Source organism: Shewanella sp. BJSY2023SW005 (genome assembly GCF_047314585.1).
GTDB lineage: Bacteria > Pseudomonadota > Gammaproteobacteria > Enterobacterales > Shewanellaceae > Shewanella > Shewanella algae.
In genome coordinates this window covers 1-57,310 of sequence record NZ_JBKORJ010000041.1, presented here as the reverse complement: position 1 = coordinate 57,310, position 57,310 = coordinate 1, and the positions used below count along the sequence as shown (strand labels likewise).

49 protein-coding genes are annotated in these 57,310 nt (G+C 55.1%); 30 read left to right on the top strand and 19 right to left on the bottom strand.

The genetic code is table 11. The annotated features are described in order from the left end of the window. Positions 1-119: 119 nt before the first annotated feature. From ACMHXI_RS13055 to ACMHXI_RS13045, 3 genes are all read right to left on the bottom strand, one after another. The gene (locus ACMHXI_RS13055; protein WP_025009242.1) at positions 120-836 is read right to left on the bottom strand and encodes a response regulator transcription factor; all 717 of its coding nucleotides are present in this window, start codon (positions 834-836) and stop codon (positions 120-122) included. 92 nt (positions 837-928) lie between these two features. After that, positions 929-1,666: a spondin domain-containing protein gene (locus ACMHXI_RS13050; RefSeq protein WP_413735123.1), complete on the bottom strand. Its 738-nt coding sequence runs from the start codon at positions 1,664-1,666 to the stop codon at positions 929-931. A gap of 11 nt (positions 1,667-1,677) precedes the next feature. Further along, positions 1,678-2,379 (bottom strand): spondin domain-containing protein, encoded by a 702-nt coding sequence (locus tag ACMHXI_RS13045; RefSeq protein ID WP_025009244.1) that lies wholly within the window; start codon positions 2,377-2,379, stop codon positions 1,678-1,680. A 31-nt stretch (positions 2,380-2,410) separates the two neighbouring features. Here ACMHXI_RS13045 and ACMHXI_RS13040 point away from each other — a divergent pair, with 31 nt between their 5' ends. From ACMHXI_RS13040 to ACMHXI_RS13030, 3 genes are all read left to right on the top strand, one after another. After that, a complete protein-coding gene (locus tag ACMHXI_RS13040) occupies positions 2,411-2,638 on the top strand; it encodes a hypothetical protein (RefSeq protein ID WP_133087278.1) in 228 nt (75 codons plus the stop codon). Between the two features lie 97 nt (positions 2,639-2,735). Further along, positions 2,736-5,333 carry a putative bifunctional diguanylate cyclase/phosphodiesterase gene (locus ACMHXI_RS13035; RefSeq protein ID WP_208185180.1) on the top strand — a complete coding sequence of 866 codons (2,598 nt, stop codon included), beginning with the start codon at positions 2,736-2,738 and terminating at the stop codon, positions 5,331-5,333. 26 nt (positions 5,334-5,359) lie between these two features. Beyond that, positions 5,360-6,163 (top strand): SDR family oxidoreductase, encoded by an 804-nt coding sequence (locus ACMHXI_RS13030; RefSeq protein ID WP_129979442.1) that lies wholly within the window; start codon positions 5,360-5,362, stop codon positions 6,161-6,163. Positions 6,164-6,205: 42 nt separating this feature from the next. On the opposite strand, the gene ACMHXI_RS13025 is transcribed toward ACMHXI_RS13030, so the two are convergent. Both ACMHXI_RS13025 and ACMHXI_RS13020 read right to left on the bottom strand, forming a co-directional pair. After that, positions 6,206-6,430 carry a hypothetical protein gene (locus tag ACMHXI_RS13025; RefSeq protein ID WP_025009248.1) on the bottom strand — a complete coding sequence of 75 codons (225 nt, stop codon included), beginning with the start codon at positions 6,428-6,430 and terminating at the stop codon, positions 6,206-6,208. Between the two features lie 74 nt (positions 6,431-6,504). After that, on the bottom strand, positions 6,505-8,148 hold the full coding sequence (locus tag ACMHXI_RS13020) for a methyl-accepting chemotaxis protein (RefSeq protein ID WP_338402416.1): 1,644 nt from the start codon (positions 8,146-8,148) through the stop codon (positions 6,505-6,507). Between the two features lie 339 nt (positions 8,149-8,487). Here ACMHXI_RS13020 and uvrD point away from each other — a divergent pair, with 339 nt between their 5' ends. The 5 genes from uvrD (at position 8,488) to torT (ending at position 14,556) form a co-directional block, all read left to right on the top strand. Then, entirely contained in the window at positions 8,488-10,653 is a 2,166-nt protein-coding gene (uvrD, locus tag ACMHXI_RS13015; protein WP_025886801.1) for a DNA helicase II, read from the top strand. Between the two features lie 102 nt (positions 10,654-10,755). After that, a complete protein-coding gene (ubiA, locus tag ACMHXI_RS13010) occupies positions 10,756-11,616 on the top strand; it encodes a 4-hydroxybenzoate octaprenyltransferase (RefSeq protein ID WP_028779581.1) in 861 nt (286 codons plus the stop codon). A 153-nt stretch (positions 11,617-11,769) separates the two neighbouring features. Beyond that, the gene (locus tag ACMHXI_RS13005) at positions 11,770-12,810 is read left to right on the top strand and encodes an NAD(P)H-dependent flavin oxidoreductase (protein ID WP_044733575.1); all 1,041 of its coding nucleotides are present in this window, start codon (positions 11,770-11,772) and stop codon (positions 12,808-12,810) included. Between the two features lie 139 nt (positions 12,811-12,949). Beyond that, positions 12,950-13,378, top strand: coding sequence for a hypothetical protein (locus tag ACMHXI_RS13000; protein WP_025009251.1), 429 nt, complete (start codon positions 12,950-12,952; stop codon positions 13,376-13,378). A 155-nt stretch (positions 13,379-13,533) separates the two neighbouring features. Beyond that, positions 13,534-14,556 (top strand): TMAO reductase system periplasmic protein TorT, encoded by a 1,023-nt coding sequence (gene torT, locus ACMHXI_RS12995; RefSeq protein ID WP_145839812.1) that lies wholly within the window; start codon positions 13,534-13,536, stop codon positions 14,554-14,556. Here the strand turns inward: torT and ACMHXI_RS12990 are convergent. The 5 genes from ACMHXI_RS12990 to argS all read right to left on the bottom strand — a co-directional run bounded on the left by ACMHXI_RS12990 (position 14,540) and on the right by argS (position 19,638). Further along, positions 14,540-15,112 carry a nucleoside triphosphate pyrophosphohydrolase family protein gene (locus ACMHXI_RS12990; RefSeq protein WP_045283201.1) on the bottom strand — a complete coding sequence of 191 codons (573 nt, stop codon included), beginning with the start codon at positions 15,110-15,112 and terminating at the stop codon, positions 14,540-14,542. The two genes, torT and ACMHXI_RS12990, sit on opposite strands and share 17 nt — an antisense overlap. A 108-nt stretch (positions 15,113-15,220) precedes the next feature. Continuing rightward, positions 15,221-16,546, bottom strand: coding sequence for an HslU--HslV peptidase ATPase subunit (hslU, locus tag ACMHXI_RS12985; protein WP_025009254.1), 1,326 nt, complete (start codon positions 16,544-16,546; stop codon positions 15,221-15,223). 21 nt (positions 16,547-16,567) lie between these two features. Continuing rightward, on the bottom strand, positions 16,568-17,092 hold the full coding sequence (hslV, locus tag ACMHXI_RS12980; protein WP_025009255.1) for an ATP-dependent protease subunit HslV: 525 nt from the start codon (positions 17,090-17,092) through the stop codon (positions 16,568-16,570). A 227-nt stretch (positions 17,093-17,319) separates the two neighbouring features. Further along, positions 17,320-17,889: an SPOR domain-containing protein gene (locus ACMHXI_RS12975; protein WP_345880823.1), complete on the bottom strand. Its 570-nt coding sequence runs from the start codon at positions 17,887-17,889 to the stop codon at positions 17,320-17,322. A 3-nt stretch (positions 17,890-17,892) separates the two neighbouring features. Next, entirely contained in the window at positions 17,893-19,638 is a 1,746-nt protein-coding gene (gene argS, locus ACMHXI_RS12970) for an arginine--tRNA ligase (protein ID WP_413735116.1), read from the bottom strand. 281 nt (positions 19,639-19,919) lie between these two features. On the opposite strand from argS, the gene ACMHXI_RS12965 reads away from it, so the two are divergent. Continuing rightward, positions 19,920-20,597: a DedA family protein gene (locus tag ACMHXI_RS12965; RefSeq protein ID WP_071237105.1), complete on the top strand. Its 678-nt coding sequence runs from the start codon at positions 19,920-19,922 to the stop codon at positions 20,595-20,597. A 54-nt stretch (positions 20,598-20,651) separates the two neighbouring features. Here ACMHXI_RS12965 and priA read toward each other — a convergent pair whose 3' ends face one another. Then, the gene (priA, locus tag ACMHXI_RS12960; protein ID WP_107005447.1) at positions 20,652-22,847 is read right to left on the bottom strand and encodes a primosomal protein N'; all 2,196 of its coding nucleotides are present in this window, start codon (positions 22,845-22,847) and stop codon (positions 20,652-20,654) included. Between the two features lie 241 nt (positions 22,848-23,088). Between priA and ACMHXI_RS12955 the strand changes: the two genes are divergently transcribed. From ACMHXI_RS12955 to ACMHXI_RS12920, 8 genes are all read left to right on the top strand, one after another. Continuing rightward, the gene (locus ACMHXI_RS12955) at positions 23,089-23,970 is read left to right on the top strand and encodes a FimV/HubP family polar landmark protein (protein WP_208185178.1); all 882 of its coding nucleotides are present in this window, start codon (positions 23,089-23,091) and stop codon (positions 23,968-23,970) included. 125 nt (positions 23,971-24,095) lie between these two features. Next, complete coding sequence (rpmE, locus tag ACMHXI_RS12950) at positions 24,096-24,308, top strand: 50S ribosomal protein L31 (protein WP_025009259.1); 213 nt, start codon at positions 24,096-24,098, stop codon at positions 24,306-24,308. Positions 24,309-25,203: 895 nt separating this feature from the next. Continuing rightward, positions 25,204-26,166: a DmsE family decaheme c-type cytochrome gene (locus ACMHXI_RS12945; RefSeq protein ID WP_101060258.1), complete on the top strand. Its 963-nt coding sequence runs from the start codon at positions 25,204-25,206 to the stop codon at positions 26,164-26,166. A 15-nt stretch (positions 26,167-26,181) separates the two neighbouring features. Continuing rightward, on the top strand, positions 26,182-28,176 hold the full coding sequence (locus tag ACMHXI_RS12940) for an MtrB/PioB family decaheme-associated outer membrane protein (protein WP_208185177.1): 1,995 nt from the start codon (positions 26,182-26,184) through the stop codon (positions 28,174-28,176). Between the two features lie 28 nt (positions 28,177-28,204). Next, the gene (locus ACMHXI_RS12935) at positions 28,205-30,721 is read left to right on the top strand and encodes a DMSO/selenate family reductase complex A subunit (RefSeq protein ID WP_208185176.1); all 2,517 of its coding nucleotides are present in this window, start codon (positions 28,205-28,207) and stop codon (positions 30,719-30,721) included. Between the two features lie 14 nt (positions 30,722-30,735). Continuing rightward, on the top strand, positions 30,736-31,416 hold the full coding sequence (locus tag ACMHXI_RS12930) for a DMSO/selenate family reductase complex B subunit (protein WP_208185175.1): 681 nt from the start codon (positions 30,736-30,738) through the stop codon (positions 31,414-31,416). Between the two features lie 49 nt (positions 31,417-31,465). Then, the gene (locus ACMHXI_RS12925) at positions 31,466-32,128 is read left to right on the top strand and encodes a molecular chaperone (RefSeq protein WP_144216861.1); all 663 of its coding nucleotides are present in this window, start codon (positions 31,466-31,468) and stop codon (positions 32,126-32,128) included. A gap of 12 nt (positions 32,129-32,140) precedes the next feature. Further along, positions 32,141-32,581 (top strand): hypothetical protein, encoded by a 441-nt coding sequence (locus tag ACMHXI_RS12920; RefSeq protein ID WP_208185173.1) that lies wholly within the window; start codon positions 32,141-32,143, stop codon positions 32,579-32,581. A gap of 17 nt (positions 32,582-32,598) precedes the next feature. Here ACMHXI_RS12920 and ACMHXI_RS12915 read toward each other — a convergent pair whose 3' ends face one another. The 3 genes from ACMHXI_RS12915 to arfB all read right to left on the bottom strand — a co-directional run bounded on the left by ACMHXI_RS12915 (position 32,599) and on the right by arfB (position 34,040). Next, positions 32,599-32,979 carry an acetyl-CoA carboxylase biotin carboxyl carrier protein gene (locus tag ACMHXI_RS12915; RefSeq protein WP_025886813.1) on the bottom strand — a complete coding sequence of 127 codons (381 nt, stop codon included), beginning with the start codon at positions 32,977-32,979 and terminating at the stop codon, positions 32,599-32,601. A gap of 41 nt (positions 32,980-33,020) precedes the next feature. Then, positions 33,021-33,464 carry a type II 3-dehydroquinate dehydratase gene (gene aroQ, locus ACMHXI_RS12910; protein WP_025009265.1) on the bottom strand — a complete coding sequence of 148 codons (444 nt, stop codon included), beginning with the start codon at positions 33,462-33,464 and terminating at the stop codon, positions 33,021-33,023. A gap of 159 nt (positions 33,465-33,623) precedes the next feature. Next, the gene (arfB, locus tag ACMHXI_RS12905) at positions 33,624-34,040 is read right to left on the bottom strand and encodes an alternative ribosome rescue aminoacyl-tRNA hydrolase ArfB (protein ID WP_025009266.1); all 417 of its coding nucleotides are present in this window, start codon (positions 34,038-34,040) and stop codon (positions 33,624-33,626) included. A gap of 171 nt (positions 34,041-34,211) precedes the next feature. Between arfB and ACMHXI_RS12900 the strand changes: the two genes are divergently transcribed. From ACMHXI_RS12900 to ACMHXI_RS12870, 7 genes are all read left to right on the top strand, one after another. After that, entirely contained in the window at positions 34,212-34,577 is a 366-nt protein-coding gene (locus tag ACMHXI_RS12900; protein WP_025009267.1) for an STAS/SEC14 domain-containing protein, read from the top strand. 79 nt (positions 34,578-34,656) lie between these two features. After that, positions 34,657-34,833, top strand: coding sequence for a DUF3012 domain-containing protein (locus ACMHXI_RS12895; protein ID WP_037436315.1), 177 nt, complete (start codon positions 34,657-34,659; stop codon positions 34,831-34,833). Between the two features lie 99 nt (positions 34,834-34,932). Next, positions 34,933-35,328: a hypothetical protein gene (locus ACMHXI_RS12890; protein ID WP_037474285.1), complete on the top strand. Its 396-nt coding sequence runs from the start codon at positions 34,933-34,935 to the stop codon at positions 35,326-35,328. A gap of 274 nt (positions 35,329-35,602) precedes the next feature. Continuing rightward, complete coding sequence (locus tag ACMHXI_RS12885) at positions 35,603-36,877, top strand: TolC family protein (protein WP_107352335.1); 1,275 nt, start codon at positions 35,603-35,605, stop codon at positions 36,875-36,877. An 80-nt stretch (positions 36,878-36,957) separates the two neighbouring features. Beyond that, positions 36,958-38,016 carry an efflux RND transporter periplasmic adaptor subunit gene (locus ACMHXI_RS12880; protein ID WP_232786107.1) on the top strand — a complete coding sequence of 353 codons (1,059 nt, stop codon included), beginning with the start codon at positions 36,958-36,960 and terminating at the stop codon, positions 38,014-38,016. A gap of 10 nt (positions 38,017-38,026) precedes the next feature. Beyond that, a complete protein-coding gene (locus tag ACMHXI_RS12875) occupies positions 38,027-41,233 on the top strand; it encodes an efflux RND transporter permease subunit (protein ID WP_107005456.1) in 3,207 nt (1,068 codons plus the stop codon). 175 nt (positions 41,234-41,408) lie between these two features. After that, positions 41,409-42,323, top strand: coding sequence for a cation diffusion facilitator family transporter (locus tag ACMHXI_RS12870; protein ID WP_208142443.1), 915 nt, complete (start codon positions 41,409-41,411; stop codon positions 42,321-42,323). A 1-nt stretch (position 42,324) separates the two neighbouring features. On the opposite strand, the gene ACMHXI_RS12865 is transcribed toward ACMHXI_RS12870, so the two are convergent. The 3 genes from ACMHXI_RS12865 to ACMHXI_RS12855 all read right to left on the bottom strand — a co-directional run bounded on the left by ACMHXI_RS12865 (position 42,325) and on the right by ACMHXI_RS12855 (position 43,775). Continuing rightward, positions 42,325-42,906 carry a TetR/AcrR family transcriptional regulator gene (locus ACMHXI_RS12865; protein WP_208142444.1) on the bottom strand — a complete coding sequence of 194 codons (582 nt, stop codon included), beginning with the start codon at positions 42,904-42,906 and terminating at the stop codon, positions 42,325-42,327. 72 nt (positions 42,907-42,978) lie between these two features. Beyond that, a complete protein-coding gene (locus ACMHXI_RS12860) occupies positions 42,979-43,530 on the bottom strand; it encodes a carboxymuconolactone decarboxylase family protein (RefSeq protein ID WP_052657923.1) in 552 nt (183 codons plus the stop codon). Beyond that, positions 43,518-43,775: a hypothetical protein gene (locus tag ACMHXI_RS12855; protein ID WP_146144555.1), complete on the bottom strand. Its 258-nt coding sequence runs from the start codon at positions 43,773-43,775 to the stop codon at positions 43,518-43,520. Before ACMHXI_RS12855 ends, ACMHXI_RS12860 begins: the two co-directional genes overlap by 13 nt. Before the next feature lie 308 nt (positions 43,776-44,083). On the opposite strand from ACMHXI_RS12855, the gene ACMHXI_RS12850 reads away from it, so the two are divergent. From ACMHXI_RS12850 to ACMHXI_RS12830, 5 genes are all read left to right on the top strand, one after another. Continuing rightward, positions 44,084-47,761 carry a DUF4132 domain-containing protein gene (locus tag ACMHXI_RS12850; RefSeq protein WP_208157329.1) on the top strand — a complete coding sequence of 1,226 codons (3,678 nt, stop codon included), beginning with the start codon at positions 44,084-44,086 and terminating at the stop codon, positions 47,759-47,761. A gap of 66 nt (positions 47,762-47,827) precedes the next feature. Beyond that, positions 47,828-48,880 (top strand): AAA family ATPase, encoded by a 1,053-nt coding sequence (locus ACMHXI_RS12845; RefSeq protein ID WP_025886825.1) that lies wholly within the window; start codon positions 47,828-47,830, stop codon positions 48,878-48,880. Then, positions 48,868-51,078, top strand: a complete 2,211-nt coding sequence (locus ACMHXI_RS12840) for a DUF5682 family protein (RefSeq protein ID WP_109247247.1) — start codon at positions 48,868-48,870, stop codon at positions 51,076-51,078. Before ACMHXI_RS12845 ends, ACMHXI_RS12840 begins: the two co-directional genes overlap by 13 nt. Beyond that, positions 51,063-52,172 carry a VWA domain-containing protein gene (locus ACMHXI_RS12835; protein WP_109247248.1) on the top strand — a complete coding sequence of 370 codons (1,110 nt, stop codon included), beginning with the start codon at positions 51,063-51,065 and terminating at the stop codon, positions 52,170-52,172. Before ACMHXI_RS12840 ends, ACMHXI_RS12835 begins: the two co-directional genes overlap by 16 nt. After that, complete coding sequence (locus ACMHXI_RS12830; protein ID WP_413735107.1) at positions 52,169-54,007, top strand: SWIM zinc finger family protein; 1,839 nt, start codon at positions 52,169-52,171, stop codon at positions 54,005-54,007. The genes ACMHXI_RS12835 and ACMHXI_RS12830 overlap by 4 nt, the downstream gene beginning before the upstream one ends. 40 nt (positions 54,008-54,047) lie before the next feature. Here the strand turns inward: ACMHXI_RS12830 and ACMHXI_RS12825 are convergent, their stop codons facing one another. Both ACMHXI_RS12825 and ACMHXI_RS12820 read right to left on the bottom strand, forming a co-directional pair. Further along, positions 54,048-54,722 (bottom strand): TorF family putative porin, encoded by a 675-nt coding sequence (locus ACMHXI_RS12825; protein ID WP_413735105.1) that lies wholly within the window; start codon positions 54,720-54,722, stop codon positions 54,048-54,050. Positions 54,723-54,737: 15 nt separating this feature from the next. Further along, positions 54,738-56,087 (bottom strand): hypothetical protein, encoded by a 1,350-nt coding sequence (locus ACMHXI_RS12820; RefSeq protein ID WP_413735103.1) that lies wholly within the window; start codon positions 56,085-56,087, stop codon positions 54,738-54,740. Positions 56,088-56,187: 100 nt separating this feature from the next. Between ACMHXI_RS12820 and ACMHXI_RS12815 the strand changes: the two genes are divergently transcribed. Continuing rightward, complete coding sequence (locus tag ACMHXI_RS12815; RefSeq protein ID WP_109248997.1) at positions 56,188-57,282, top strand: ISAs1 family transposase; 1,095 nt, start codon at positions 56,188-56,190, stop codon at positions 57,280-57,282. Positions 57,283-57,310: the final 28 nt, after the last annotated feature.

Sequence of the window (57,310 nt, the reverse complement as noted above, 5' to 3'; positions counted from 1 at the left end):
AGTTGCATAAAAAAATCCGATGACATGGGGTCATCGGATTTTGATCCTTTCAGTGAGATCGTCAAGCGATCTGTCTTAACTGATCGGCATTACGCATTGCGGGCTTTTTTATTGCTTTTTCAGTAATGGCTGGCCTGCTCGGGTGGTGAAAACTTGTATCCCACACCCCATACAGTGGTCACTATGGGCTCACTCTTGGGACATGCGGCCAATTTGGTGCGCAGGCGGTTGATATGGCTGTTGACCGTGTGTTCGTAGCCCGCATAGTTTGACCCCCAAACGCCTTGCAATAGTTGCATCCGGCTGAATACCTGTCTCGGCCGCTTGGCCATAAACAGCAAGAGATCAAACTCTCTGGCGGTTAACTGCAGTGGCCGGCCAAAGGCCTTGACCTCGCGGGTAGCACTATTGATGCTGAGGCCGTTGAATTCGAGTTGCTGACCCGGCAGCTTGATGTATTCGCCCCGTCTGAGCCAGGCCCTGATCCGGGCACGTATCTCCAAAGTGCCACAGCTTTGAAGCAGGTAGTCATCGGCACCGGCCTCAAGAGCCAGAACCACATCGGCCTCGTTGTCGGACTCCCCCAGAAGCAATAGCGGCAGATTCGGATACTCTTGCCTGAGCATCTGACAACGGCCGAGCATGTCACCATCAGGCAGTTGGCGTGTCATGATCAACAGAGCCAGAGGTTTACTCGCCAGCAGTCTTCTGGCCTGTTGAAAACTCGTCGCTTGCCATAGCTGGCAGCCCAGAGTCTCGAGATTGAGGCGTTGGATATCGGCCAGGCTCTGATCATGGGCAAGCAGCAGGATCTGCGGTGTGCTGGAAGGGATCATCTTGGGCTCCGAATCAACTCTGGGTATTGGAGTTGACCCGGCGCCGCGGGGTTTTCTTTCAGGCTCTTATCTTGGGAGCAAAGCGCTGAAGACTAGGACTTACGGTAGATCATTATCTTGAGCACCGGATTATCGAACCTGTGCGAGGGCGTCAAGACCGAGTCGGCCAGGCCGTCATCGGCCGAGATAACCCCAGGATGGAGATGCACTCTATCGACATCATCCCTGGCACTGTTAAAGCCTTCACCGCCATCGGCCGGGCCGGGAATACTGCCTTTGGTTTCTGAGTTGGCTTCTGTGCCGGCATCATAGGCGGGAGCAAGCAGTTGCAAGCTCTCATTGGCTGCCAGGTTACTCAGGTCTACCTGCTGAATGCCACTGAAAGCGTCATTGGTATTCACCAGCATAGTGACCAGGGCCAAGGTCATATTCTCTTCTGAGGTCAGGTTCAGGCTGAAGTCCTGGGCCATCCCGGGGGCCAGCGGAGCCTCTGCGCTCATCAGTGTGTGCACTCCGCTGATATTGGCCAACTCGCTGCTGTCGCCACCTTCTGCGAGTCGCTCGAGTGCCAGGCTTGCCGGCGAGCCGTTTTGCCAGAGTTGCAGCTCTTTGTCGGTAGTCAACAGGGCGATAGGTGATAGAGGTTGGTTAGCGGTCAGGTTGGCCACCCGGATATCGAAGTTGCTGGTAGCAGGCTCAGGTTCCGGTGGCTGGGGTGGCGTGCCGGGATGGTCATTGTCCGAGCAGGCGGTCAGCATTACCAATGCCAGTATCAGGGGCAGGGCAAAGACTCGGGCCAGGGTCGCTTCTTTAGGGCTTGTAGTGTTCATCTGCCGCTCCTTTATTTGACGGTAACGATCAAGGCGGCAACCGGGTTCAGCCAGCGATGGATACGGCTGTCGACATCGCTGATGCCGCCATTGGGATCTGTATCCCCGAGTAGTCCCGGGTGGATATGCACCCTGTCATTGCTCGAGTCGTCCATCACGCCGGTGCCGTTCTGGCCGCCCATACCATCGGGCGCCGCCGGAATACCGGGAACTCCAGGCGCGCCGCCACCGGTAATCTGCTCGTCGTTGGCTTCTGTCCCGGCATCGTAGGCATTGAGATAGAGGGTATAGCTGCCCGGAGTGCTGGGTATTTCCCAACCGTCCAAGCCGACAAAGGCATCATTGGTGGGCAGCAGCATGGCCACCAGACTCAGATGTGTCAGGGCGCCGCTATCCAGCATTACCTTTTCAACCTTGGCGCCAGGGGCCAGTAAGCCGGCGGCTGGGTTGGCCACAATCACGCCGTTGTTGGCTGTGACTGCCAGTTGCAGTTCGCTGATATCTCCGCCTTCGGCCATCTTCTGCAGGGCAGAGCTTGCGGGCTCTCCGGCTTGAAACAGGTGACTGTTGCCGTCATGGGCGGCGATAAGCAAGGGGGTAAAGTGGTTGCCATGGGTCAGGTTGTTGATACTTATCTCCAACTGGGCGGCTTGGGATAACTGGCTCAGTGGCAGTGTGCTCAACAGCAGTGGCAGTAGTAACTTGGGTTTCATCGGCTTGCTCCTTCTTATGGGGATAAGTCTAGTGTTTACCCTGGAGTTCACCTCAAGGTCGCCGGTTTATCACGAAAGCTTCACTTTTTCGGGGCGGGGAATGGCTAATCTACGGCGATTGGGATTTTCAATTTTGCAAATTGTGCTCAAAAGCACATACCTAACCGCCTTTTACTGCGCCAAATCAACACAATTGGATAACAGTCAGGGCAAGCTGGTGCAGTTTGTCGCGGGCAAAGTGGCGGCAAACGGGCAATGACGCCAGTCAAGAGTTTTAACCGGACGTTAAATGAGGTATGTTGCCTGCCGGAGTCCGGCCATTCTTGGTATCCGGTAACAATCAGCCGTGGTTTAAGATGCACATTGGCAAAAAAATAGGCGTATTTATCCTGGGGTTTTGTATTCCTGCCCTGCTTGCGGTCGCCTACAGTTTGAATTTTTGGTTTGAATACAGTCTGGGTCAGTTCCGGCAGCAAACGCTGGAGCATGAGTATGTCGGAATTGAGCAGCAGTTTACCCGTGAGTCCCGGCGCCTGTTACAACTGGCGCGCCTCTATGTTCCCATTCTTCAAACGCCGGGCGAGTCGCTGCAGAAAGGTTGGCTGGAGGGGTTGCAGTCTTCCAATATCAGTTTGTTTCATCTGCATCAGGGTAAGGTGACGGCGCTGGCAGACGGCAAGACCCGGGTGTCCGGGCAGATAATCCCTCCAGCCGGACTCTTCTCCACCCTGGACAAGGAAGCCTTTGGCGCCGTGATAGTCAATGAGCAACCTTTGCAGCTGGGGTTCTATCGTTTCGATGATGACGAGGCTCTGATAGTCACTCGTTTACTGACCCCTGCGCACCTGCAGAGCCTGGGACAGGCTGACCTTATCCATTCCGTGGCGCTGGCACCGCTGCAACAGCAGGTGAGCCCGGGGCAACATCTTAAGCTGGCCAGTCAAATCCAAGTGCCCACCCTTATTGGGCCTGTGCTGGCGCTGCAGGTTAAACAACAAAGAGACGCCTTCGAGCGGCTGGAATGGCAAAGCCTGTTGGTTGTCATGCTGCTGTTGCTAGGCGGCATGCTGATGGTGGCCGCCGGTTATCTCTGGCTGCGACGCGGCTTGCTGAAACCTTTCGACCGTTTGATGACAGAGCTGAAGGAGATAGATCCCAGCGCCAGACGCTATACCCATGTCAGCGGCAGCGGCGGCGCCGAGTTCAAGGTGTTGGCCGACAGGATCAACAACCTGTTGCTGCGGATTTTTCAGCAGAAAGAGCGTTCCCGAATCACCCTGGAATCCATTGCCGAAGCCGTGATCCTCACCAACAATAAGGCCAGGGTGATCTATCTCAATCCTCAGGCTGAATCCCTACTCGGGCTGCGCAGTCAACAGGCTTTGGGGCGGACTCTGGATACCCTGCTCAAAAGCGATAATCAACTGGACGAAGAACTGCTCAACTTTATGTCCAGCGGCAGCCGGGTTCCCGAATACAGCAAGGTCACTCTGCAGATGCAGCAGCCGAGAATCATGGAGCGGGCGGTCAGCAACCTCTGCAATCACAAGGGCCAGGTGATAGGCGTGGTGACTGTGCTGCGGGACATTACCCAGGAGGAAACCCTCAAACAGCAACTGAGGTTGAAGGCCAGTGTCGATGGTATTACCGGGCTTTACAACCGCAGCGCCTTTGAAGAGCGGCTGCCGGGATACGCCGAAGGCACCGAGACCCTGGCACTCTGTTATCTGGATCTGGAGCAGTTCAAGCTTATCAATGACAACTGCGGCCATGACGCCGGCGATCAGATGCTGGTCATGGTTGCCAGAGCCATAGAGTCCTGTCTGCAGGGTGACGAGATGTTGGCCAGACTCGGTGGTGATGAATTTGGCTTGGCTATCCGTAACCGCAGTGCTCTGGAAGTTGCCAGGTTCTTAAAGCAGGTGGTGAGGCAGGTTTGTCTGCAGATCTTGCCCTGTGGCGGCGCCCATTACCGAGTCGGGGTCAGCTGTGGCGTGGCCTTCCATAGAGGCCCTTGCTCTGCGCCCGCCGAGCTGCTCAAGGATGCCGATATCGCTTGTCTGGCGGCCAAGCGCAAGGGCAGTAGTCAAATTCACTTCTTCGATGATCGCAACAAAGAGCTGGCCAATGAACGCAATGCCCCCAAGTGGGCGGTGCGTATTGCCAGAGCCATAGAGGATAAAGAGCTGCTGCTCTATTTCCAGCCGATTAAAGGACTCAACGGCTGCTGTCGCCGTCAAAGGCTGGAGATCTTGCTGCGGATCCGCGACAACAGTGGTCGTATTCTGCCTCCGGCACAGTTTATTGCGGCGGCGGAGCGGTTCAAGTTGATGCCGGAAGTCGATAGGGAAGTGATCCGCAAGGCGTTCCTCTGGCTATCCGAGCATCCTCAGCTATGGCCGGAGATCTGTATCTCCATCAACCTTTCGGGAAACAGCCTGGGCAGTGAAGGTATGCTGGATTACATCGCCGAGATGCAGGGACGCTATGGCATTCCCAGCTCCTGTGTCTGCTTTGAGATCACAGAGACCAGTGCTATTCAGAACCGAACCCGGGCGATGGAGATGCTCAACCAATTGCGCCGCTTGGGATTTGCCTTTGCTCTGGACGACTTTGGCAGTGGCTTTGCTTCATACGGCTACCTGCGGGAGCTGCCGGTGGATTATGTGAAGATAGATGGCTGCTTTGTCCGGCATCTGGCGACCAATGCCAGGGACTATGCGATAGTCAAATCGATTCACGATGTGTGCCGGGTCATGGGCATAGAGACAGTGGCTGAGTTTGTCGAAAACCAGGAGATCATGGATAAGCTGCTGGAGATAGGGGTCGACTATGCCCAGGGGTACGCCATTGGGCGCCCCAAACCTCTGGAGCAGTTTTTGCAATGGGAGAAGCGCCATGAGCGCCGGCAGCAGGGATTGCACTTGCAGGAGGAGTATGCGAGCTTAGCCTGATAACTTCGACTGACAATGGACTGCAGATGGAAGGACTTGCTGATAAGGTCATAGTGATTACCGGCGCCTCGGAAGGTATTGGGCGGGCGCTCGCTCTGGCACTGGCGCCGCTTGGCGGACAACTGGTACTCAGTGCCCGCAATGAATCCAGGTTGCGTACCCTGGCGATGGAGGTCGAGTCGGTCGGCGGTGCGCCGTTGGTGGTTTGTAGTGATATCGGGCGACAACAGGACTGTGAAGCCTTGATAGCCACGGTTATCGAACGCTTCGGGCGGCTGGATATACTGATCAACAATGCCGGCATGACCATGTGGAGCCGCTTCGATGAGCTCAAGCAGCTGGACATCCTCGAACAGCTGATGCGGGTCAATTATTTGGGACCGGCGTGGCTGACCCATGCAGCACTGCCGCATCTTAAGGCTTCCCAAGGACAAGTGGTGGTGGTGGCTTCCGTGGCCGGTCTGACCGGGGTGCCAACCCGCAGTGGTTATGCCGCCTCCAAACATGCTGTCGTGGGCTTTTTTGATTCACTGCGAATCGAGTTGGCCGAGGACAATGTTGCTGTGACTGTGATATGTCCTGACTTTGTGGTCTCCGAGATCCACCGGCGGGCGCTGGATGGAGAGGGTAAACCGCTCGGAACTTCTCCCATGGCAGAGAGTAAGATCATGACCGCCGAAGAATGCGCGCAGATGATGCTGCCGGTCATAGCCGGGCGGGGGCGAATGTTGATCACCTCCTGGCGTGGTCGTCTGGGGCGTTTTGTCCGCCTTATCGCTCCAGCCTGGGTGGATAATCTTGCCCGTAAGGCAATAGCGTCCGGGCACTAGCCCAAGAATAAATAAGCCTCCGCGTGGGAGGCTTATTTAAGATTACTTTTTGTCGTTGAGGTGCTGGACTATGGTGGCCTTCGCCTCCTCATGGCTGGCCTTGGCGGCTTTGGCCTGAATATGGGCCGTTGCCTTGTGGCCGGTTATATCCTCGGCGATATGCAGCCAATCCGGATGCCAGTAAAACTGGCTGCCTTCCAGTGTCGACCAGTTGTGCACCCCATGAGTTTCACCGTTATATACCAAGTCTTTGATTGAATATCCCATAGTCAGTCTCTCCAAGTTGGAATGGTATTATCATGCGGCCGTCGTGGCCGCATGAGTGTGACGAAGATCTCATTTTAGGTGCGGAAACGGCTGATCAAATGCGCCAGGTTGTGGGCCAACTGACTCAGCTCCTGGCTGGATTGAGACACATGCCCCGTCCCCATGGACACCTTGGAGGCGGCATCACTGATATTGGTGATGTTGACCCCCAACTCACCGGTAACCGCTGTTTGCTGCTCGGTGGCACTGGCCACCTGAATCGCCATGTCGTTGATGATGCCGATCGCGGCACTGATCCTTTCAATCGCATCGCTGGCCTCATTGGCGCAGCGAACACTGCCCTGCATCCGCTCGCGGCTCTTTTGCATCACTTCGTTGGCGTGCAGAGCTCTTTGCTGCAGCTGTTCTATGGTGCCTTTGATTTCCAGCGCCGAGCTTTGGGTACGGCTGGCGAGTGTGCGCACTTCATCGGCCACCACGGCAAAGCCTCTTCCTGCCTCACCGGCCCGGGCGGCTTCGATGGCGGCGTTGAGGGCCAATAAATTGGTCTGCTCTGTTATCTGGGCGATCACTTCCAGCACCATGGCAATGGAATCTGAGTCTTTTTGCAACTGGCCTATCACTTCGCTGGCGGCGGTGATTTCCGCATCCGAGCTTTGAATGGTATCCAGTGTCTGCAGCACCACTTGTTGGCCCTCTGTGGTGGCCAGCACCCCTTGGTTGGCCTGATCGGCGGTTTGGGTGGTGTTGCGGGAGATATCGGCAATCGAGCTCTGCAGCTCTGTCATGGCGGTAGCCACCTGATCGACCTCAGAGCGCTGTTGTTGCATCTCTTCGGCGGCTTCGGCGGCGACTGTAGTCATCTCTTCCACGGCGGCGGCCAGTTGCACCGAGGCCGCGCCTATCTGGGAAATCATCTCATGCAGAGTGTTACGCATCTGTCCCAGGGTTTCGGCCAGGTGTTTGAACTCGCTGCTGCTGAATTTTTCCATCGGAATTTCGGTTGCGAGATCGCCAGAGGCTATCTGCTCCAGCACTTGTGTTGTGGCGCCAAGGGGGATAAAAATTCGCCGCAGCAGGAACCAGCCGGCTCCCAATGCCAGAGTCACAAAGAGGCAGAAGACGATGACCAGACTGCTGCTGAGGGATTGAATTGCCTGTTTACTGGCGCTTCTGGCAGAGCTGACCTTATTGGTTTCCAGTTCCATCAAGGCTTTGAGTTCGGTCTCGACATTGTTGTAAATATGCCAGGACTCCATGGAGGTCAGCATGTTGGCGGTGTTTTCCGGCAGGTCGCTGCTGTCTCGATCCAAAAACTGTTTATGCAGTCCCATAAAGGCCTGCAGTGGCGCATCCAGCTTGTGCAGTTGCACCAGGGTATCTTGCCCGGCACCCTGTTTCAGTTGCGCCAGCGCCGAGTTGATCGCCAGGGTCTGATCCTGCAGGTACTGACGTGACTCCTCACTCATGGGGGCATTCAGTACCCGTCTCAAGCTGTATCCCAGCTGTTCCCGTCTGAGGCCGGATACCAGTTGCAGCAAAGAGGCGGCCTGATCATTGCTGTGGTACTCCCGCTCCAGCAGGCTTATCTGGCTTTTCACCTCCTGCAGGTGATAGGCAATGGTGCCCAATGACAGGCAAAACAGCGCCAGCAGCGCGGCAAACAAGGTGATCAACAACTTGCGCAAAGAAAGATTGGAAAAGATGGCTTGGTTCACAACCCGGCTCCAAAACAAATGTATGAAATATATAGTGAATGTTTCAAGATCCTAGGTGTTTGTCCGGATGCAAACTGTAAGTTGTGGCAATTTAATAGGTAATTGTTTTAATTTTTAGTATTTTCGATTGTTTATATTGTTAAGTAATTATTTAGTAATGATTTAATATCAATGCCAAATGCAGTGTCTTGTTTGTGGTCAAAGCAGGAGGAATACAGATAGAGCCGACTCTGCTGTGCCCACTGCATCTGAGTCCAGTTCAGTCAGTAGCCTGCCAAGGCGCGTAGGAGCTATGGGTCTTTCCTGCTATAATGCGCGCTCGTTTTTGTGGAGGCGCGAATGGACGTATCTTCTTTATTGGATGGCCTGAATGACAAGCAGCGTGAGGCGGTAGCCGCACCTCAATCCAGCATGCTGGTGCTCGCCGGTGCCGGCAGCGGCAAGACCCGGGTACTGACTCACAGGATTGCCTGGCTGCTGCAGGTGGAAAACCAGAGCCCATACTCCATTATGGCGGTGACCTTCACCAATAAGGCGGCCGCCGAGATGCGGGAGAGGGTGGAGAAGATAGTCGGCAACCATATGGGCCGCATGTGGATTGGTACTTTCCATGGTCTGGCCCATCGTCTGCTGCGCACTCACTGGCAGGATGCCGGCCTGCCGCAAAATTTTCAGATCCTCGACTCGGATGATCAACTGCGGCTGCTCAAGCGCATCCTCAAAAGCCTGAATCTGGATGAGAAACAGTATCCGCCGCGTATGGTGGCCGGCTATATCAACGGCAAGAAGGATGAAGGGCTAAGGCCGAAACATCTGGATGGCGGCCTCTTCCCCATGGAGCAGAAACTGGTACAAATCTATCAGGTGTATCAGGAGTCCTGTGATCGCGCCGGGCTGGTAGACTTTGCCGAGATACTCTTGCGGGCTCACGAGCTGTTTCTCAACAAGGAACATATTCTGGCCCACTATCAGGACAGGTTCCGCAATATTCTGGTGGATGAGTTTCAGGACACCAACGCCATTCAATATGCCTGGATCAGAGTATTGGCAGGCAAGAGCGCCAATGTGATGATAGTGGGCGACGATGACCAGTCCATCTATGGCTGGCGTGGCGCCCAAGTGGAAAACCTGCACAAGTTTTTACAGGATTTTCCCAATGCCGAAACTATTCGCCTGGAGCAAAACTATCGCTCCAGCGGCAATATTCTCAAGGCCTCCAACGAACTTATCGCCAACAACCCGGATCGGCTGGGCAAACAGCTGTGGACTGAAGATGTCGATGGTGAGCCGATCTCAGTTTACTGTGCCTTCAATGAGATGGATGAAGCCCGCTTCATCATAGGCCGCATTGGCGACTGGCAGGACAAGGGCGGCAGTCTCAGTGACTGCGCCATCCTCTATCGCAGTAATGCTCAATCACGGGTATTGGAGGAGGCCTTGCTGCACAAGGGGCTGGCCTATCGCATCTATGGCGGCTTGCGCTTCTTCGAGCGTCAGGAGATCAAGGATGCCATGGGATACCTGCGCCTGATTGCCAACCGCGACGATGACGCCGCCTTCGAGCGGGTGGTCAACACTCCCGCCAGAGGCATAGGCGATCGCACCCTGGATATTCTCAGAACCACGGCCCGGCAGCAGCAATTGACCCTGTGGCAGGCCTGCGTCCGTTTGTTGGAAGAGAAGGTCTTGGCCGGCCGCGCCGCCAATGCGGTGCGCAGCTTTATGGACTTGATAGTGCAGCTACGCAGCGACACCGAAGAGCTGCCCCTCTATCGCCAGGCGGATATAGTGATCCAGGACTCCGGGCTCAAGGCCATGTATGAGCAGGAAAAGGGCGAAAAGGCTCAGGCCAGAGTGGAAAACCTCGAGGAACTGGTCACCGCGGCGCGCACCTTCGAAGTGCCGGAAGAGCTGGTGGACATGGGTGAGTTGAATGCCTTCCTGTCCCATGCGGCGCTGGAGGCGGGAGAAGGCCAGGCCGATGCCCACACAGATGCGGTGCAGTTGATGACGCTGCACTCGGCCAAGGGGCTGGAGTTCCCGCTGGTGTTTATGGCCGGTGTTGAAGAAGGGCTGTTCCCCAGCCAGTTGTCGCTGGAAGAGGGCGATCGTTTGGAAGAAGAGCGGCGCCTGTGTTACGTGGGCATGACCCGCGCCATGCAGCAGCTGTATATCACCTATGCCGAGTCACGCCGCATCTATGGCCGTGAAAACTACTCGCGGCCGTCGCGCTTTATCAAGGAGATCCCGCCTCAGTACCTGCAAGAGATCCGTCTCAAGGCGCAGGTGGCAACTCCCATGGCCAATAACAGGTTCAGCAAGTCGCAAAGCAGCTTCAACGACACGGGCTTCAATGTTGGCCAACGGGTGCTGCACCCCAAATTCGGTGAGGGGATAGTGACCAATTTTGAAGGTCAGGGAGCACAGGCCAGGGTGCAGGTGAATTTCGATGACTTCGGCAGCAAGTGGTTGGTGGTGGCCTACGCCAAGTTAACTGCTTGTTGACAGCTCGGGTAGGAAAATTCGCGTTTTGCGGTGTCAATCACACTGTTGCTGAGTCATAATGCTTGGCAAATTTAAGGCTGAGATGTGTTGGAGAGCCTACCGATGAACTTGAGGGAAAAAATTGATGTCTATGCCCGTCTGTCGCGTCTGGACAGACCCATAGGAACTTTTCTGCTGCTGTGGCCCTGTTTAATGGCGCTGTGGTTGGCGGCCGGGGGCTTACCGGATCTCAAGGTGCTGATCATCTTTATCGTAGGTGTGTTTGTGATGCGTGCCTGTGGCTGCATCATTAACGACTATGCCGACCGCGAGCTGGATACCTATGTCGAGCGCACCAGGTCCAGACCCTTGGCCAGTGGTGAGGTCACGGTCAAAGAAGCGCTGGGCCTGTTTGTGGTCATGGGGCTGTTTGCCTTTGGTTTGGTGCTGTTGCTCAACCCTCTGGTGGTTAAACTCTCCCTTGTCGGCATGCTGCTGACCATTATCTATCCCTTCACCAAGCGCTACACCAATATGCCGCAGATGTTCCTCGGCATAGTCTGGAGCTGGTCGATTCCCATGGCCTATGCCGCCCAGACAGGTGAAGTGCCTGTCGAAGCCTGGTGGCTATTTGCCGCCAACTGGTTCTGGACTGTCGCCTACGACACCATGTATGCCATGGTGGACAGGGACGATGACCTCAAGGTGGGGATCAAGTCCACCGCCATTCTGTTCGGCCGTTACGACAGGCAGATCATCGGCCTGTTTCAGTTGGCGGCGCTGGCCTGCTTTATGACTGCAGGTTATGTGGCCGAGCGAGGTGCCCTCTATCTGGTGGGGCTGCTGGCCTTTATCGGCTTTGGGCTTTATCAGCAGAGGCTGATTTACGACAGACAGCGGGCTCCCTGCTTCAAGGCATTTCTCAACAACAACTGGGCGGGTATGGCCTTGTTTGTCGCCTTGGGGATGGATTACCTGCTCTGAACGACACTGAGTTTTACTGTCAACGCCGCGATTATCGCGGCGTTTTTGCTGGCGCAAACAACCGCCAACCGTTAGTCTGAACAGCCGGATGATTGAACCAAGCAGCGGGAATAGCGCCGCTGAGGACTGAAGCAAGCAAGAAGGAGTCTTGGTATGTTGATAGAACAACTCTTTGGTATTGAATTGCCGCTTATTCAAGCCCCCATGGCCGGCGCTCAGGGCGTGCCGCTGGCATTGGCCGTCGCTTCCGCCGGTGCGCTTGGTTCTATTCCCTGCGCCATGTTATCCCATGACAAACTCAAGCTGGCGCTAGAGAGCTTCAGGCGCCAGAGTGACCGGCCGGTAAACCTCAACTTCTTCTGCCATAAGCCACCCGAGGAACAAGTCGAGCGTTTGCATGCCTGGCTGCAGCAACTGGCGCCCTATTACCGTGAATTCGAGGTCGAAGATCTCGGCGGTGGCGCCGAGCGGCGTCCCTTCGATGCCGAGGTTGCCGCGGTTATAGAACCCTTTCGTCCCGAAGTGGTGAGTTTTCATTTCGGGCTTCCCTCCACCGAACTGATGCTCAGGGTCAAGAGCTGGGGCACCAAGGTGATTGCCTCGGCAACCAGCGTCGCCGAGGCCAAGTGGCTCGAATCCAGAGGCGTGGATGCCATCATAGCTCAGGGCCTGGAAGCCGGTGGTCACAGAGGCCATTTCCTCAGTGATGATTTGACCGAGCACAGTGGTACCTTTGCCCTGCTACCGCGCCTGGTACAGGCGGTGAAGGTGCCCGTGATTGCCGCCGGTGGTATTGCCGACGCCGCCGGAGTGCAGGCGGCCATGGCTTTGGGAGCGGCCGGGGTGCAGGTGGGTACGGCCTATCTCTTGTGCCCGGAGGCCGAGATCAGTGAACTGCATCGCCAAGCGCTGAAAGATCCGCAAATGAATCGCCATACGGCGCTGACCAATCTCTACAGTGGCCGTCCGGCCAGAGGCATAATGACCCGTTTGATGCGTGAGTTGGGGCCTTTGGGGCAAGCGCCGGATTTCCCATTGGCGGCCAATGCCATTGCGCCGCTGCGCGCTGCGGCAGAAGCACGCGACTGCAGTGATTTCAGCCCGCTCTGGTGTGGTCAGAATCCGGAGGGATGTCGGGAAATTCCCGCCGCCGACTTGACACGTGAGTTGATGGCGGCCTTTATCAGGGCTTGAGCTTTTTCTGGTCTAGTGTATGTAACTGCCTGTATCATTGCGAATTAGTCACTCCTGCAACCGGCGGAGTGACCCTATCTTTAGATGGACTGCAATCAAAGCTTTGACTGCGGCGTGGAGCCGCAATAGGGAGATATAGATGAAAAAATCACTTGCTCTGGCGCTGCTGGCCCTGATGGTCAGTGCCAACGCCGCGGCCCGCGACACCATAGCCCAGTATCCGGTGCAGGAACTGCTGCAGACCGAGAAGGCCAAAGAAGCCCTTTACGATGTGCCACTGTATTTTGCCACTCAGGCTCACCCGGAGATCAGCAAGAGCTATGGTGAGGTGATCACCAATAAAAAGACCAATGCCTTTGGCAAGTCGGATCGCGAAGCCTGTGAGTGGGTGATGTTGAGTGCGCTAAAGGCGTTGCAGGAGCGCGCCGAGCGTGAGGGGATGGACGCTGTGGTCAATATCCAGTCCTATTACAAGAAGCGTGAGTTTGCCAGCGAGACCGAATATGAGTGTGGCGCCGGTGCCATCATGGCCGGGGTGGCACTGAAAGGGACTCTAGTGAAGTTCTAACCACTTTAACTCACTGACAAAGCAGACCAGGAGGTCTGCTTTTTTTGTAGCTGAATTCTGCTTCTCTGTCGTCCCGAGTCAGTCGAATGCTCGATCAAGGCACCACTTTATGGCGATTGGTATAAGGTTAATAGAGTGACTCTCGGGAATAAAAGATGAAATATCTCCTTTGCAGTTTATTGCTGCTGGTTTTTCCTGCCACGGCAACCTGGTATCCGGTCAAGGTGCGTGCCGATGGTGAAGAGCAATTGTATAAGCCGCTGGTGCGGGCCAACAAAGCCTGGCGCCTCTGCGCCCTTTTGCCCCACGGTAAAGATCATTATTGGTGGGGTGTCGCCTGGGGCTTGGCCGAGGAAGCGGACAGACTGGGCGTCGAGATAGGTATTTATGATGCCGGTGGCTACACTGAGGCGGAGCGGCAACTGCGCCAGCTAGATGAATGCGAGGCTCGCGGTGCCCAAGGTTATATTCTGGCGGCCGTCTCGGCGGAGCTTTTTAATGCTGAATTGCCGAGGCTCAGGGCCAAGGGCGCCAGAGTTGTGGATCTGGTCAATGGTATTAACAGTAATCAGGTAGACAGTCGCTCGTTGGTGTCATTTGTCGATATGACTCAAGCCGCGGTGCAATATCTGTTTGCCGCCAGTGGCAGACAGGATTTCAGCCTGGCCTGGTTTCCCGGCCCTTCGGGAGCGGCTTGGGTGATGGATGCCGAGCTGGGGCTAAAACAAGGGCTTAGCGGTTCCCAAGTCGAGCTGATTGAAGGCGGTTATGGTGTCACTGAAACCTTTGTGCAGGCCGACTTGGTGCGGGCGCTGACCCGGCGCTTTCAGGCTGATTATCTACTGGGCAATGCAGTGGCGGCCACTGTGGCGGCCAGAATGTTTCCCGGACGGGTGTTGGCATTTTACAGTAATCCGCAAACCATGGCCTTGGTCGAGCAGGGCAAGTTGATGGCAACAGTGACAGACTCACCTGTACTGCAGGCGAGAATTTCGGTTGATTTGGCGGTGAGGCTGCTGCAGGGCGAAAAAGTGCCTGGGCGGGTCAGCCCGGAGATCCGGGTAGTCACCCCGCAAAACATCTCTGAGCTGGATATGAGTCAGACCCTGCCCCCTGAAGGACAATGGATGACCTACAGGGAGCTGAGCAAACTCGAGGGGGCTAAACCAGACCCTTGAGGTTGGCCGGACGATAATAGACAGACTTGAGCACTTTGCCTTGGCGCACTGTCTTGCCGGTCATTTCCACATCCTTGGCGCACTTGGCTATCAGGAAATCGCCCTGACGGCTGCCGACAATTTCCACTCCTTGCTTGGCATAGTGAGCCACAGTATCCGCCAGTTCCTGCTCATTGCGGCATACCTTGCTCATGTTGCTGGCATGTACCTCATCCCAGCAGGGCTCAAAGTCGATAGCCTTGTTGGCGGCAACCTGCAGCAGCAGATCTATCAGGTAGCTGATCTCCAGTCTCTCTCCGACTTGGGTGCAGCCCAAGTGTACCAAGCGGCCCATCAACACATACACGCTGTCGACTATGGCGTCGGCCTGTTCAACTTTATCGCCGGCCTCGGCCAGTTCGGTCAGCTCTTCGCTGATAAGTGAGGTGTGCAGTGTGTCTGCCTTGGCATCCAGGGTGTCAGGAGAGTTGACCGGGAGGTCGAAAGTGGCGCGAAATTCCTGAATATCACGGTAGAGCTTGCTGTACAGCTCTTGAGTCAGCAGAGTCAGTTTCATAGCTTGGGTTCCAGCTTGGGCAAAGGAGAGGATGATAAAGAATGCGCGCGCCGAAGGCAAAAAAGCGCCGTAAAAAAGCCTCCCGAAGGAGGCTTTTTGAGGTGAAAATCAGAGAATGAAGCGACTCAGATCTTCATCCTGAACCAGGTTGTCCAGGTGAGCATCGACATATTCGGCATCGATAACAAACTTGCTGCCGGACTTGTCGCTGGCCTCGAAAGAGATGTCTTCCATCAGCCTCTCCATCACAGTGTGCAGCCGACGGGCGCCGATGTTTTCGGTACGCTCGTTGACTTGCCAGGCGGCCTGGGCAATACGGTCGATACCCGACTCGGTAAATTCGATGCTGACTCCTTCGGTGCCCATCAAGGCCACATACTGCTCGGTGAGCGAGGCGTGGGGCTCGGTGAGGATCCGTTTGAAGTCGGAGGCGGTCAGGGCATCCAGCTCGACCCGAATCGGCAGACGGCCCTGCAGCTCGGGGATCAGATCCGATGGCTTGCTCATCTGGAAGGCGCCGGAGGCGATAAACAGAATGTGGTCTGTCTTCACCATGCCGTGCTTGGTGTTGACTGTGCAGCCTTCCACCAGAGGCAATAGATCACGCTGTACCCCTTCGCGGGACACGTCCGGGCCTGAGGTTTCGCCGCGCTTACAGATTTTGTCTATCTCATCGAGGAACACTATGCCGTGTTGCTCGACCAGCTCAATGGCCTGCTCTTTGAGATCTTCCTGGTTGACCAGCTTGGCGGCTTCCTCTTCGACCAGTTGCTTGTAGGCATCCTTGATCTTGAGTTTCTTGCGCTTGCTCTGTCCCTGACCCATGTTCTGGAACAGGCTCTGCAACTGGTTGGTCATCTCTTCCATGCCGGGAGGTGACATGATTTCGACGCCAATTTGCGGTGCCGAGACATCGATTTCGATCTCTTTGTCGTCCAATTGGCCTTCACGCAGTTTCTTGCGGAACACCTGGCGGGTGTGGGACTTGTCCTCGGTTTCCTGATCCCATTCACTCTTTGGCTTGGGCAGCAGGGCATCGAGAACCCGCTCCTCGGCGGCTTCTTCGGCGAGGGTGCGGCACTTCTTCATCTGCTGCTCGCGGGTCAGTTTGACCGCGGCGTCGGTGAGATCGCGGATGATCTGCTCTACTTCCTTACCCACATAGCCCACTTCGGTGAACTTGGTCGCTTCAACCTTGATGAAAGGTGCATTGGCCAGCTTGGCCAGACGGCGGGCGATCTCTGTCTTACCGACACCGGTTGGGCCTATCATCAGAATATTCTTCGGGGTCACTTCCTGGCGCAAGCCGGCATCCAGCTGCATGCGGCGCCAGCGGTTACGCAGGGCTACTGCGACAGAGCGTTTGGCCTTCTGTTGGCCTATGATATGCGCGTCCAGTTCGTGGACGATTTCGCGGGGTGTCATTTCAGACATAGTGCTTCCTCACGCTCGGGATCAGTAATTCAGTTCTTCTATTGTCTTGAACTGGTTGGTAAATACGCAGATATCACCGGCTATGGTCAGCGACTTCTCGGCAATATCACGGGCACCCAGTTCGGTATTTTCCAGCAGCGCCAACGCCGCGGCCTGGGCATAGTTGCCACCAGAACCTATGGCGATAAGATCATGCTCCGGCTGTACCACATCGCCGTTACCTGTGATGATAAGTGAGCTTTCATGATCGGCCACCACCAACATGGCTTCGAGTTTTCTCAAGGCTCTGTCGCTGCGCCAGTCTTTGGCCAGTTCGACCGCCGACTTCATCAAATGCCCCTGATGCATCTCCAGTTTGGCCTCGAAGCGTTCAAACAGGGTAAAGGCATCGGCGGTGCCACCGGCAAAACCGGCCAGTACCTTATTGTGGTACAGGCGGCGTACTTTGCGGGCATTGCCTTTCATCACAGTGTTGCCCAGAGACACTTGGCCGTCGCCGGCGACAACAACCTGATTATTACGGCGTACAGATACGATAGTGGTCACGATAGATCCTCTTCTCGGGCGGACGGCGCGTCCGTCATGGGTCAAATCCCCAGGGTCTGCTGCATGAAACGGCCCATTGGGGGCACAGCAAAGCCAACTAATGAGGTGATAGTTTTCTATATGGGGTTGGGGGCGGAAATATCAAGTGCCCGGCAGCGGCTTTCGTGCTGAAAAACAAAAAGGCTGCAAATCTTATTGTTTGCAGCCTTTAAATTGAGGAGGGGAGTTTAATCTTCCCAGAACCAGATCATACAGCCGTTGAGACCGGCTCTTTGCAGCACGTGGCGCTGCCGCTCGGCATCGCGCTTGCTGTCGTAGGGGCCGAGTACCACCTTGTACCAGACACCGCTGGTGCCTTGCACCTTGCGCACCTGGGCTTCTAGTCCCTGGAAGGCGATCACGGCTTTCATCTCGTCGGCCTGGGACTGCACCCGGAAGGAACCGCACTGCATCTGATAAGGGCGAGATGGCTTGTTGCTCTCTTCCGGCAGATCCACTTCTACCTGTTTGTTTTCCAGTTCCTTGAGGTAGGTCCACTCCTCTTTGGGCTTGGGCGGCAGGGCGTTGGGGTCTTTCTTCTGGGGAACCGGCTTAGTCTGTGGCTGAGGTTGAACCACTTCGGCCTCGGGGGCGCTGCTCTTCAGGCTCCAGAGGAAATAGCCAAAGCCGGCCACCACGGCCACTACCACCACAAGCAACAGCACAGGAAAGCCTTGCCTGGGCTGCGGTTGCTTGCGAGCGCTCCGCTTGGCTGGCTTGCGGGGCTTGGGTTTGCTATTGGCGTAATCGCGTCCCATGGATTACATGCGCTCCAGGGTCTCGATACCCAGTAGTGACAGGCCCTGCTTGAGGGTCTTGGCGGTCAACTGAGACAGCAGCAGACGGCTGTGCTTCTGGGTTTCGTTATCGGCCGCCAGCACGGGGCAGGCTTCGTAGAAGCTGGAGAAGGCGCCGGCCAGTTCGAACAGATAACCACAAAGCACATGGGGTTGGCCCTTGTCGACCATACGGGCAAGGATTTCACCGAATTGGGCCAGCTTGTTGCCCAGCTCTTTTTCCTTGTCGTGTTCCAGAGCGATAACGGCATTGCTCAGATCCACACCTTCGGCCCGCTTGAAAATCCCGGCAACCCGGGTGTAGGCGTACAGCAAGTATGGCGCTGTGTTGCCTTCAAAGCTCAGCATCTGATCGAAGCTGAAGATATAGTCGCTGGCGCGGTTCTTCGACAGATCGGCGTATTTCACCGAGGCGATGCCCACTACCCGGGCGATTTCGGCCAGGGTGTCTTCGTCCATGTCGGGGTTCTTGCTGCGTACCAGCTCCAGCGCCCTGACATTGGCTTCATCGAGCAGGTCAACCAGTTTCACCACGCCGCCGCTGCGGGTCTTGAATGGGCGGCCGTCTTCACCGTTCATGGTGCCAAAGCCCATGTGTTCCAGTGTCATTTCCGGGCGCACAAAACCTGCGGTGCGGGCCAGGCTGAACACTTGCTGGAAATGCAGTGCCTGGCGCAGATCCACGAAGTAGAGGGCACGATCGGCATGCAGGGTACCCGAGCGATAGCGCATGGCCGCCAGGTCTGTGGTGGCATAGAGATAGCCGCCATCGGCCTTCTGAATGATCACCGGCAGGGCTTCACCGTCTTTGTTACGGAATTCTTCCTGGAATACCACCTTGGCGCCGTTACTTTCAGACAGCAAGCCTTGGGCATCCAGATCTTTGACCACCTGTTCCAGATCGTCGTTGTAAGCGCTTTCACCATGGACATCGGCGCGAGTCAGGCTGACGCCCAGGCGCTGATACACTTCATGGCAGTGGCTCAGAGAGATATCGTTGAATTCACGCCACAGCTTGTTGCAGTACTCGTCACCTGATTGCAGCTCGACCACCAGTTGACGGGCGCGGGTGGCAAACTCGGCCGACTCGTCGAAACGCAGTTTGGCAGCGCGATAGAAGCTTTCCAGATCCGACAGCTCCAGGTTGGCGTTTTTACCATTTTGTGCCCGCAGCTCTTCCATATAGGCCAGCAACATGCCGAACTGGGTACCCCAGTCACCGACGTGGTTTTGGCGGATCACCTTGTGACCGAGAAACTCCAGCGCCCGGACAACGCTGTCGCCAATGATGGTGGAGCGCAGATGGCCCACATGCATCTCTTTGGCGAGGTTAGGGGAGGAGTAGTCCACTACCACGGTTTGCGACTTGGGCAGGTTTATACCCAGATGCTCGTCGGCCAGTGCCGCCTGCAGCTGTTTGGCCAGGGCATTGTCATCAATAAAGAAGTTGATAAAGCCGGGGCCGGCTATCTCTACCTTGGCCACATGGCCGGAGGCCGGCAGATTGTCGATGATCAGTTGTGCCAGCTCCCGAGGCGGCTTGCCGGCAGCTTTGGTCAGCATCATGGCCAGGTTGGTGGCCAGATCGCCGTGACTCTTATCCTTGGTTCGGTCTACCTGAATCCTTGGCGCAGTCTCTTCGGGGATCAGCCCCTGTTGTTTCAAAGTGGCTACTGTCTGTTCAAGCAAAGATTGGATATGTGATTTCATTGGCGTTTTATCGACACTGACTGATAAAGGTTAAAAGGGGAATAACCGCACATTCTAGCGCTTTCGGCGGTAACATTGCTATCACCTGTACGGTTTTATCAGCAAATTTTGTTGTTGCCAGGGTTTGCCGCAGCCGGGTGCCTTTTAAGATCACTATTATGGATGAATCTTTGTTTAAGAATCGCTGATCTTTATTTTTGGGGAGTATGATGTCGATCCTGTCTTCCCCTAAGTGCCGATTTTGCCATCGGCATGCGTCGATAGTTTCAATGGAGATATAGATGCTGGACTCCATCGCTACAGTGTTACAAGCCATTTGGCAGCAGGATTTTGCCGCGCTGCATGCTCCGGGTATTGCCCTGAGTATCTATGTTTGCATCTTTAGCTTTATCTTTTTGGAGAGTGCTTTACTACCGGCAGCCCCCTTGCCTTGTGACAGTGTGGTTATTCTTTCAGGTACCCTGGCGGGGATGGGGATCCTCAACCCCTTGCTGGTATTTCTGTTGCTGTTTGTGGCGGCCGCCGGTGGCAGTTATTTGGCCTTTATCCAAGGGCGGCTGCTCAATCGTCTGCCCAGGGTGCAGAGCTGGGTCTACAAGGTGCCGCCCGATAGTCTGGCGGCAGTGGATAAACTCCTTGGTCGTCATGGGCTGGTGGCACTCTTCTGCGCCCGTTTTCTGCCGCTGGTGCGTTCGCTGCTGCCTTTGGTGATGGGCGTGCGCATGGCCTGTATCAAGACCTTCTATTTTTTTGCGGCTCTGAGTGCCTTCTTCTGGGTGGGGCTGTTGGTATCGCTGGGCTATATGATGCCGTTTCTGCCGGAGCGGATCAGCAAGCTGTTGACCATGGCGTTGATGGCGGCGCCGGTGATTACTCTGGTGCTGGCGCTCGGCAGTTGGCTGACCTATAAGCTGCTGCGCAAGCCGCAGGATAAACAGGGGCCTCACGGTCAATTCTGAGTCGGATTAAAGCCGTTCAAGGGAGTTACAGCAGATCCTGCTGACTCTTATCAATTACAGCAGATCCTGAGGATCTCGATCCAGACTCCAGCGGCAGCGCTTGGCCTCGGGCAGCTGTTCGGCCTGGGGCAACAGCTGTTCAAACACCTGTTGCAGCCTGCGTCTGTCTTTGGCCTGAGCCAACAACTGGCGCCGATACTTGCCGGCCTTGCGATCCAGCGGCGCCGGCAGCGGGCCTATCACTTCAAAATCCTTGTCCATGGGTAACATGGCGGCGAAGGCTGCCAGAAAGGCATCGGCATCCTCGGCGCGGTGGGATTCGGCGCGGATCAGTACCATATGCCAGGCCGGTGGTAACAGTGCCTGCTGGCGTTCATTGAGCTGGCTGCGGGCAAACTCGCCATAGCCTCTGTGCATAAGATCCCTGAGCAAGGGGTTGTCGCTCTGATGGGTCTGCAGCAGCACAGTGCCCGGCTTGCTGGCGCGGCCGGCGCGACCGGCCACCTGGGTATAGAGCTGGCCGAAGCGCTCAGGAGCCCGAAAGTCCGCGCTGAACAGGGCGCCATCCACATCGAGCAGCCCCACCAGGGTGACATCGGGAAAGTGATGTCCCTTGGCCAGCATCTGGGTGCCCACCAATATCTTGTATTCGCCGCGATGAATGGCGCTTAAGTGCTGTTCCAGCGAGCCTTTGCGGCTGGTGGTATCCCGGTCGATTCGCACCACGGGATACTCGGGAAACTCCTTGCTGAGCGCCGCCTCCAATTGCTCCGTGCCAATGCCCTGACCCTGCAACATGGTGCTGCCGCAGTTGTGGCACTGGCGTGGAATTGCATACTGGTTGCCGCAGTGGTGGCAGCGAATTTCGCCGAGGGATTGGTGCAGGGTGAAAAACGCATCACAGCGATCGCACTCGTGCAGATGGCCACATTCGTGGCACAGCAGGGCAGGGGCAAAGCCGCGGCGATTGAGAAACAGCAACACCTGGTTGCCGGCCTGCAGATGCAGGCGCATCTCGTTCAGCAGCGGTTGCGACATGCCCGCCTGCAGCGGTTGGTTGCGGATATCTATCAGTCCCTGGCGCACCTTGAGGGCATTGCCGGCCCGCTCTCCTAATTGCAGATGCTGATAGCGGCCGCTGAGAGCGTTTTGCAGGCTCTCCAGCGACGGCGTCGCGCTGCCCAGCAGCACAGGAACCTGCTCCAGGTGGCCACGCATGACGGCCAGATCCCGGGCGTGATAACCCACGCCTTCCTGCTGTTTGAAACTGCTGTCGTGTTCCTCATCGAGAATGATGATCCCGGGCCAGGCCATGGGGGTGAACAGCGCCGAGCGAGTGCCGATTATGATAGCTGCCTCGCCGCTGCGGGCCAAACGCCAGGCGTCGAGGCGCTGCTTGTCGGTCAGGCCGGAATGGATCACGGCAACCGTGACTTTGAATCTGCGTTTGAACCTGTTGATGGTTTGCGGCGTCAGGCCAATTTCCGGCACCAGGATCAGCGCCTGCTTGCCAGCCTTGAGTATGGTTTCCAGTACCGCCAGATAGACCTCTGTCTTGCCTGAGCCTGTGATCCCTTCAAGCAAGCTGCACTGATAGCCACTTTGGGCATTGAGGCTGGCGACCGCCACGGCTTGCTCCGGGTTGAGCCTGTGAGGTTCTTCCCCCAGTTCAAGCTTTTGCCGCCATTCAAGATTGGCACTGACTGACCGCTCTCGTTGCTCGGCCCAGCCCTTGTCCAGCAGCCCCTTGATGGCACTCTTGCTCAGCTCCAGCGCGTTGACCTCTTCAGTAGTCAGTTCCCCCTGTTTGAGCTGTTGCAGCAGTTTGCGTTGGGCGGGAGCGCGTTTCAGCGACTCCAGTGTGGCCTCCTGGCCCGAACTGGTCAGACACAGATAACTGATTTTCTCCGGCGCGGCATCGGCACCCTTGCGCAGCGCCACCGGCAGGGCTTGGGTCAACATCTGCCCCTGGCTGCAGAAATAGTATCTGGCGGCCCAGAGGGTCAGTTGGTACAGCGCAGGTGGCAGCAATGGCGCGCTGTCCAGCACTTGATATACCGGCTTGAGTTGTTTGGGCTCGAGTTCGCACTCATCACTCAGGCCTGTCACCAGGCCTATTAGTTGCTGGCGGCCAAAGGGCACGCGCACCCGCATTCCCGGCTCGAGTGGCCAGGGGCAAGCTTTGGGCATCAGGTAACTGAAGTTCTGCCGCATGGGAACGGGAAGGGCAACTTCTACAAACTGCGGCATAGTCAGAGTTTTCGCAAATAATCACGGCACATGTTGCCCGTCAGTTTACTCAGGCTAGAATGAGAGAACCAGTCCCGGAAACAAAAAGCCGCAAAAACCGCAGCTTGAACGTGCTGACTTAACGAATCCAAACCAGAGAACCCAAGCCAGATAACCTAAGTCAGAGAACCTAAGCCGGATAACCTAAACTGGGTAACTACAAATCAAATTAGAGAGGATATGGATGAGAGCGGGTTTACTGATGCTTGTACTCATGTTGCTAACGTCTGTTGCCAGAGCAGAAACCGCCCATGTCAGTATCAATCAAAGAATGTTTGAACTCGGGCATCTGCCGCTGATCAAGGTCAACGTGGTGGCCGACAGTGAGGATATGACCCGGCTTGAGTTTATTGTCAGGCAGCAAGGTGCGGCGGAAAAACTCATGGTGCAACCCATCAACCGTTACATGGTGCTGCTGCTGGGGATAGATGAAGTGACCGACAAGCAGGCCGAATTGTTGGTGCGGGAATACCGAATCAATCGCTGGTATGAACTCAAACGCTTGCCCTTGTTCGATACCTCAGTGCCTGTGGTGCTGCGCTCCAACCGGGCAAGAGTCTTTGCCGAGCAGATGCCGACTGAGCCACCGCAGACTGTCATGTCAATCCAAGCTTTAGAAAACAAGGCCATAGAAAACAAAGCGATAGAAGCCAGAGCTGTGCCAGCCACAGTAGTATCAAGCAAAGTCGTGCCACCGCCAGCCGTTCAAGCTCAAAGAGTTAAAGATGTCGCCGGTCAACCCCAGAGTGAGCCTCAAAGCCTTGGTGTGCCCTCGGCATCTCAAGCGGTTGCAGCGCCTGGCCCTCAGGTGAAGGCTCTGCCAATTGATAGTCGTGAGCCGGGATGCATGCTGGATTTCGATGGTACAGAAACCCTTTGGCGGGTGGCCAGCCGCTATGCACAGAACAGCCATACCCACGTCTATGGCGCCATGCTGGCCATTTTTGATGCCAATCCCAAGGCCTTCAGTCGCGGTGATATTCGCAACCTTCGCAGTGATGCCAAGTTGCACTGCCCCAGTAGTAGCTTGCTGGAGTCCTATGGAGATAAGACGGCCGCTAAAGAAAAGTTCGAGCAGATGTAGTCGCCTACTTGTCAGCGCTGGGTAGATACTGTACTATTCTGCGCCCTGAACTTTTGATATTAACCGCATGTGGTGTCCGACTTCGGGTTGGAAGAGCGACATGGCCTTAACTTGAGGTAACCCCAATGAAACCAGGTATCCATCCTGAATACGCAGAAATCACTGCAACTTGTACTTGTGGCAACGTCATCAAAGTAAACTCTACTGCAGGCAAAGCTCTGCACTTGGACGTTTGCGGTGCATGTCACCCTTTCTACACTGGTACTCAGAAAGTTGTTGATACCGGTGGTCGTATCGACAAGTTCAACAAGCGTTTCGGTATGCTGGGCAAAAAGTAATTGCCACTGCAACCAATCGAAAAGGCGTCCATGGGACGCCTTTTTTGTTGCTCTTGGGATAAAGTTGTTGTGACTCAGCTTCTTGGTTAATGATAATCTGATGCTGAGTAGTGTCTGTCATCTGACCTGTTACGTAGAGATGTGAGTGTTGCACTGTGGGTTCCTGAGCATTTGTTGTGAAAGCCTCGAAGGGGGGGGCTGACAGGCCTGCTTGCTGTGTTTTGCTTCTTGCAAAGGACTAAGGCCATTTGCTGAGAACCACGCCTTGCATTCAGGCCAGTAAGCCGATGCAGGGCACATATTGAACCTGTTCGCAGCTTCCTTAGATATGTTCAATACTCTCGGAAGTAATATCTCTTATTTGCTTTGTATCCAATCCGGCAAGTTAACTCAGTGCACCCATGGATATTATTAACACCTTTCTTATTTCTAATCTTGGAAATAAAATTACTTATTAAATAATAAAATGCTCACCAATAAATTAAATAATATGTTTCCTATATGATTTTCATTCTCATATTTGTTCTTTATGTTTTAATAATGCATATTTGTTGAGTGTTTTTGAATTGTGACTTATGTCAATCATGCGATTATTATGTACCTATTGGGTTGTTGCATTTTTGTTTTACGCATTATTTCAAGTTTAACCCATTTGGTTGACAACTTTTATTTTTTGCTTTTTGTTCAAGGAATTATCCTTGGTTTGTTTATTGACGTTTGTTGGTTGTTATGTAGTTTTGGGTGATCCGCGTCATGTTTTTGTGTTGTTTTATATGTCTATCTCAAATTTAATATGTGGGAATATAACATTTGATGATTCGCAAAATAGATACCTTAGAATTATGTTTAGGAGAAAGTTGTCTCCTGTTTAAAAAATAGATGATAAGGCCGGAGAATGATTAAATTTATCAATAAAGGCTGGAACTTTTGCCTATATACACTAAGCGCTGTCTTGTTGCTTTTAACTTCCTTGGTTCAGGCGACCCCGTGGGATAATTTAACTGCAGCTGAACTTGAACAGCAATTGGCTGAAAAGTTCAGTGAAGGGAAATATTCCCCAAAAGGTGCTGATTCCTGTCTGATGTGCCACAAAAAAGATACTAAAGTCATGGCCCTGTTTAAAGGAACCCATGGCGAAATGAACAATAGTCGCTTACCTATGGCCGGGCTGCAGTGCGAGGCTTGCCATGGCCCCATGGGGAAACATAACCGTGGCGGTAAAGAACCTATGATTAGCTTCGGCCCGGAGTCCAAGCTCTCAGCTGAAAGTCAGAATAGTGTTTGCCTTGATTGTCACCAGAATACGGAAAAGATGGCTTGGCACAACAGTTTGCATAACTTGGAGCAGGTAGCCTGCGCCGATTGCCATCAGGTGCATGCCGCTGAAGACCCTATGCTGAATCCTTTACGGATTAACGAGGCCTGTACCAGCTGCCATACCCGTGCCAAGGCCGATATGAGCAAGCGTTCATCCCACCCTCTCAAGTGGGATCAGATGACCTGTATCGATTGCCACAACCCTCATGGTTCCTTGACCGAAAGTGCGCTGAAGCAGAGCAGTATCAATACTACTTGCTATGAATGTCATGCCGACAAGCGTGGCCCTGTATTGTGGGAGCATGCTCCTGTGGTAGAAAACTGCGCCAACTGCCACAACGCCCACGGCAGTGTGAATGAAGCCTTGCTGAAAGCCCGAGTACCCCAGTTATGCCAACAATGCCATGCCGACGATGGTCATGCCGCGCGGGCGGTATCCCAGAGTGGTATCAGTGCTTTTGGTGCCGGCAAAAGCTGCTTGAACTGCCATAGCCAAATCCATGGTTCCAACCATCCCGCGGGCAGTGTGCTGTCCCGTTAATCAGGAGTGTTGAAGATGAGATTTCCTTTGAATCTGTTGACTGTGGCACTGCTGGGTGCTTCAGGAACTGTTGTGGCTGCAGACTTTGGGGTTAGCCGCGCCAATACAGACAAGGTCAATACTGCCGCGTTTCAATGTCGACAGTGTCAGCTGACGCCAGGCTTGGCCGGTGAGGCTACAGTGAATGCCGGGTACAACGACAGCGATGATATCCACAGCGGTAATGCTTTTGGTGATGGTCATGATGGTGTCGTTGCCAGTGTCGATGCTGCCCTTGGTTACCGCACCGAAAACGGGTATCGCAGCCAACTGCGGGCCCATAATTTTGGTCAGGATAACGGCTTTGTCAGCCTTAAAAGCGGCCACCCCGGCCAGTATCAGATGACGCTGGATTATCGCAGTTTGACCCGTTATGAGAACGGCAACGTCGGCACCGGGCTTTGGCATAACCAGGGTATGCTGCAACCCGATAATACCCTGCGTTACCTGGATCTGGAGCTGGAGCGGCAACAGGCTGGAATAGGCTTTCGCTATGACTTCGGCCAATTGGCCCAAATCGGTGACCTGAGCAGCTATGTTCGCTATGACAGAGAGGAAAAACAGGGCCACCGCAGTGCCAGTTTGATGACACCAAGGCCGGTCAACTTCGCTTTGCCGGTGGATGAGAGCAACGACAAGTTGCGGGCCGGGTTACAGCTCAGCGGCGATGATTGGTTTACTGAATTGGCGTATCAAGGTAGCCAATACAAGAATGACATCAATGACTTAAGTCTGCCTTATGCCAGTGATATCTACAGCGCTGCACCGGACAATCAGGCCCATCAACTGACACTGAACGGCCTGTACCGGCTGAGCAACACGGTAATCAGCGGCCGGGCAATTGCCGGACGTATGATCCAGGACGAAGGCTTGATCCAGATGACGGGAAACCCGCTGCAAAGCTGGGATGGTCAGGTAGATACCCTGGATGCAAACTTGGCCATCAGCAGCTTGGTCAATAGTCGTTTGCGCCTGGGTGGACAATTGGATTACCGCAAGCGCGACAATGATTCTACTGTTGCCGAATTTGTTCAGCTTGAATTCAATCCCGTCAGTGGCGCTATCCGGCAAAATCCTTTGCTGGATACTGAACGTCAGGCTCTGAAACTCAATGCCAGCTACCGTTTGGCACCGGGTTACCGACTCCAGACAGGTTACGACTTCAAACAGCTTGAGCGCAGCTATGGTGAGCGAGAAGAAACCCGCGACCACAACCTGTGGGCCAAGCTAGGCATGCAGCTTTTCACTCCGCTGAAGCTTGATCTGAAAGCCAGTTTTGGTGAACGGGATGGCAGCCGCTATGAGGCGGCTGAGCTGACCTCCAGTGAAACCCAGAGCCTGTTGCGTAAGTATCACCTGGCTGATCGACGCCGGACCGCAATGGAACTTGGGTTGCAGTACACACCGCTGAGCTGGATGACGCTGGACCTGAACAGTCACTATGCCTTTGATGATTATCAAGAAACAGTCATTGGCCTTACTGAGTCCCGTGATTACGGCTATGACCTGAACCTGACAATGCAGTTGAGCAAACAACTGAGTGTTTACGGTTTCGTCGGCCAGCAGTGGATCGCATCGAAACAGAGTGGCGACCAAAGCGCGACTTGGTACAGCGACATTGATGACAGCTTTATTAACCTAGGGGCAGGCATCGCCTACAGCGGCTTGCTGGACGACCGCCTGACCTTGGGGGCTGACTATCAATTTGCCGATTCAGAGGGGGAAACCTGTATTGGAACCGCTCAGTACGATGACTATTACAGTTTTAACCACAGTGTTGAGCTATACGGCCGCTACCACTTGAATGATGCCATGGCTCTGAAAGTGTCGTACCGGTACGAGCGTTACTTCGATACCGATGGCAGCGATGTCGGTATTGATGCCGTCACCGGCCTGACTACTTTGGGCGTATTGAATCATAACTATAACGCCCACCAGCTGATGTTCTCTTTCAGCTACCTGTTGCCTTGAGCAAACTTAAATCGTGAGGATAAATATAATGGAACGCAGAAGTTTCTTGAAAATGAGTGCCGCCCTGGGTTGCGCTGCAACAGTGTCTGGCTGTAATTCCAGCTCTGATGACGCCAATGTTGTCCCGCCAAAGCCACCTGTCAGTGAAGAGCAGATCAACTGGTCATCCTGCTTGGTTAACTGTGGCTCCAACTGTCCGATTAAAGTGTTCAGTCGTGATGGCATCATTACCCGGGTAGAAACAGATCATGAGGTAGAAGATGTCTACGGTCTTCATCAAATTCGTGCCTGTGCCCGTGGTCGTTCGTTGCGTCAACGTGCATATGCACCGGATCGCCTGAAAACACCAATGAAGCGAGTGGGTGAAAGGGGAGAAGCCAAGTTTGTTCCGATCACTTGGGATGAAGCAACTCAAACCATCGCAGATAATTTGCAACGGGTGATTAACCAATATGGTAACAAGGCCGTATTCCGTAGCTATGGCTCAGGCGCTTATTATGGTTTTGCTTCCAATGCCTGTTTTAACCGCTTGTTTAACCTGGTAGGTGGTTGCCTTAACGCTTATGGCAACTACTCTTGGGCTCAGCAGATGGAAGCGGCCAAACACACTTTCGGGACCGGCAGTACTCAAGGCTCGTCGACCATAACTCTGGAACACAGCGACTTTTTCATGGGCTTTGGTTACAACCCCAGTGAAATTCGTCAATCCGGATCGGGTGAAGGGTACGACTACCTGCAAGCCTTGATGAAGAATAATGGCCTTAAAGTGGTGATGATTGATCCTCGCTATACCGACTCTATGTTGGGCAAAGAGTCCATGTGGTTGCCTATTCGTCCCGGAACCGATGCTGCGTTTGCCGAAGCTGTTGCTTTCGAGATGATCAGCACAGGTTGGGTAGATGCCAATTCACTTGGTTTTATCAATGAATATGCAGTGGGGTATGACGCGGCCTCCATTGAGAAACAAAAAGCATTGTTCGCTGCCAGTGGTGATGCCAGGAAGCAAGAATATGCGGCCTGTATGGACAGCAGCGATAACTACCATGATTACATTATGGGGGTTGGTAAGTTTGCCGCTCAAGGCGCGCGCACGCCTGAATGGGCCGAGAAAATTACCGGCATTAGCGCTGCTTATATCCGTCAGGTGGCCGAAGATCTGATGAATGCCAAGGCTCCCTATATCGTGGCCGGTGCCGGGGTTAACCGCCAGGCCAACGGTGAACAGAGCATGCGTGCCCTGTATATGCTTTCTGTACTGACAGGTAAGCTGGGTACTCTGGGGGCGTCCAATGGTGAACTGCCTTATATGAGCAGCATGTCACGTGCAGGTATTCCCACGGGTTCGAACCCGGTTAAGGAGTCGATCTCTTTCTTTACTTGGACCGAAGCGATTGAAAATGGTGAGAATTTTACCGCTCGTACTCACGGTATTCGCGGAACAGCGGATCCTGATGAGAAACTGGGCAGCAATATTCACTTTGTGTTCAGTGCCTCGGACAGTTCTTTGCTGAACCAGCACGCTGAAATTAATAACACAGCGCGTATATTACGTGATGCTGAAGACTTGTTTATCGTTTCCTGCGATTGCTGGATGACTCCAGGGGCTAAGTTTGCCGATATCATACTGCCCGATACCAGTTGGCTGGAGTCCAATGACTTGGTGAATGACTCATATGCCTCCGGTTCGCTTGGGTATCTGACCGCCATGTCTGCCGCGGTAAAACCTATGTGGGATTGCAAGTCCATGTATGAAGCCGCTGCCATGATCGCAGAGAAAATGGGTGTTGGTCAGCTGTTCACTGAAGGCAAAACCGAAGCTGATTGGTTGGAAGAACTTTATCAGAAAACCAAGAGTGCCAGCGCTAACCTAGGTGTCAGTCCGGCATTCCCAGACAGCTATAAAGAAGCCCAGAAGATAGGGGTATTTCGCAAGAATATGGGTGACAAATATGTTGCTCTGGATAGCTATGTCAATGGTGGTAAAGCGCTATCTACGCCTTCAGGCAAGATAGAGATCTATTCTGCAGAGCTGGCTTGGCGCGCCAAAAACTGGGAGCAGAACAAGGTAAAAGGTGACTCCATTACAGCCATTCCTCAGTACACAGTGACTTGGGATGGTTATGAGGATCAGGACGCCATAGATGCAGGCTTCCCGCTGCAACTTGCCGGTTACCACACCAAGGGGCGCACCCACTCCAGCTACCACAACGTGCCTTGGTTACGTGAGGCTGTGGAAGATGCTGTGTGGATTAACCCAATCGATGCTGCCGCCTATCAGTTGACTGCCGGTGATATGGTCGAGATGTACAACGAGCGGGGATCCATTGAGGTCAAGGTTCGGGTCACTCCTCGAGTGGCGCCAGGCATTGTGGCATTGGGGCAAGGGGCCTGGTACCTGGCTGATGCCAACGGCCGTATTGGACTGTCCGGAAAAGTGATCGATGTCGGCGGGGCAATCAATACCCTGACCCGTTATATCCCAAGCCCGGTGGCCAAGGGGAACCCTCAACACACCAATCGTGTTCAGCTCATCAAAAAAGCGTAAGGGAGCACTTGTAAATGAATCAATCTACTCAATACGGCTTTTATGTCGATACCACCAAGTGCACTGGTTGCAAGGCCTGTCATGTATCTTGCAAAGACCGTCAGGGTGATTTGCTGCGCGCCAATAATAAACCTTTGGCAAACGGCGTCCCCAGCCTAAAAGGCGTTACCTGGCGCCGGGTTTATGAATATTGTGGTGGTAACTGGTCTGTGGATCCCAATACCCAGACCTATAGTCAGGATGTATTTGCTTATTATATGTCCATTGGCTGTAACCATTGCAGTGAACCTGTGTGCGTCAAAGCCTGTCCAACCGGTGCTATGCACAAGCGTCGTGAAGATGGCTTGGTACATGTCGAAGAGTCTCTGTGTATTGGCTGTGAAAGCTGTGCCAGAGCCTGTCCGTATGACGCGCCACAGATAGACAGAGAGCGTAAAGTGATGACCAAATGCGATGGTTGTCATGAACGCTTGGCTGAAGGGCGCCAACCTGTCTGCGTTGAGTCCTGCCCAATGCGAGCACTGGACTTTGATACCATGGACAACTTGCGCGCCAAGTATGGTGACGGTGATGGCCATATCGCCCCCTTGCCCAGTGAATCGATAACTTCCCCTAACCTGATCATTAAGGCAAACCGCCATGGTCAACCTGCGGGAAGTGGTGCCGGCAAGGTGCTTAACCCTACAGAGGTGTAACTGGAAAACAGGCGCCCACGGGCGCCTGTTTTGTCCATCAGGAGATAAGATGTCTAAGTCTTTGTCTAATATAGATTTCATTCAATATCAAGGGATAGCACGTCTTCTGCATCATCTGCTTTACGGTTACCCTAAACCTGAGTTGATCACCGAATTAAAGGTCAACCAAGTTGCCGAGACTTGGCCTGAACTGGCTGGTCGAGACGGTAACCGGATCGGTAGGGAAGCGCTGGCCAACTATTTGCAGCAATGGGACGAGACTCAATTTCTGGATCTGCAACTTGACTATGGACAACTGTTCTTCGGTCCCGGTGAACCTAAAGCCGTACCTTATGGTTCTGTTTATTTGGGTGAAGAACAAGTGTTGAACGACAGGAGCACTCTGGCGTTGATGGATTTTTATCAGGCTCATGATGTCAGTTTGCAGCTACCAGCAAGGGATCCTGTCGATCATATCGGCCTGTTCTTTAGCGTGTTGGATGCCAGTTTTGGACGCTTGGCTGCAGAGCCGGATAACCAGAGATTAGTGCGTTTTACTCAGGTATTACTGCAACAGCATCTTCTTCCTTGGGCGGAGCGTTGCCTTGAGTTGGCTGCCGAGCATGCACAAACTGAGTTTTATTTTGCGGTTGCATTGCTGGCAAGGGACTTTTTACTGCAGCTGACAGAGGATTTTAATCTCATACCTATGCCTGCAAGATTGTTTCGGTAAGAGGAGTCTGGGGTGAGTGTTATTCATGCTTTGGGAGCTCAGTGGCAGAAGGCCGAATTTGCAGAGCGTTTGGTTAAGATCCTGGTAACCCGCCCTGCGGTTTGTGAGTTGTCCGGTGGGGCTACTTCTTTGACTACTCTGTGTAACTCGGTAGCAGCCATCAGTTATCGGCCTGATGATCCCCGTTTTAGCCAAACACAGATAGATGATGGTCTGTTGTTATCTGTATTTTTTGATTGCTTCAGGCTCTTGTTTATCAAGGAAGTACAGCAACAATCAATCACTCAGGCCGAGCAGCAGATACTGCATTTGGCCCCCAAACTGGCGGCCGAGATGTCCGTCGAGGCTTTGAGCGAGTCTCAGCAATTGCTGCGGCAGCAATTACTGAGTATCAGTCGCCAGTTGGAGTCCTTGTATACGCAGCGGCGCCAACTCAGCCGCAATATGGGGTGAAGCTAAATTGGGGGAAATTAGTCCAATACAAACAAGGTTTGCTGTAGTCCTACCGCTTCACCGTTTTCTGCCAGTATGGCTTTAACCGTGCCGCTCTGTTCTGCCTTGACCGGATTGAGGGCTTTCATCGCCTGCACATAGCCCAGTACTGTGCCCGGCTCAACTTCTGTGCCCAGCTCCACCAAGGGGACACCATGGTCGCCGGCGCTGCGCAAAAAGGTACCGGCCACAGGCGCCAGTACTTGCACGCTGTCATTACCAATACTGAAACTGGCCTGGGGTTGTTGCGGACCAAAACGGCGGATACGCACGGCTTCCTGGCCTTCAGTAATTTCCAGCTCATTGATGCCGGATTCCTGCACCAATTCGATCAGTTTTTTGATTTTGCGGATGTCCATCGTCATTCTCAGCACTTAAGGGTGACCGGACCTTCCTCTGCTCAGCCTTGTTTGAGTGCCTCTATGGCAGCTTCCAGGGCAAACTCATAACCCTTTGGCCCCAGTCCTACTATCACTCCCTTGGCCTTGTCGGAAAAAAAGGAGTGATGGCGGAACGGCTCTCTGGCATGCACATTGGAAAGGTGCACTTCGATGAAAGGAATGGCGACCCCCAGCAGGGCATCTCTGAGTGCTACGCTGGTGTGGGTAAAGGCGGCCGGGTTGATGATCACAAATCCGGCATCTGTGTTGTGGATAGCTTCTATGAGCTGGTATTCGGCATTGGACTGGATATGTTCCAGTTCCACTCCGGCGGCAAGAGCCTTGTCCTGCAGTCCCTGCACCAGCTGCTCCAGCGTCCGATGACCGTAATGTTCCGGCTCTCTGCGACCAAGCAGGTTAAGATTGGGGCCATTCACCAAGAGTATTTTTGCCTGACTGCTCATATTGTTTTCCTTGCCTTGAGGGAGAGTTCGCACCTGGATTTGTGCCTCCCTGATTTCAGCAAAAGCTGTCGAATTTGTCGACCAATAGCCGCACAATCGCTGCACATTCCTTCCTGTTGTCAGCAATTATTGTCCATTCCCGCAGCGAGACTGGTCTTATCAGAAGCGGATCTTGTTCTGCCGCAGCGATTTTACTTCACCGCGTTGCTTCTTGCTGTCAACCCGGCGCCTTTGGCTGGCGCGGGTGGCCTTGGTGGGAATTCGTCTCTTGGCCACTTCGCCGACTGAGGCGACCAGCTCGATAAACTGCTGCAGGGCAGTCTGGCGGTTGGCGTCCTGGCTGCGGCTTTGCTGGCATTTGATAATGATCTTGCCGCTTTGGCTGATACGATGATCCGCCTTGGCCAGCAGCTTTTCCTTGTAGAAATCCGGCAGTGATGAGGCCTTGATGTCGAAGATGAGTTGGGCCGCAGTGGAGACCTTATTCAGGTGCTGGCCCCCGGCACCACTGGAGCGGATAAATTGCCATTCGATTTCATTTTCTGAAACTTGGACACGGTTTGAGATCTTTATCATGGCAAAATAGCTGTTTTCTGAGGCAGTCGCTATATTACCATCCCATGGGAGAGTTTACTTACTCGACGAGGCGGAAAGTCTTGTAAGGCTAAACTTACTACAAGGGAGTAACCCATAGTCATCAGATGCCGTGCCGTTGGCAGGTGTCGAAGGTTCAATGGAGTTTTGCTTATGTTGTGTCAAATTCCGGATATTGCCAAAGGCGTGATCAGCTTGTTTGCCAGCGGCCGTATCACAGCCGAGGATTACCGCACCTATCTGCGTCCCGCCATCAAGAGCTACCGCCAGGAGTGGGGCCAGGTCTGCCTCTACATAGAGGCAGATGTGTTGTTGGAAGGCTGGGAAATGGCATCACTCTCGGGAGCCGGTGAGGTGCAACTGCCCCCCTTCGATGCCTTGGTATTTGTCGGCGGCCCAGACTGGGTAGGCAATGCGGTGCGCCTGCTGGGGCCCTTTGTCAGCGCTGAACTGGCCTGGTATCCGCTGGAGCATAAAGATGAAGCTATTCGTTGGATAGCCAAGCGTTCGGCCTGCTAGTTGCCGAAACCTCCTATAGGGTAAAGCCGGTTATTCTGCTATTCTGTGGCGATTAAGTAACTCAGATAAGGAAATTTCGATGTCATTATCCAAAGTTTTTGCTGCATCTCTGGCGCTGGCTTTTGCCGCTGGATTGAGTGCTTGTGCCCCTGAAGTGGGCAGTGAAGCCTGGTGTAAGCAGATGGATGAAAAGCCCAAAGGTGATTGGAGCGCCAATGAAGCGGCCGATTACGCCAAACATTGTGTGTTTAAATAACTGAACTTTATCTTGGCCTGTAGGTCTATTTGGGCACGGGCCATTTTCTACCCTTAACCGGAATTATTCTTGACTGTATTTGTCCGCAAACTGACTCATATGCTTATCGCCTTGGTGGTGCTGCAATTTTGCGCCGCTAATCTCGGCGCGCATCAGTTGCATCTGGGCAATCCGGCCGAGGAAGAAAGCAACCATCCTCATCTCAAATTTGTCACCGAAGTCACGGTCATCAGCGAGTGTGTGGATTGTACCTGTGGCACAGATGAAGCCTTGGAAGCCGATATTCCCTTTGTCAGCCACAGTCATCAACTGACCCATACTGAATCCCAACAGTTCGATCTCTGCCTCGACTGTCAGTGTCATGGTGGTCATCTGTCACTGCCGGTTACCCTGGCACTGAGCCCGGCTCCCTTGATGCACCCCAGGCCCCAGAGCCTGGAGCCCGCTTTTCAACCCTATTTCTCCACTCCGGATTACCGCCCCCCAATAGCCTGATCTTTCTGATCATCAGTGCGTGTGAAGCCCGGGCATAGCTTGCCTGTGTCCCATTGCGTTTGTCTTGTGCTGGCTGTCGTCAGAGCCTGAAACGGTTCTCTCTTGCAACCAACCCTGGTCATGCGTCTTTGCAGGCGTTGTGCAGCACTGTGGTCAGCATCAACTCAGAAATTATCAAAGTAAACCCTTGACTTTAGATTTAACTCCAAGGTTTATGCTTTGGCCAATGTTCACCATTGGCTTGCTGCCAAATATGTCTTTCCAAGGAAAGTTTATGTTGAAATTTATAGTCTCTATGAGTCTATTGGGCGTGGGAGCGCTAACCTATCAGCCCGCCCTTGCCGGAGAAAAACCGGATAACACCTCTCTTGTAGCCCAGGTCAAGTCGGGGACCGAACCCTCACTGGCCTGGTTTGGCGAGCTCAAACAACAGATCCTCACCTTACCCGAGTTTCAGGCTCAGGAAGCCAGGATCCGTGAGGCTCAATATCTGGCCAAGGGCGCCGATCGCGCCATCTACAACCCCGAGTTGGGCTTGAGTTATCTCAATGCCCCAGAGGATGACACCTACAGCCTGTCCATTAGCCAAACCATTGACTGGGGCGACAAGCGCGCAGCCGCCAGCGCATTGGCGCTTACGGAGTTGATGCGCTTGGAGAGTGATATCACTCTCGAGCGCTCCCGCTTGTATGCCGAGGTGTTGCAGGCCCTGGTCGATCAGAGCCTGGCACAGAAGAAACTGATGTTCGTGCGGGCGCAGCAAAACTATGGTGAGCAACAGTTGCAGATAGCCAGGCAAAGGGCCGAGGTCGGTGATTTGTCCCAAGCGGAATTGAATCTGATGGAGTTGGAACAAGCCAGTGCCATCAGTGATCTGGCCTTGGCCCAGAAGGCGCTGCTGGATGCCGATACCCGCATTCTGGCGCGTTTTGGCCGGGCAGAGCTTCCCTTTGGCAGTTTCGCCGGCCGTCTCGAATTGCCCGCGACTGAGGCGCCCGTGCCGGCGCTGACCAGCGCCGGATTACAACTGGAGTTGGCGCGGCTGCAAGTCAATCAAGCCAAGGCCCAGGCGGCGGCCGACCCCAATTTCAGCCTTAACGCCGAGAGGGAAGGCTCCGACAACAAGCTGGGGATTGGCGTCTCTGTGCCGCTGCATCTGCGCAACGACTACAGCGAGTCGATTAAGGCGGCAATGGAGGCGGTCACCGCCGCCAAGGCGCAATACCAAAGCATTGAGATGGCGCTCAAACAGCAACAACAACAGTTCAACTACAGCTTACCCAGATTGAAGCAGAGCTGGCTCGACTGGCAACAGCAGGCCTTGGTGGCCGGTCGCAAGGCGGCCGAGCTCTTAGGGCAACGCTGGCGCAGCGGCGATCTCAGCACCAGCGACTATTTGACCAGCCGGCGACAGTTGGCCAGCAGCTTTCAGGCCGGTCTCGAACTGGAAGCCGCCCTCTACCAAAGCTGGCTCGAGTGGATGGGAGCTTCGGGGCAACTGCCCGGCGCGCTGCCGGAAATAGCCGTATCCCAGGAGAACGCCCAATGACAGCCCCATACACACTAAGGTACCGGACAATGAACAAGACTCTACAATACCCACGGCTGCAGGCCGCTTTACTGGCGCTGATGTTAGGGCTGTCCAGCCCCTTGACTATCGCCGCCGAAGAAGGACATGAAGATGAACATCAGGCGCTGCAGCTCTCAAGTGAGCAGCGCCAACTGGCCGGCGTCCAGACCCAGGTGGTCAGCGCCGGTGGCTTTAGCCTCAATGCTTTCGCCAATGCCACCTTGCTGGTGGATCGCGAGCGCACTGTGGTGCTGGCGCCGCAGCTGGAAGTGCGAGTGCTGGAGCGGCATGTGGTGCCGGGACAAGAGGTAAAAGCGGGCGATCCTCTGCTGACCTTGGGTGGCGCCGCCGTGGCCCAGGCCCAGGCTGACTATATCAATGCCGCCGCCGAGTGGAGCCGGGTCAGCCGCATGAGCGAGAGTGCCGTCAGTGCCAGTCGCAGGCTGCAGACTCAGGTCGATGCCAGTTTAAAACGCGCCATTCTCAAGTCGCTGCAGATGACAGATCAACAGATCAAGGCGCTGGAAAGCCGGCCGCAGGGAATAGGCCAGTATCAACTGCTGGCGCCCATAGATGGTCGGGTGCAGCAGGATGAGGCGCGCCTCGGGCAGTTGCTCGGTGCCGGCAGCCAACTGCTGCAGCTGACCGATGAGCGCTCACTGTGGGTGGCCGCCGAGCTAACCCCATCGCAGGCCGAAAGCCTGAGTGAAGGCAGCGAAACCCTGGTGCGGATTGGCGATCGCAGTGTCAGTGCCAGTGTGATAGGCCGCTCCCATGAGTTGTCCAGCGTGACCCGCACCGAGCGGGTGCTGGCGCGACTGGATAACACCCAGGTGCGTTGGCACGCAGGTCAGTTTGCCGAACTGTTTTTGCCCGATCCCCGCGGTGAAGGTGTGATGCTGCCGGATGCGGCGCTCAGTCGCAGTAGCGACGGCGACTGGCAGGTGTTCATCGAAGATGATGACGGTTTCGAGGCCAAAGAGGTGCAACTGCTGGCCAGCGAGCGCGGCATGAACCTGGTATCCGGCATAGAGCCCGGAACCCGGGTCGTTACCGCCGGGGCTTTCTTCCTGGCATCCGAGCTGGCCAAGGCCGGCTTCGACATCCACAACCATTGAGGACAGCACTATGCTGCAATCGTTAATAGATTGGGCGATCCGCAACCGCTTTCTGGTGTTGCTGGCCTTGATTGTCGTCCTGGTAGTGGGTGTGTTTTCCCTGCCAAAGCTTAATCTTGATGCCTTTCCCGATGTGACCAATGTGCAGGTCACTGTCAATACCGAAGCCGAGGGGCTGGCGGCCGAAGAGGTGGAAAAACTCATCTCTTATCCGGTGGAGTCCAGCATGTACTCACTGCCCGCGGTGACAGAAGTACGTTCACTCTCCCGCACCGGCCTGTCCATAGTGACTGTGGTGTTTGAGGAAGGCACGGACATCTATTTTGCCCGCCAGCAGGTGTTTGAACAGCTGGCAGCCGCCAAAGAGATGATCCCGGACGGAGTCGGGGTGCCGGAAATCGGCCCCAACACCTCGGGTCTTGGGCAGATTTATCAGTACATACTGCGGGCCGAGCCGGACAGTAATATCGGCGCCGATGAGCTGCGCAGTCTCAATGACTATCTGGTGAAGCTGCTGCTGATGCCGGTTGGCGGCGTGACCGATGTGCTCTCTTTCGGTGGCGAAGTGCGTCAGTATCAGGTCAGGGTCGATCCCAATCGACTGCTGGCTTACGGTTTGTCTATGTCACAGCTGGAGCAGGCGCTGAATGCCAATAACCGCAATGCCGGCGGTTGGTTTATGCCCAATGGTCAGGAGCAACTCGTGGTGCGCGGCTATGGTCTGTTGCCTGCGGGCCAGGCCGGGCTAGATGCCATAGGCCGCATTCCGGTGAGCGAATACCAGGGCACACCGGTCACTGTCTCCGATTTGGCCGAAGTGGATTTTGGCAGTGAAATCCGGGTCGGCGCGGTCACCATGACCCGTCGGGACGACAATGGCGAAGCCAAGGCCTTAGGCGAAGTGGTTGCCGGGGTGGTGCTCAAGAGGATGGGCGCCAACACCAAGGCCACCATTGATGAAATTGCTGCCCGCGAGCAGCTGATAAGCCAGGCGCTGCCCGAGGGGGTCACCTTCGAAGTGTACTACGATCAGGCCGATCTGGTGACCAAGGCGGTGACCACAGTGCGTGATGCCCTGTTGCTGGCCTTTATGTTTATCGTGGTGATCCTGGCACTGTTTCTGGTCAACGTACGGGCTACCTTGCTGGTATTGCTGTCGATTCCTGTCTCCATTTTGCTGGCATTGCTGGTGATGAGCTATCTGGGAATGTCGGCCAACCTGATGTCGCTCGGTGGTTTGGCGATCGCCATAGGTATGCTGGTGGATGGCTCTGTGGTGATGGTGGAGAACATCTTCAAACATCTGAGTGAGCCGGATAGGCGCCATCAGGACCAGGCTCGGCAGCGCAGCGACTGCGAAGACGATCCCTACCATGCCGACGAAGACCAACACAGAGGCTCGATTGCCATGCGGGTATGGCAGGCCGCCAAAGAGGTGTGCAGCCCGGTGTTCTTTGCCACGGCGATCATTATAGTGGTGTTTGCGCCGCTGTTTGCCCTGCAAGGGGTCGAAGGCAAGCTGTTTCAGCCGATGGCGGTGAGCATCATCCTCGCGATGATCTCGGCGCTGTTGGTGGCACTGCTGGTGGTGCCTGCAATGGCCGTTTATCTGTTCCGCAAGGGGGTGACTTTCCGTCAAAGTCCAGTGTTGGCACCGCTTGAGCGGGTGTACCGTCCGCTACTGCAAAAGGTGTTGACCGCGCCTGGCAAGGTGGGGCTGGTGGCGGTAGTCATGCTGGGCATGAGCTTGTCGCTGTTGCCAAGATTGGGCACGGAATTTGTGCCTGAACTGGAAGAGGGCACCATCAACTTGCGGGTCACCCTGGCACCCACTGCGAGTTTGGATACTTCACTGGATGTGGCGCCCAAACTTGAGGCCCTGCTGCTGGAGTTTCCTGAGGTGGAGTATGCCCTGTCACGCATAGGGGCACCTGAGCTGGGCGGCGATCCTGAGCCTGTGAGTAATATTGAAATCTATATCGGTCTCAAACCGCTGGAACAGTGGACTTCTGCAAATAGTCGCGCCGAACTGCAACGCCTGATGGAGCAGAAGCTCAGTGTCTTCCCCGGGTTGTTGCTGACCTTTTCCCAGCCAATCGCTACCCGGGTCGATGAACTCCTGTCCGGGGTCAAGGCGCAGTTGGCCATCAAGCTGTTTGGTCCGGATCTCGATGTGCTGGCGGAAAAAGGCGAACAACTGTCGAAACTGGTGGCCCAGGTACCCGGTGCCGTGGATGTGTCTCTTGAGCAGATCACCGGCGAGGCGCAATTGGTGGTACGGCCGAAAAACGCGATGCTGGGACGTTACGGCATCAGCGTCGATGAGGTGATGTCGCTGGTGAGCACAGGCATAGGCGGCAGCAGCGCCGGCCAGGTTATCGACGGCAACGCCCGTTACGATATCAACCTGCGTCTGGCCAGCCGTTTCCGCCAGAGCCCGGATGCGATAGCCGATCTGCGTCTGGTAGCCGCCAATGGGGCTCAGGTGCGTTTGGGTGAAGTGGCCGATGTCAGCATAGAGATGGCGCCGCCCAATATCCGCCGTGACGATGTGCAGCGGCGAGTGGTGGTGCAGGCCAATGTCTCCGGCCGGGACATGGGTTCCGTGGTGCAGGATATCTACAACCTGGTGCCCGAGGCCCAACTGCCGCCCGGCTATACCGTGATGGTGGGCGGCCAATATGAGAATCAGCAGCGGGCTCAGCAAAGACTGATCCTGGTGGTGCCCATTTCTGTGGCGCTTATTGCCTTGCTGCTTTACTTCTCCTTCGGCTCCATCAAGCAGGTGGCGCTGATCATGGCCAATGTGCCACTGGCGTTGATTGGCGGTGTGTTGGCGCTCTGGCTCAGCGGTACCTATCTATCTGTGCCCAGCTCCATCGGCTTTATCACTCTGTTTGGGGTGGCGGTGCTCAATGGGGTGGTGCTGGTGGACTCAATCAACCAGCGCCGCAACAGCGGTGAGTCATTGGAGCAGGCAGTGTATGAAGGTACGGTCGGCCGTCTGCGCCCTGTGTTGATGACGGCGCTGACTTCGGCGCTGGGGCTTATCCCCATCTTGATGTCAACCGGTGCCGGCAGTGAGATCCAAAAGCCGCTGGCCGTGGTGGTGATAGGCGGCCTGCTGAGCTCAACCGCATTGACCCTGCTGGTATTACCAACCCTGTATCGAGCCCTGTATCTCAAGAGCGACAAGGAGCTGGAAGCCTTGGAATAACAGCTGAATTGCTCCGATAGAGAAGCATTGTACTGATTGGAGTGTGACGCCCCAAAGTGGAAGATGAGAGCCGCTTTGGATCATGGCCGGACTGCCTACCTGGCCTGCGTCATAAGGCCTGCCGCTTTGCGGCTGGGCCTGGGCAGGGATGCCCCCTTTTATAAGGAAACATGCTATGCAGAAATCTTCTCAAGATTGGCAGCCGCTGGAGTTGGAGAGCAGCGGCCACCCCCACAAACATGGCCCGGATCTCAGCAGTCGCCGCTTGGGACTGGCCGTGATCATCAATATGTTACTCACTCTGGCGCAGCTGTTTGGCGGTATTCTGGCCGGCAGTTTGTCGCTGATTGCCGACGCGCTGCATAATTTCAGTGACGCCATCGCGATATTGATTGCCTTGATTGCCCGCAAAATAGGCCAGAAAGCCAGTCACCCCGGTATGAGCTACGGTTATAAACGCGCCGAAGTACTGGGCACCTTTATCAATGCGGCAACCTTGCTGTTGGTGGGTGTGTACCTTATCTATGAGGCCTTGCAGCGCTTCTGGAGCCCGCAACCTGTGGATGGCATGCTGGTGTTCTGGTTGGCGGGACTGGCTTTGATTATCGATATTGGCACCGCCATGCTGACTCACAGCGCCGGTGCCAAGGACAATATGAACATCCGCGCCGCCTTTATTCACAATGTGTCGGATGCCATGGCGTCTGTGGCCGTGCTGGTGGCCGGCGGGCTTATTATCCTCTACCAATGGTATTGGGTCGATCTCCTGGTTACTGTGTTGATCTCAGCCTATGTGATCTACCACGGTGCACTGTTACTGGTGGAATCCGGGCGCATTCTAATGCAGCAGGCACCGGCCGGCTTGGCTCCGGAGCTGCTGCAGGAGCAATTGGCCGCCAGGCCCGAAGTGGCCAGAGTCGAGTCCATGCATCTGTGGCGTTTGGATGAAAAGCAAAACGTGTTGACTGTGGTGGTCTATCTGGAGCCTGGGCTGGACGGTGAATTGCCATTGGTGCAGCAGCGGCTCAGGCGTTGGTTGAGCCGACGCACCCTGGGGGCTGAGATAACGCTTGAGTGCAGGTTTGCCTGAATCAGCATCCGTCGGCGCCGAGCATGCGCTGCAGCAGTTGGCTTAGCCTGGTTGTTGCTTCTTGCGGCTGGGCATGGCCGCAGGCCACGGCATTGGCGACTTCATTGATGGCGCCATGTATGGCCCAGCACAGCAGCTTGCCTTGTGGCGCAGGCAGCTTGAGGTAATCGGCAAAGAGTTCGCTGTAGAAGTCGGTGAAGAAGTCGCGAATATCTGTGGTGATGTTCTGATACTCGGGATAGCCGCGCAGCGCCGCAACTATCGCCTCATACTCCGGGCCGCAGCGTACGGCGCAGTCCAGATAGGCGCGGCAGACCAGGGTGCATAACTTTGCCAGCGAGGCTTTTTGCTCCGCTGCGGCTTGTTTCACCGCCTCGACAAATAGATTGTCGTAATGGCGGTACATCTGTGCCAGCAATCCTTGCCGGGTGGCGAAGTGACGATAGGTCAAAGGCTTGGTCACTCCGGCTTTTTGAGCCAGGGTGTTCAAGGTCAGCGCATCGGTACCGGCTTCGCGGACAATCTCGCAGGCAACTTCGAGCAATTGTTCGCGGCGCTGATCTTTGAGCATTCTCTTCTTCACGCATCCCCCACAGATAGCTGGTTTAATAAAATTGAAAAAGCGGCAATGCATCGCATTGTCGCTTCTCTTTTGTCACTCAGTATAGGGTTGCAGTGGAACCCTTGGGAAGTCGATTTTCGGCTGCACTGTGTTGTTAACCCAGTTACTGAAGTTATTCAGGCCACTCCAGGCGCAGACCTGCATCACCTTGGCCTCACTGATCCCGGCATCCAGACAGGCCTTTAGCAAGGAGTCCGGTAACTTGCCTCTGTGTTGCAGCAGTGCCAGGGCGACATCCAGCAGCAGCTGGTCTTCGCGGTTATCGGCCTTGCCCTGCTGCGCCTTGATGCAGGCATCGGGGCTGAGTCCGGCACGTTTCCCGGAAAAGCTATGGCCGCTGACACAGTATTCGCAGCCGTTATAGTTGGCAACCGCCAGGGAGATCATCTCCCGCTGGGCCAGGCTCAGCAGGCTGTGCTCTTCCAGATTGGCCTCAAACTCCAGATAGCCCTTCATGACCGCGCCATTTATGCCCAGAGCCGAATAGAAGTTGGGGATCATGCCGTAGCGACTCTTGATCTCCTGCAATATGGGTTTGGCCAGTTCATCGGCATTGTCCAGAGTGCACTTGGTTAACCTTTCCACACTAAAACTCCTGTTGCTGTTATTGGCCGTTTACGGCTTGAGCGCAACGGCAAAAAATACCAAGCTGTGCCGGTCGGCTGCTTTGTCTGTCCTTGAAACGGATACCCATGAAACGGATATCCATGAAACGAAAGCACCGGCGCTTGGTTGAATAAGTTACTCATGGTAACAAGTGCAAAGTTACCATTGGTAACTTTTGTTTGCAATCTCCAGCTAGCCTGTTTTTCAAACAAGGTTTGAGACATTGACCATGACCCCTTGCCGGATATCACTGATTTTGCTGTTAGCGTGGCTAAAGCCGCTGGCGGCTTTAAGGTCAATCAACCGCACTCTATGGGTAATATGGCGTCATCCCGGGGGAGGGCAGATCACATTTGGCGGCATTGAACTGTAAATGGGTGTTTTGTAAACGATATTGTTTTTGCGTTTCCGTTAGAATTGCCCTTCCTCGTCCGAAAAGGAGGCTCAACCGCCGGCTTAAGCAGGTGTTTACTGAATGTCTGCTATTGGGGGAAGGAAGACATATTTGCTAATGACTCAAGGAATATGAGAGATGCTGGACGTATTAAAAAACAAGCTTGAAGCCTTCACTCGCCCCAATACAGACAAGTTACTGCTAGACGCTTGCCGGATTATCGATGAGCAGCAAACGGGTTTGGCACAAGCCGTCAGTCAGTATATTTTGACCGGTGAACCTGTGGCGTGTCTGTCGCAGCTCCAGCAGCTCAGTGCTGGAGAAACACTGGCGCGGCCGGGTGTTCCCTATGGCTACGGACAAAATGATGAGCGGCTGATTCAGGCCCGTGAAGCCATCAACCAGTTTGTGGCAACCGGTGCCTGTAATGAAGCGGCCGTTATGCGCCGTCTCGGCTTGGTGTGTCATGCCTGCAACCCAGATATAAGCATCTACGGTGTGCAAAACACCTCGAGCGGCTGGCTCAATGGCGTGCTGATGCTGTTCCGAGAGTTGGCGGAAGAGTATTACGGTTGCCGTTTGGCGGGCAAAGATCTGCCCTGTCGTGACTATCTGGCCTCGCTGGTCGCGCAATATGAGCACCCGCCCCATGAGCTGGAAGCCTTTATTCTTGAAGGTTCCGACTCTTATTATCACGATACATTCCGCACCGCGCTGAGGAAGAGTACCGACTGGCTCAAGCTCAGTGAAGATCCTGAATATCTGCAGCTGTTGAAACAGTTACATTTCAGCGGCCGCGAAACCTTTTGTGCTTTGCTTAATAAAGCCTGTCAGACCCTGTCACAGGCGCAGCTGCCGCTGGTCATGGCGTTGGCCGCCGATGGTTCGGCGACTGTCCGTGAAGAGGCCGTGAAACTGCTGAAAAAGAGCCCGCAACAGCAGTTGCTGGCGTTTCTGGAGCGGGAATTTCCGGGCGCCAAGGCGGCTACCCGTGGCCACTGGCTGGTTGTGGCCAGCCTCTATCCTGAAGCGACCCCCTTGCTGCAGCGCTGGCACAGTGAAGAGAAATCCGCCGCGGTAAAAACGGCACTGGCGAAAATGCTGGATAACACGACCCGGCAGCAACAGAGTGACCAGTTCAGCTGGGATATTCCGGCCGTTGCGGCCATTGATAAAAACGTCAAAGTGCCTGAAGAATGGCTCGGTCTGTGTGAAAAGCAGTTGGCTAAAGAGATCAAAGAGCTTGAAAACGATATCGCTGCGGCGGAGCACCCAGATGCCCCCAGCTATCGCAAAAGGCATTTGGCCGACGACCGGAAAAGTCTGCAACGCTGGCAGCAAGTCAGTAGTGCCCAACTGCAAGCGGCGCTGATGGACCTCGAAAGAGGCCGGCAATCATCTCTGTCAGGGTTTTATTCTCTGATCAGCCACGCCGATCTCGACGAGCACCCCAAGGCCAGTCTAAGGCTTATTTTGCGGATGGAACGCCATGAGCTCTCCTGCCATTCCTGGGAGCGTATGCTGAGCCAGGAACATATTCTGAGAAGTCTGCAGGGAATGACGGACTTACGACAACTCTTGAGCCTGTGCAACCAAGAGAATCAACCCGCCGCGGCCTTGATTGAAGCCCTGTTTGGCTACGAAGGCCGGGAAGGTGACTGGTTGCCGGCCGCCTGTGAACAACTGCTGATCTGGCCCTTCTTTGCCGAAAACCCCGACTATATAGAGCATGGTCTCAATGGCCAGGTGTTCAATGGAACCTATCGACACGATGCCAATCAGGTATTGATACAGACCTTGGCGATTCTGGCAGAATTTCCCAAGCTGCCGCAGCACTGGCAAAGGAAGGTTCATGAACATGCCTTCAATGGCCGCAAAGCCATACAGGCGGCGGCTCAGTACTGCGCCGAACGCCACGGCGCCGATATCAACCTGATTACTCCTGAGCTGGCCTCCGGCAGCAAGGATAACCGGGTGCTGGCCGCCACTTGGCTGGGTCGCCTCAAGGCGGCTTCGGCGCAGGAGGCATTGAGCCAGGCGCTGAATAAAGAGAAAGATATGCCAACCCGGGTGGTGTTGCTGGAAGCATTGTTGCAGACCGGCGCCGATATCAGCCAGTTCCTTGGCAAGGAAGCGCTGTTGGCCGAAGCCAAGGCCGGCCTTAAAAAGGCGCCACCCAAGTCCATGGATTGGTTCCCGCGTGAAGCGCTGCCCGCATGCCGTTTTGAAGACGGCAGCCCGGTCGAACCCGAACTGGTGTTCTGGTGGGTCGTCTTGGCGGTGAAGCTCAAGCAGCCTCAGGGCAACCCATTGCTGAGTCACTATCTGTCGCTGCTGGATAGCGAAAGCCGTCAGCGTCTTGGGCATTTTATTCTGGCGGCATTTATCGCCCAGGATACCCGTTGCCCTTCAGATGATGAGGCATTGGAATATGCCAAGGCGCATCAGCAGCAGACTTTTCAATCTTATCAGCATTGGGCCAAATACGACTGGGGTCAGGAGTATCAACACAAGACCCTTGAGGATGCGTTTCAGGTCCGCTTTGCCGAGAAAAAGAATGAGCTCTTGGGCTCGGCCATCAAAGACAAGGGGATGTTGGCCCTGATCGCTGGCGGCGATGCGCAAACCCTGCTGGGCATGATCCAACCCTTTATGAAGAAGCGCTATGAGCGGCGGGCACAGATAGAGGCCATGTTGCAGGCTTTGGCCAACTCGGACGATCCTGTGGCGATTCAGTTTCTGCTGAGTATTTCGCGGCGTTATCGCACCAACTCGGTGCAGGAGCTGGCACGGGCGCAAGTCAGTCAAATTGCGGCCCGTAACGGCTGGACTCAGGATGAGCTGGCGGATCGCACTGTGCAGACGGCCGGGCTCGAACATCTGACCCAGCCCAGCCCGTTTGAATTCGGCAGCCGTACTTTGGCGCTGGCACTCGGGGACGACCTCAAGCTGAGATTGCTCAACGAAGAGGGCAAGCTGCTCAAGAGCCTGCCGCAACCTAGGCAGACCGATAACGAAGGCGATATTGCCGAAGTGAAAAAATGGTTCAGCAACTGCAAGAAAGAACTCAAGCAGGTGGTTGAACAGCAAAGTGCCAGATTGTATGAGGCCATGGTCACAGAGCGGCATTGGCTCGCCGCAGACTGGCAGCAATACCTGCATCAGCATCCGGTCATGTATCGCCTGTTGCAGCGCACCCTCTGGCAGGTGGAGATTGATGGTCAATGGCAAACCTTCAGACCCACGGAAGACGGCGCCTTTATCGATATTGACGATGAAGAGCTGCAACTGCCCGCTGCGGCGAGTATACGCCTGGTGAGCGGTAACCTGTTACCGGAGGCAGCGCTGGATGCCTGGCGTTCACATCTCAAGGATTACAAGGTCAAGCCACTGTTCGAGCAGCTGCGAAGTGCCGAAGTGACGTTGACTGAAGGCCAGGAGGCTCTCAATGACCAGCGCGGCCGGATGACCGACTGCTATACCCTGCGTGGCCTGTTGACCAAGAAAGGTTATCAGCGCGGTGAAGCGGAAGACGGCGGTTTCTTTGATCACTACTTCAAGCGTTTCGATACCCTGGGGCTGAGAGTGGAGTTCGGCTTCAGCGGTAACTGCGTGCCGGAAGAAAACGAGGCCGCCGCCATCTATGACATCAGGGTCATGGAGCGGACCAACCCCCGCGGCCGTTATGCCCGCTACCGTCAACTGCCGTTGGCCGAGGTGCCGGTCAACCTGCTCAATGCCATCGCCGTTGACTATCGTGAAGTCGGCGACAAGTGTGTGGCAGATCCGGACTGGGAATCGAAACTGCCCTGGTAAAGGTCGATAACGGATGGATTAGGCTGCTGCCTTACTGGTGGCAGCCAATAAGGAGAAGCAAACAGGATGGAACAAGTCATTCGGGCTCATGCCGAGCAGCGTTATCAGGATGAATTGCAACGCTTGATGGCGGCCGACAAGGGGGTTATTCCACCGGGTTGGGCCATGTCGGCCGGGGCGGTGCGACGTTTTATCTGCGGCGATGCGGCGCTTGATATCAGCCGCAAATACTACGGGGAAGATGCCCTGGTGGAGCGGGCCATTGTCAGCCTGATGGGCAACAACGGCCTGATGCTGGTCGGTGAACCCGGTACCGCCAAGTCGATGCTTTCTGAGCTATTGAGCGCCGCCATCAGCGGCAGCAGTGAGTATCTCATTCAGGGCACAGCAGGCACTACGGAGGAGCAGCTCAAGTACAGCTGGAACTTTGCCCTGTTGCTGTCTGGTGGCCCCAGTCTGGAAGCCCTGCTGAAAAGCCCCGTCTATCAGGCGATGGAGCAGGGCAAGCTGGTGCGTATCGAAGAGATCACCCGCTGCCCGCAGGAGGTGCAGGATGTGCTGATCTCGCTGATGTCGGAAAAAAGCCTCAGTATCCCCGAGCTGGGCGTCTCGATTCAGGCCAAGCCCGGCTTCAACCTGATAGCCACCGCCAACCTGCTGGACCGTGGGGTCAACGAGATGTCCAGCGCGCTCAAACGCCGTTTCAACTTCGAGACAGTGCCTGTGCTCAGCGATCCTCTGCTGGAGCGCCAGCTGATTTTGGCTCAGGTGAGCCAACGTCTGGCGGACAGCGGCCAACAGGTGCAGTTGGATGAAGCGCTGGTGGACTTGCTGGTGCGGGTATTTCACGACCTTCGCAGTACCGTCGGCCCGCAGGCGATGGATGCCACTCTGTCCACGGCCGAGGCGGTTAATATAGTGCATGGCTGCGCCCTGCACAGCCTCTATTGGCAAGAGCCCATGAGTGCCGCCCAGTTGGTGCAGCAGATGCACGGCACGCTAATCAAGGACAAGGCCGACGATGTGAAGAAGCTGGCTCATTACATGGATGTGGTCGCCCGTGAACGCCAGGGCTGGCAAGCCTTCTTCCAGGCAGGAAAAGCGCTGTGGATGAGGTGATGCTCCTTAGAGAGGAGTTTGGCGAACTGCTCAAGGCCGCCGCGGCCGATCCCGGGGTGTGCTGGTTGCCGCTGCGGCATCACAGCCCCGCCTGCGCCGCCATGGCGCTGGAGCAGTTGCAGCGCCAGCAGCCCCAGGCCGTGTTAATAGAAGCCCCCGGCAGTTTTATCCGCCATCTGCCGCTGCTGCAGCGCGATACTGTGGTGCCGCCTATTGCCATCTATCAGAGTGGCAGCTACTACCCTCTGGCCGAGAACAGCCCTGAATGGCAGGCGTTGCGCTGGGCGACGGCGCAGGGCATTGAGGTGATCTTCATCGATCTGGATGAAAAGGCGCTGGAGGGTGGTGTAAGCAACCGTTGGAGTGATAGCCGCTTTTTAAGCTCGGACTACAGCCGCCGCCTACAGCAACAACTGGGCTGCCGGGATGCCGACGAACTCTGGCAGCGTTTGTTTGAACAACAAAATTTCGCCTCGGCCGAGAGCTTCTTTACCCAGGTATTGCTGTTCTGCGCCGCCAGCCGTGCCTGCTTTGGCACAGACAGCCTGGAAGAGATGGGCGATCTGGCCCGTGAAACCCAGATGCGGGCCCATATCAAGGCGGCCCGCCGCCGCTATGAGCGAGTGGCCGTACTCACAGGTGGTTTTCATACCCCGGCGTTGATCAACTTTGCCGACGAGGCCGAGGCGATCGTCGTCGATGACACGCAAGACAGCTTTGTGATCCGTTTCAATGACGCCTTGCTGGATGCCCGCAAAGGCTACGGCGCCGGTATGCCTTATCCGGCCTTCTGTCGCTGGCAGTTTCAGCAGCGGCAATTGAACGCCGATGATTGGTTGCTCTACCTCTTGGAGCAGATGCCGCAACTGCCGCTGATCTATAAGAAAAACTGCTTTGAACATCTGCAGGCCCTCTGTCGTTTGCGTGGCTTGGCGCGCCCCGGCAGCTATGATCTGCTGGATTCTCTGGGCAGCTGCCTGATTAAACAGCAGCTGTCGGCATCGGCACTCGAACCCTGGCAAAAGGTGCTCAGCGGCGATGCCCTGGGGCAGTTACCGGCCGACCAACCCAGTTTACCGCTGGTGGAAGAGGTGTTGGCGCTATGTCGCAAGGCCAGACTGCAGACGTATAAACCGGGACGCTGCCACTTCGATCTCTACGCCATGACGGACAAGCATATTGAGCGCCGTCGCCTCCTGTGTCGGCTGCTGTTTGTGGGCAGCGGTTTTGCCAGGCCACAAAATGGCATGCCGGTCATCCGGCAATTGAAGTTCAACCATCGCCACGAACATTGGAACTATCATTGGACTCCGGCGGTGGAAGTGGCACTGGCCGAGAAATCCAGCCTGGGGCTACGTCTCGAGCTGGTGGTGAAACGGCGGCTCAGTGAGTTGCCCCAGGAGGATTTGCAGCAACTGGTGGAAAAACTGGTGTTGGCACTGCATCTGGGGATGCCGGAAGAGCTGAGCGCCCATGCCATTGCGCAGCAGATAAGCCAATGCAGCGACATTCAGCAACTGGCCAATAGCTTTATGACCTTGCTGGCGGCAGCGCATCATCCACTGTTTGCCGATATTGAGCTGCTGGCTTACCAAAAAGCCCTGTGGCATCAGGTCGGCTTTCATTTACCGGCAATCAACCGCCTGAGCGATGAAGAGGCGCTGAAGTTACTGTTGGATCTGCAGAGCGTAGCTGTCTTGCATCAGGACGAGCTCGAGTCTCCCTGGCGTGACAGACTGCGCTGGTTGACAAGCCATAACGCCCATCGACCCGTGCTCTATTTTGTCCTGCAGGCCTTGGCTATCGAGCTGGACAAGTTGGACCCGGCGCCACTGCTGCAACAATTGCAGCTCCAAAACGATCCCTTCCCTGTGATTGAGGCGCTGCTCAAGGTGGTGCCGCACTGGTTGCGGCAAGACCATGGCCTGTTGCCCATGCTGAATCACTGGCTCAGTGAGCTGAGTGAGGCGCAGTTTATCGACAAGCTACCGGCCATGAGGGGCTTGTTCTGCGCGCTGGATGCCAGAGAGGTGGATGAGCTCTGCCGCCGTTTGCTGCAGCTGAATCAGTGGGATAATGGCCTGAATTGGTTGCAATACGGGATATCTGAACAGGACTTTCAACAGGGGCTGGCGCTGGAGCGGCAGCTGCGCAGTGACCTGGAGCAACAAGGATTGAGTCAATGGATGAGCAACTGAAGCAGCGCTGGCGTCTGGTATTGGGGCGCTATGCCAATGCGCTTGATACCCGTCTCAGCTCCCGGCAACAGCAACAGGATGAGGTGTTGCAGCAGCTCTATCAGGAGGGCCAGCTGCAGCGTGGCTTCAAGGTAAGCGCAGGCTTGGGGGAAAGCGAGTTGGCAGTGACCAACTGGCTGGAGGCGGCGGAGACCCTGTTTCCCCGTTCGGTCAACGACAGGCTGCAGTCCGATGCGGTCGAGCGCTTTGGGTTGCATCAGGTGTTGGAGCAGCCGCAGGTGCTGGAAAAGATCACTCCCAGTATGGGGGTGCTGAAGCAGTTGCTGAAACTCAATGCCCATCACAAGCCGGCCATTCGGCAACAGGTAGAGCGGATTATTCAGGGGGTGGTCGAGGAGTTGCTGCGCCGCCTGCGGCCGACCTATATCAACAACTTGAGTGGCAGGCTCAACCGCCAGGCCCACAGTCCGGTGAAACGGCTGGCCAATCTGGACTGGCAGACCAGTATTCGCCGCAACCTCAAGCATTTTGATGGCGAGAAGGTCTGTTTCGAGCGGGTCTATTTCCATGCCCGTCAGCAGCACCAACTGCCATGGCACATAGTGCTCTGCATAGATCAGTCCGGCTCCATGGCGACTTCGCTGATTTACTCGGCAGTGATCGCCGGGATCCTGACCCGCTTGCCATCGGTGAAGTTGTCGCTGGTGGTGTTCGACACCCAAGTGGTGGACTTGAGTGAGCAGGCCCAGGATCCCGTGTCAGTGTTGCTGAATTGCCAGTTGGGCGGCGGCACCCTAATCTCCCAGGCCTGGCGCTATTGTCAGCAACTCTGCTCCGAACCGGGGCGCTCTGTGGTGGCAACCGTGTCCGACTTTGAAGAGGGTGGTTCGATGCAGGCCTTACTGGCCCAGGCCCAGGGGATGATAGACAGTGGTATCAAGATGTTGGGGATGACCGCCATGAATCACGATGCCGAGCCTTTCTACAGCACTTTTAGCACCGACAAGTTGCAGCGCCTGGGGATGGAGATAGGCTCACTCAGCCCGGATAACTTTGCCGAATGGCTGGCGCTGACTATGGGGCTACGCCGATGAATGAAACCATACTCACCAGCCTCGGCAGTGCAGGTTTGGTGCGCCGGGCCCGCAAGGCGTTGGAGAAAAGCCAGCCGCAGATGCAGGATTATGGCTTTGAGTTTGAAGGGCAAAAGGGGCAGCTGGATTGGGATAACCCGCTCGCCAGTCGCTGCGATTGCGGCGCCTCCGGCCTGTGTAAACACATAGTGGCTGCGGCGCTTTATCTGCTGGAGCAGCCTGCATCCACTGAGACTCGCACCGAAGAGCCGCCCCGGGTGGAACTCCATCTGGCCGAGCTTTTGAATGATGCGGGCAAGACTCAGGTTCGCCGTCTGTACCAGCAGAGTCAGCGCCGCTGGGCGGCGAAAATTAAGCTTGCGCAAGGCACAGTCTGCGTCGAACTGGAGGGGCAGCAGCTGTATTTTCGGTGCGTACAGGGGCTGCAGGATATTATCTGCACCGAAGAGGCGCAGCGTTATGCGCTGCTCGCCGTCTGGCTCTATTGCCAAGAACAGACCATCGCCTTTGAATGGCCGCAATGGCTGCTCGATGAGCAGGCGCAGTTGCAGTATCTGGGGCAGCAGAGCCGCGATCAGTTAAAGAGCCGTTGCCTTAAGTTGCTGGAGCAGATGACTGAGCTCGGCATCGAGAGGTTGCGACCCTCGTCCCTGGTAGAGCTGGAACTCCTGCTGGTGCCCATGGACAGGCAAAATCTGCCACTGACCGCTTTGAAACAGCTGCATGGCACGCTGGAAAAATATGTCTCGGGCCAAGGCGTCAGGGATAGAAAATTGCTGCTCAGCTGTCTGGCCCGCTCCTTGGCGGCTCTGGAAGGCAGCCAGCCACAGACGCTCAGCCCCTATCAACAAGCGCCAGAGCAGGTGCTGGGGCTGGGCGCTTTCCCCTGGCAGAGCGAAGGGGGCGCCCATGGTGTGACTCAGGTATTGCAGGATGAGCAGGGGCGTTTTATCACTCTGGCCGAGAGCCGCCCCAAAGCCGAGCAGCGGCTGGATTATGGCAGCGTATTTCGCGGTCTGCCCATGCTGGCAGGCGCGCCGTCGGCCCTGGGTTGGCAGGGTAAGACCCAAACCCTGGCTCAGGCCGAACTCAATGCCTGGGGGCGCCTGCGGCGTTTGCAGGATACCCGGGTCTACCCAGCGACCAAGCCGCTGGAGCCCGTGAGTCTCTCTGTTGCCGGCGAGATAGACTGGCAACAGGAGTACCTGTGTTTTCGGCCGAGCGGTCTCTACCTGAGTGGTTTCAATCAGGCCAGTCAGTGTATGGAACTGCACTATTGGGACAGGGAGCGGGCGCTGCTGAGTTTCTCACTGCCTTACAACAAGTTGAGTCAAAGAGCCGTGACCAATCTGGAGTTGCTGGGCGAGCGGGTACCCGAGCTGATAGTGGCGCGCATAGAGCGCACTGCCAGCCACTTATACCTGCGGCCTGTGTCCCTGCTGCTCAATAACTGGTTCAGCCTCTTTTTCGATACCTTGCCCCAATCCGGTGATCAGCAGCTACTCGCGCAGGCGCTGGTAGAGCCGTCAGCCCCCCAGGCGCCGCTGCCGCGCCTGGGCCTGATGCAGCAAACCCTGCATGGGGTGCTGGATGAGCTGGCCGATGGTCTGCCGGCACCAAGGCCAACATTGGCGCAAAGGGCCGAGCGTCTCGGGCTGATGACGCTGAGTCACAACCTCAAGGGAGCTAAAGCGCGGGACTATCTGCGCGCCGCCTATTGCGCCGAGAAAATGCTCGCTATGTGCCTGATCAAGCCGGTGCATTATCCGGAGGGCTGCGATGAATCTAAAAAAAGCCCCGCAGCAGGGGCGGGGCAAGAGTTTGGGAGTTGCTAATTATTGTTATGGTGAGGAATTCGTCGTCAGCTAGCTTTGATTAGAAGTTGAACGCGAGTCCTATCATATAGTGGTCGTACTCAAACTCCTGATAGCTGGCTTCCAGCAGTAGATCCAGCTGTGACAACAGGGGATAGCTGTAGCGCAGCGCCAAATCGTAGGCGCTGTCTTGCAGTTCCCCCTTATCTTCAAAGCCCATGGTTTCGGCATCGAAGTAATAGCCGCCATGGATAACCAGCTCGCCATACTGCGCCAGCGGCAGCGCATAGTTGGCCTCGCTGTACCAGGTTTCAAAGTCCTGATCATAGTTGAGCGCCAAGTTTAAGCTGTTGTAATCCATGGATAGGGCATATTCGAGATTGGAGTGACTGTCGCCATAGGTGTAACGCATGGCATTGAAGCCAAAGCCCAACTCGTCGCTGACCGTCAGGTAGTAACCCGCGTAGTAGTCGATTTCATAATCCTTCTCTATCCCCTCATCACCTTGATACCTATAGGTTTCAAAGGAGACTCCGGCATAGAAACCTGTCTCATGCTCCAACATGATATCGGCCTGCAGTGAGGGTTTGTCATCGCTGATGGTCAGGCCACGCCACAGATAGTTGCTCAGCCCCATGATCACTCCTGAGGTCTGAAAGGCGCTTTCCTGGGCCTGAGCGTATTGCATGCCGCCAAGGCCGCACAGCAGTAAACTGATTATCATCTTATGTTTCATGTTCGGCTCCTGGGCTCAGTGTTTGGGTAAACGTTCTTTAGGGACTATCCATTGGCTTTCGGAGACGGGATCTGTCTCTCCCAAGCGCAAATCGCTTTCTTTGAGGAAGATATCCTCATCAGTGTTGTGGCAGTTTTCACACATGCGCCCACTTTCGCGTGCCTGCTTGGTGGCCAGAGGGTTCTTGGCGGTAAAGTGAGTAGAAAAGGGCTCCCAATAGGATTTGGTGGCCGGATCTTTGAGATCCACCTTGACCCCGGCATCGATACTGATCCCGGCCGAATGGCTCAGCGGGATCAGCTTGCTGTTTTTATCATTGGCTATGCTTAGCCCCAGTTTGATGTTTTGCTCCGGAGTCTCGGCTGTCTTGAGACTCTGCCAGTTGCCCACAGACAAGGTGTCGTCCTGATGGCAACCGAAGCAGTTGCTGTAGGGCTGGGTGTGGCAGGCGGTACACTTCAGCTTGGCATTGTGATCTATGGGCGATGCCTTGCCGCTCAGAAGTTCGGTGTGATCGGCGACTTTATCCTGGTGGCAGTCTTCACATTTCACCGCTACTATGTCGCGTTTCTGGGTCTGCTCGTAAGGGCCGGTCTTGTTGCTGTCCGGGCCTTCGCTGTAGAGTCTGCCTTCGGGGATCTGCTTGATGTCCCGACCGTGGAATTCCTGCTGGGCACTGTGACAGTCGATACAGCTCATATCGTGCTTGGTGACGTGCACATCTTGCTCTTTGTGCTGCTCGGCATTTTCATAGTGGCAGGTTTCACAGGTTTTGACCGGATCCGGAGTCGCGACAAAGGCGTGCTTGTTCAAAAGGCCGCCACCGGCGAAGTCGGGAGCACTGACATGGCACTGGCCACAGGTTGCGTGACAACTGGCGCAGCCTTCTTCGCCGTTATGCATCTGTTCAAATAACTGGGCCCGCTCTGGAGTCTGCTGCAACCTTTCCATCAAGCCTTTGGCGACACCATTGACTGTGAAATGCAGTGAGTGACGGAAGTTGGTGATCATCTCCTCGCCATGGCAATCGCCACAGACACTGCCACCATCGGCACTGGGATCGGCCAGAACGCTTGGGTGCCAGGTTCTGTCCCCGGGCTTGTCGACCTTGCTGTGGCAGTCACGGCAACCGAGTTCGGCATGGCTGCCCATATCTGTTTGGCTTACCAGGAGTTGCAGTGATTGTTGCTCGACGGAGAGCGACTCTTTTTCCAGCTGATGCTGCTTTATCAGCGCCTGTAACTTGGCTTGATCACTGTGACAATTCAGGCAGCTGCCTGCCGCTTGAACCCCTTGCCCCAGCAGACAAAGGAGCGCAGCCAGCCCTGCCGAATATGTGGCCATATTCAGTATTCTTGGTTTCATCTTGTTATCCCTTAGGTAATCAGGGCGGGATCCCACTTTAAATTGAACTTTTACGGTTGGTCATGATCTGATCTGCCTTGCCCTTAATCCACAGATGACCATGACCCTTTTGAAACAACTAGAACAGATTACCGATCCCCGTAAGGACATCAATCTAAAGCATAATTTAGTGGATGTGGTGTTCCTGACACTCAGTGCTATCCTCAGCGGTGCGACTGGGTGGAAGTCCATTCAGGAATTCGGAGAAGAACAGCTAGATTGGCTCCGTCTGTACCGAAAATTTGAAAATGGCATCCCTAAAAGGCATTGTATCAGTAATATAATCAAAGCATTGGACAGCGAACTGCTCCTTCAAGCCATATTTGGCTGGATCAATGAGCAACGGCAAACGGAAGGGAAAACCGTTATCGCGCTGGATGGAAAAACCCTGCGCGGGGCGTGGAGTGAGGATGCTAAGAATGCACTCCATGTTGTCAGCGCATTTGATGTCGGCAACGGCATTACACTTTACCAAGACAGTTCACATTCTAAAGGGAAAGAAGCTGAAGTCGCCCGCAACATGATTGATGCTATGGCACTGGATAATGCCGTTCTGACGCTGGATGCACTGCATTGTCAGGTGTCTACCATGAACAAAATTAAACAGGGGAACGGTGATTTCATTATTCAGCTCAAGTCGAACCAGCCGGGATTATTTGAAGCAGTCAAAACCAGCTTCAGTAAAGCGTATGAGCAGCCAGAACTGGCTATATTTGAGCAGTTCAACATGGGTCATGGCCGCAGGGAGCGCCGAACAGTCATGCAGATAGAAGCAGAATTATCAGCGGAACTTAAGAAAAAGTGGCCGCACATCACCTCATTTATCGAAGTTGCCAGTGAACGGACAGTCGATGGAATAACATCATGTTCTTCACGCTGGTATGTCAGTTCCTTACCGCTCAATGCCGAAGAGGCCGCGAGGACTATTCGAGAGCATTGGGGGGTAGAAAATCAGCTCCATTGGGTGCTGGATGTGGTCTTCCGCGAAGATGCGCTGAAGGTAACGGATCCTGATGGCGCAAAGCATCTCGCCCTATTTAACCGAGCGGCTCTGAGTGCGATAAGGCAGCACCAAGGCAAAAAAGACAGTCTGGCAGGTAAGCGCCGCCGTGCTGGTTGGAGTCCTACATTTCGCTCAGAGTTGTTATTTGGTTAAGATATAAGCAAAGTGGAATCCCGCCCTG

Coding starts and splice junctions, on each gene's coding strand:
- ACMHXI_RS13055 (WP_025009242.1), bottom strand. CDS start 836: ATGATCCCTTCCAGCACACCGCAGATCCTGCTGCTTGCCCATGATCAG.
- ACMHXI_RS13050 (WP_413735123.1), bottom strand. CDS start 1,666: ATGAACACTACAAGCCCTAAAGAAGCGACCCTGGCCCGAGTCTTTGCC.
- ACMHXI_RS13045 (WP_025009244.1), bottom strand. CDS start 2,379: ATGAAACCCAAGTTACTACTGCCACTGCTGTTGAGCACACTGCCACTG.
- ACMHXI_RS13035 (WP_208185180.1), top strand. CDS start 2,736: ATGCACATTGGCAAAAAAATAGGCGTATTTATCCTGGGGTTTTGTATT.
- ACMHXI_RS13030 (WP_129979442.1), top strand. CDS start 5,360: ATGGAAGGACTTGCTGATAAGGTCATAGTGATTACCGGCGCCTCGGAA.
- ACMHXI_RS13025 (WP_025009248.1), bottom strand. CDS start 6,430: ATGGGATATTCAATCAAAGACTTGGTATATAACGGTGAAACTCATGGG.
- uvrD (WP_025886801.1), top strand. CDS start 8,488: ATGGACGTATCTTCTTTATTGGATGGCCTGAATGACAAGCAGCGTGAG.
- ubiA (WP_028779581.1), top strand. CDS start 10,756: ATGAACTTGAGGGAAAAAATTGATGTCTATGCCCGTCTGTCGCGTCTG.
- ACMHXI_RS13005 (WP_044733575.1), top strand. CDS start 11,770: ATGTTGATAGAACAACTCTTTGGTATTGAATTGCCGCTTATTCAAGCC.
- ACMHXI_RS13000 (WP_025009251.1), top strand. CDS start 12,950: ATGAAAAAATCACTTGCTCTGGCGCTGCTGGCCCTGATGGTCAGTGCC.
- torT (WP_145839812.1), top strand. CDS start 13,534: ATGAAATATCTCCTTTGCAGTTTATTGCTGCTGGTTTTTCCTGCCACG.
- ACMHXI_RS12990 (WP_045283201.1), bottom strand. CDS start 15,112: ATGAAACTGACTCTGCTGACTCAAGAGCTGTACAGCAAGCTCTACCGT.
- hslU (WP_025009254.1), bottom strand. CDS start 16,546: ATGTCTGAAATGACACCCCGCGAAATCGTCCACGAACTGGACGCGCAT.
- ACMHXI_RS12975 (WP_345880823.1), bottom strand. CDS start 17,889: ATGGGACGCGATTACGCCAATAGCAAACCCAAGCCCCGCAAGCCAGCC.
- argS (WP_413735116.1), bottom strand. CDS start 19,638: ATGAAATCACATATCCAATCTTTGCTTGAACAGACAGTAGCCACTTTG.
- ACMHXI_RS12965 (WP_071237105.1), top strand. CDS start 19,920: ATGCTGGACTCCATCGCTACAGTGTTACAAGCCATTTGGCAGCAGGAT.
- priA (WP_107005447.1), bottom strand. CDS start 22,847: ATGCCGCAGTTTGTAGAAGTTGCCCTTCCCGTTCCCATGCGGCAGAAC.
- ACMHXI_RS12955 (WP_208185178.1), top strand. CDS start 23,089: ATGCTTGTACTCATGTTGCTAACGTCTGTTGCCAGAGCAGAAACCGCC.
- rpmE (WP_025009259.1), top strand. CDS start 24,096: ATGAAACCAGGTATCCATCCTGAATACGCAGAAATCACTGCAACTTGT.
- ACMHXI_RS12945 (WP_101060258.1), top strand. CDS start 25,204: ATGATTAAATTTATCAATAAAGGCTGGAACTTTTGCCTATATACACTA.
- ACMHXI_RS12940 (WP_208185177.1), top strand. CDS start 26,182: ATGAGATTTCCTTTGAATCTGTTGACTGTGGCACTGCTGGGTGCTTCA.
- ACMHXI_RS12935 (WP_208185176.1), top strand. CDS start 28,205: ATGGAACGCAGAAGTTTCTTGAAAATGAGTGCCGCCCTGGGTTGCGCT.
- ACMHXI_RS12930 (WP_208185175.1), top strand. CDS start 30,736: ATGAATCAATCTACTCAATACGGCTTTTATGTCGATACCACCAAGTGC.
- ACMHXI_RS12925 (WP_144216861.1), top strand. CDS start 31,466: ATGTCTAAGTCTTTGTCTAATATAGATTTCATTCAATATCAAGGGATA.
- ACMHXI_RS12915 (WP_025886813.1), bottom strand. CDS start 32,979: ATGGACATCCGCAAAATCAAAAAACTGATCGAATTGGTGCAGGAATCC.
- aroQ (WP_025009265.1), bottom strand. CDS start 33,464: ATGAGCAGTCAGGCAAAAATACTCTTGGTGAATGGCCCCAATCTTAAC.
- arfB (WP_025009266.1), bottom strand. CDS start 34,040: ATGATAAAGATCTCAAACCGTGTCCAAGTTTCAGAAAATGAAATCGAA.
- ACMHXI_RS12900 (WP_025009267.1), top strand. CDS start 34,212: ATGTTGTGTCAAATTCCGGATATTGCCAAAGGCGTGATCAGCTTGTTT.
- ACMHXI_RS12895 (WP_037436315.1), top strand. CDS start 34,657: ATGTCATTATCCAAAGTTTTTGCTGCATCTCTGGCGCTGGCTTTTGCC.
- ACMHXI_RS12890 (WP_037474285.1), top strand. CDS start 34,933: ATGCTTATCGCCTTGGTGGTGCTGCAATTTTGCGCCGCTAATCTCGGC.
- ACMHXI_RS12885 (WP_107352335.1), top strand. CDS start 35,603: ATGTTGAAATTTATAGTCTCTATGAGTCTATTGGGCGTGGGAGCGCTA.
- ACMHXI_RS12880 (WP_232786107.1), top strand. CDS start 36,958: ATGTTAGGGCTGTCCAGCCCCTTGACTATCGCCGCCGAAGAAGGACAT.
- ACMHXI_RS12875 (WP_107005456.1), top strand. CDS start 38,027: ATGCTGCAATCGTTAATAGATTGGGCGATCCGCAACCGCTTTCTGGTG.
- ACMHXI_RS12870 (WP_208142443.1), top strand. CDS start 41,409: ATGCAGAAATCTTCTCAAGATTGGCAGCCGCTGGAGTTGGAGAGCAGC.
- ACMHXI_RS12855 (WP_146144555.1), bottom strand. CDS start 43,775: ATGTCTCAAACCTTGTTTGAAAAACAGGCTAGCTGGAGATTGCAAACA.
- ACMHXI_RS12850 (WP_208157329.1), top strand. CDS start 44,084: ATGCTGGACGTATTAAAAAACAAGCTTGAAGCCTTCACTCGCCCCAAT.
- ACMHXI_RS12845 (WP_025886825.1), top strand. CDS start 47,828: ATGGAACAAGTCATTCGGGCTCATGCCGAGCAGCGTTATCAGGATGAA.
- ACMHXI_RS12835 (WP_109247248.1), top strand. CDS start 51,063: ATGGATGAGCAACTGAAGCAGCGCTGGCGTCTGGTATTGGGGCGCTAT.
- ACMHXI_RS12830 (WP_413735107.1), top strand. CDS start 52,169: ATGAATGAAACCATACTCACCAGCCTCGGCAGTGCAGGTTTGGTGCGC.
- ACMHXI_RS12825 (WP_413735105.1), bottom strand. CDS start 54,722: ATGAAACATAAGATGATAATCAGTTTACTGCTGTGCGGCCTTGGCGGC.
- ACMHXI_RS12820 (WP_413735103.1), bottom strand. CDS start 56,087: ATGAAACCAAGAATACTGAATATGGCCACATATTCGGCAGGGCTGGCT.
- ACMHXI_RS12815 (WP_109248997.1), top strand. CDS start 56,188: ATGACCCTTTTGAAACAACTAGAACAGATTACCGATCCCCGTAAGGAC.